Origin of the sequence: Stenotrophomonas sp. B1-1, assembly GCF_010894375.1 — a bacterium.
Classification (GTDB): domain Bacteria; phylum Pseudomonadota; class Gammaproteobacteria; order Xanthomonadales; family Xanthomonadaceae; genus Stenotrophomonas.
Genome location: NZ_JAAIUZ010000007.1, coordinates 1 through 56,068 on the forward strand (window position 1 = coordinate 1; position 56,068 = coordinate 56,068).

Annotated in this window: 53 protein-coding genes and 2 pseudogenes (1 of these 55 cut by a window edge); 42 read left to right on the top strand and 13 right to left on the bottom strand. The window is 64.2% G+C overall.

All coding sequences use genetic code 11. The features are described 5' to 3' along the window. Positions 1–48: 48 nt before the first annotated feature. From G4G00_RS05945 to G4G00_RS21900, 3 genes and pseudogenes are all read left to right on the top strand, one after another. On the top strand, positions 49–1,806 hold the full coding sequence (locus tag G4G00_RS05945) for a terminase ATPase subunit family protein (protein WP_164271837.1): 1,758 nt from the start codon (positions 49–51) through the stop codon (positions 1,804–1,806). Then, entirely contained in the window at positions 1,806–2,816 is a 1,011-nt protein-coding gene (locus tag G4G00_RS05950) for a phage portal protein (RefSeq protein ID WP_164271840.1), read from the top strand. Before G4G00_RS05945 ends, G4G00_RS05950 begins: the two co-directional genes overlap by 1 nt. A gap of 855 nt (positions 2,817–3,671) precedes the next feature. Next, a pseudogene (locus tag G4G00_RS21900) lies at positions 3,672–3,870 on the top strand (DNA methyltransferase); the annotation flags it as partial. A gap of 178 nt (positions 3,871–4,048) precedes the next feature. On the opposite strand, the gene G4G00_RS05960 reads toward G4G00_RS21900, so the two are convergent. Further along, on the bottom strand, positions 4,049–4,540 hold the full coding sequence (locus G4G00_RS05960) for a hypothetical protein (RefSeq protein WP_164271843.1): 492 nt from the start codon (positions 4,538–4,540) through the stop codon (positions 4,049–4,051). 604 nt (positions 4,541–5,144) lie between these two features. On the opposite strand from G4G00_RS05960, the pseudogene G4G00_RS21905 reads away from it, so the two are divergent. The 19 genes and pseudogenes from G4G00_RS21905 to G4G00_RS06055 all read left to right on the top strand — a co-directional run. Then, positions 5,145–5,332: pseudogene (locus G4G00_RS21905) on the top strand (Presumed portal vertex protein); the annotation flags it as partial. A gap of 2,589 nt (positions 5,333–7,921) precedes the next feature. Further along, positions 7,922–8,383, top strand: coding sequence for a hypothetical protein (locus G4G00_RS21805; RefSeq protein ID WP_205515524.1), 462 nt, complete (start codon positions 7,922–7,924; stop codon positions 8,381–8,383). 521 nt (positions 8,384–8,904) lie between these two features. Further along, a complete protein-coding gene (locus G4G00_RS05975) occupies positions 8,905–9,129 on the top strand; it encodes a hypothetical protein (RefSeq protein WP_164271850.1) in 225 nt (74 codons plus the stop codon). Between the two features lie 787 nt (positions 9,130–9,916). Beyond that, a complete protein-coding gene (locus G4G00_RS05980) occupies positions 9,917–11,107 on the top strand; it encodes an integrase arm-type DNA-binding domain-containing protein (protein ID WP_164271851.1) in 1,191 nt (396 codons plus the stop codon). A gap of 795 nt (positions 11,108–11,902) precedes the next feature. Beyond that, complete coding sequence (locus G4G00_RS05985) at positions 11,903–12,172, top strand: AlpA family phage regulatory protein (protein ID WP_164271854.1); 270 nt, start codon at positions 11,903–11,905, stop codon at positions 12,170–12,172. Next, entirely contained in the window at positions 12,169–12,366 is a 198-nt protein-coding gene (locus G4G00_RS05990; RefSeq protein WP_164271858.1) for a hypothetical protein, read from the top strand. The genes G4G00_RS05985 and G4G00_RS05990 overlap by 4 nt, the downstream gene beginning before the upstream one ends. 9 nt (positions 12,367–12,375) lie before the next feature. Then, entirely contained in the window at positions 12,376–12,654 is a 279-nt protein-coding gene (locus tag G4G00_RS05995) for an ogr/Delta-like zinc finger family protein (protein ID WP_164271861.1), read from the top strand. A 295-nt stretch (positions 12,655–12,949) separates the two neighbouring features. Further along, complete coding sequence (locus G4G00_RS06000; protein ID WP_164271863.1) at positions 12,950–13,153, top strand: hypothetical protein; 204 nt, start codon at positions 12,950–12,952, stop codon at positions 13,151–13,153. Continuing rightward, positions 13,150–13,419 (top strand): ogr/Delta-like zinc finger family protein, encoded by a 270-nt coding sequence (locus tag G4G00_RS06005; protein WP_164271864.1) that lies wholly within the window; start codon positions 13,150–13,152, stop codon positions 13,417–13,419. Before G4G00_RS06000 ends, G4G00_RS06005 begins: the two co-directional genes overlap by 4 nt. Further along, positions 13,416–13,691 (top strand): hypothetical protein, encoded by a 276-nt coding sequence (locus tag G4G00_RS06010; RefSeq protein WP_164271865.1) that lies wholly within the window; start codon positions 13,416–13,418, stop codon positions 13,689–13,691. The genes G4G00_RS06005 and G4G00_RS06010 overlap by 4 nt, the downstream gene beginning before the upstream one ends. Then, entirely contained in the window at positions 13,681–14,514 is an 834-nt protein-coding gene (locus tag G4G00_RS06015; RefSeq protein WP_164271866.1) for a toprim domain-containing protein, read from the top strand. Before G4G00_RS06010 ends, G4G00_RS06015 begins: the two co-directional genes overlap by 11 nt. 78 nt (positions 14,515–14,592) lie before the next feature. After that, positions 14,593–16,500 carry a DUF927 domain-containing protein gene (locus G4G00_RS06020; protein WP_164271868.1) on the top strand — a complete coding sequence of 636 codons (1,908 nt, stop codon included), beginning with the start codon at positions 14,593–14,595 and terminating at the stop codon, positions 16,498–16,500. Positions 16,501–16,719: 219 nt separating this feature from the next. Beyond that, on the top strand, positions 16,720–17,463 hold the full coding sequence (locus tag G4G00_RS06025) for a hypothetical protein (protein WP_164271870.1): 744 nt from the start codon (positions 16,720–16,722) through the stop codon (positions 17,461–17,463). Between the two features lie 931 nt (positions 17,464–18,394). Then, complete coding sequence (locus G4G00_RS06030) at positions 18,395–18,844, top strand: BLUF domain-containing protein (protein ID WP_164271872.1); 450 nt, start codon at positions 18,395–18,397, stop codon at positions 18,842–18,844. Between the two features lie 1,267 nt (positions 18,845–20,111). Beyond that, positions 20,112–22,061: an AAA family ATPase gene (locus tag G4G00_RS06035; RefSeq protein WP_164271874.1), complete on the top strand. Its 1,950-nt coding sequence runs from the start codon at positions 20,112–20,114 to the stop codon at positions 22,059–22,061. Between the two features lie 330 nt (positions 22,062–22,391). Beyond that, positions 22,392–22,841, top strand: coding sequence for a GNAT family N-acetyltransferase (locus G4G00_RS06040; protein ID WP_164271875.1), 450 nt, complete (start codon positions 22,392–22,394; stop codon positions 22,839–22,841). Between the two features lie 232 nt (positions 22,842–23,073). After that, positions 23,074–23,343, top strand: coding sequence for a hypothetical protein (locus G4G00_RS06045; RefSeq protein WP_164271877.1), 270 nt, complete (start codon positions 23,074–23,076; stop codon positions 23,341–23,343). A 44-nt stretch (positions 23,344–23,387) separates the two neighbouring features. After that, positions 23,388–23,807, top strand: coding sequence for an H-NS histone family protein (locus G4G00_RS06050; RefSeq protein ID WP_164271878.1), 420 nt, complete (start codon positions 23,388–23,390; stop codon positions 23,805–23,807). 101 nt (positions 23,808–23,908) lie between these two features. Then, on the top strand, positions 23,909–24,895 hold the full coding sequence (locus G4G00_RS06055) for a glycoside hydrolase family 43 protein (RefSeq protein ID WP_164271880.1): 987 nt from the start codon (positions 23,909–23,911) through the stop codon (positions 24,893–24,895). Positions 24,896–24,916: 21 nt separating this feature from the next. On the opposite strand, the gene G4G00_RS06060 is transcribed toward G4G00_RS06055, so the two are convergent. The 3 genes from G4G00_RS06060 to G4G00_RS06070 form a co-directional block, all read right to left on the bottom strand. Continuing rightward, on the bottom strand, positions 24,917–25,558 hold the full coding sequence (locus tag G4G00_RS06060; RefSeq protein ID WP_164271882.1) for a glutathione S-transferase family protein: 642 nt from the start codon (positions 25,556–25,558) through the stop codon (positions 24,917–24,919). A gap of 93 nt (positions 25,559–25,651) precedes the next feature. Next, positions 25,652–26,581: an alpha/beta hydrolase gene (locus G4G00_RS06065; RefSeq protein WP_164271883.1), complete on the bottom strand. Its 930-nt coding sequence runs from the start codon at positions 26,579–26,581 to the stop codon at positions 25,652–25,654. Positions 26,582–26,605: 24 nt separating this feature from the next. Next, entirely contained in the window at positions 26,606–27,355 is a 750-nt protein-coding gene (locus G4G00_RS06070; RefSeq protein WP_164271884.1) for an SDR family oxidoreductase, read from the bottom strand. Between the two features lie 104 nt (positions 27,356–27,459). On the opposite strand from G4G00_RS06070, the gene G4G00_RS06075 reads away from it, so the two are divergent. From G4G00_RS06075 to G4G00_RS06090, 4 genes are all read left to right on the top strand, one after another. After that, positions 27,460–28,383, top strand: coding sequence for a LysR family transcriptional regulator (locus tag G4G00_RS06075; protein ID WP_164271886.1), 924 nt, complete (start codon positions 27,460–27,462; stop codon positions 28,381–28,383). Positions 28,384–28,437: 54 nt separating this feature from the next. Next, positions 28,438–29,502, top strand: a complete 1,065-nt coding sequence (locus G4G00_RS06080) for a hypothetical protein (protein ID WP_164271888.1) — start codon at positions 28,438–28,440, stop codon at positions 29,500–29,502. Between the two features lie 297 nt (positions 29,503–29,799). After that, positions 29,800–30,720: an MBL fold metallo-hydrolase gene (locus G4G00_RS06085; protein WP_108757252.1), complete on the top strand. Its 921-nt coding sequence runs from the start codon at positions 29,800–29,802 to the stop codon at positions 30,718–30,720. A 122-nt stretch (positions 30,721–30,842) separates the two neighbouring features. Further along, on the top strand, positions 30,843–31,796 hold the full coding sequence (locus tag G4G00_RS06090) for an alpha/beta hydrolase (protein ID WP_164271890.1): 954 nt from the start codon (positions 30,843–30,845) through the stop codon (positions 31,794–31,796). Positions 31,797–31,843: 47 nt separating this feature from the next. On the opposite strand, the gene G4G00_RS06095 is transcribed toward G4G00_RS06090, so the two are convergent. From G4G00_RS06095 to G4G00_RS06105, 3 genes are all read right to left on the bottom strand, one after another. Next, the gene (locus G4G00_RS06095) at positions 31,844–32,725 is read right to left on the bottom strand and encodes an RNA polymerase sigma-70 factor (protein WP_164271893.1); all 882 of its coding nucleotides are present in this window, start codon (positions 32,723–32,725) and stop codon (positions 31,844–31,846) included. Positions 32,726–32,802: 77 nt separating this feature from the next. Next, complete coding sequence (locus tag G4G00_RS06100; RefSeq protein WP_164271900.1) at positions 32,803–33,225, bottom strand: cupin domain-containing protein; 423 nt, start codon at positions 33,223–33,225, stop codon at positions 32,803–32,805. Positions 33,226–33,278: 53 nt separating this feature from the next. After that, entirely contained in the window at positions 33,279–33,758 is a 480-nt protein-coding gene (locus G4G00_RS06105; RefSeq protein ID WP_108750340.1) for a carboxymuconolactone decarboxylase family protein, read from the bottom strand. A 145-nt stretch (positions 33,759–33,903) separates the two neighbouring features. Between G4G00_RS06105 and G4G00_RS06110 the strand changes: the two genes are divergently transcribed. From G4G00_RS06110 to G4G00_RS06130, 5 genes are all read left to right on the top strand, one after another. Then, positions 33,904–34,152 carry a sigma-70 region 4 domain-containing protein gene (locus tag G4G00_RS06110; RefSeq protein ID WP_108754258.1) on the top strand — a complete coding sequence of 83 codons (249 nt, stop codon included), beginning with the start codon at positions 33,904–33,906 and terminating at the stop codon, positions 34,150–34,152. Beyond that, complete coding sequence (locus tag G4G00_RS06115) at positions 34,149–35,183, top strand: LysR family transcriptional regulator (RefSeq protein ID WP_164271904.1); 1,035 nt, start codon at positions 34,149–34,151, stop codon at positions 35,181–35,183. The genes G4G00_RS06110 and G4G00_RS06115 overlap by 4 nt, the downstream gene beginning before the upstream one ends. A 119-nt stretch (positions 35,184–35,302) precedes the next feature. After that, entirely contained in the window at positions 35,303–36,070 is a 768-nt protein-coding gene (locus G4G00_RS06120; protein WP_164271912.1) for an SDR family oxidoreductase, read from the top strand. A 37-nt stretch (positions 36,071–36,107) separates the two neighbouring features. Further along, entirely contained in the window at positions 36,108–36,605 is a 498-nt protein-coding gene (locus G4G00_RS06125) for an Ohr family peroxiredoxin (RefSeq protein ID WP_108754255.1), read from the top strand. A gap of 57 nt (positions 36,606–36,662) precedes the next feature. Further along, the gene (locus G4G00_RS06130) at positions 36,663–37,025 is read left to right on the top strand and encodes a hypothetical protein (RefSeq protein WP_164271915.1); all 363 of its coding nucleotides are present in this window, start codon (positions 36,663–36,665) and stop codon (positions 37,023–37,025) included. Here G4G00_RS06130 and G4G00_RS06135 read toward each other — a convergent pair. Beyond that, positions 37,013–37,687: a hypothetical protein gene (locus tag G4G00_RS06135; RefSeq protein ID WP_164271919.1), complete on the bottom strand. Its 675-nt coding sequence runs from the start codon at positions 37,685–37,687 to the stop codon at positions 37,013–37,015. The two genes, G4G00_RS06130 and G4G00_RS06135, sit on opposite strands and share 13 nt — an antisense overlap. A gap of 374 nt (positions 37,688–38,061) precedes the next feature. Between G4G00_RS06135 and G4G00_RS06140 the strand changes: the two genes are divergently transcribed. From G4G00_RS06140 to G4G00_RS22100, 3 genes are all read left to right on the top strand, one after another. Next, complete coding sequence (locus tag G4G00_RS06140) at positions 38,062–38,514, top strand: PA2169 family four-helix-bundle protein (RefSeq protein ID WP_164271922.1); 453 nt, start codon at positions 38,062–38,064, stop codon at positions 38,512–38,514. A 174-nt stretch (positions 38,515–38,688) separates the two neighbouring features. Continuing rightward, entirely contained in the window at positions 38,689–39,567 is an 879-nt protein-coding gene (locus G4G00_RS06145) for an NAD(P)-dependent oxidoreductase (protein WP_108754883.1), read from the top strand. A gap of 546 nt (positions 39,568–40,113) precedes the next feature. After that, positions 40,114–42,648, top strand: a complete 2,535-nt coding sequence (locus G4G00_RS22100; protein WP_164271925.1) for a methyl-accepting chemotaxis protein — start codon at positions 40,114–40,116, stop codon at positions 42,646–42,648. A gap of 80 nt (positions 42,649–42,728) precedes the next feature. Here the strand turns inward: G4G00_RS22100 and G4G00_RS06155 are convergent, their stop codons facing one another. Beyond that, entirely contained in the window at positions 42,729–43,115 is a 387-nt protein-coding gene (locus tag G4G00_RS06155) for a DUF2628 domain-containing protein (protein ID WP_108750349.1), read from the bottom strand. A gap of 216 nt (positions 43,116–43,331) precedes the next feature. Between G4G00_RS06155 and G4G00_RS21810 the strand changes: the two genes are divergently transcribed. The 6 genes from G4G00_RS21810 (at position 43,332) to hemC (ending at position 49,710) form a co-directional block, all read left to right on the top strand. Further along, positions 43,332–43,502, top strand: a complete 171-nt coding sequence (locus G4G00_RS21810) for a hypothetical protein (RefSeq protein ID WP_199911384.1) — start codon at positions 43,332–43,334, stop codon at positions 43,500–43,502. Between the two features lie 366 nt (positions 43,503–43,868). Continuing rightward, positions 43,869–45,794, top strand: coding sequence for a glucans biosynthesis glucosyltransferase MdoH (gene mdoH, locus G4G00_RS06160; protein ID WP_164271928.1), 1,926 nt, complete (start codon positions 43,869–43,871; stop codon positions 45,792–45,794). 50 nt (positions 45,795–45,844) lie between these two features. Continuing rightward, on the top strand, positions 45,845–46,504 hold the full coding sequence (locus G4G00_RS06165; protein ID WP_108750351.1) for an alpha/beta hydrolase: 660 nt from the start codon (positions 45,845–45,847) through the stop codon (positions 46,502–46,504). A gap of 3 nt (positions 46,505–46,507) precedes the next feature. Beyond that, complete coding sequence (locus G4G00_RS06170) at positions 46,508–47,551, top strand: sensor histidine kinase (protein ID WP_199911383.1); 1,044 nt, start codon at positions 46,508–46,510, stop codon at positions 47,549–47,551. Between the two features lie 10 nt (positions 47,552–47,561). Continuing rightward, positions 47,562–48,290, top strand: a complete 729-nt coding sequence (locus tag G4G00_RS06175; protein WP_108750352.1) for a LytTR family DNA-binding domain-containing protein — start codon at positions 47,562–47,564, stop codon at positions 48,288–48,290. Between the two features lie 508 nt (positions 48,291–48,798). Further along, the gene (gene hemC, locus G4G00_RS06180) at positions 48,799–49,710 is read left to right on the top strand and encodes a hydroxymethylbilane synthase (RefSeq protein WP_164271931.1); all 912 of its coding nucleotides are present in this window, start codon (positions 48,799–48,801) and stop codon (positions 49,708–49,710) included. A gap of 117 nt (positions 49,711–49,827) precedes the next feature. Here the strand turns inward: hemC and G4G00_RS06185 are convergent, their stop codons facing one another. Next, complete coding sequence (locus G4G00_RS06185) at positions 49,828–50,604, bottom strand: DUF481 domain-containing protein (protein WP_108754249.1); 777 nt, start codon at positions 50,602–50,604, stop codon at positions 49,828–49,830. A 107-nt stretch (positions 50,605–50,711) separates the two neighbouring features. Further along, positions 50,712–51,311 (bottom strand): hypothetical protein, encoded by a 600-nt coding sequence (locus tag G4G00_RS06190; protein WP_164271934.1) that lies wholly within the window; start codon positions 51,309–51,311, stop codon positions 50,712–50,714. An 82-nt stretch (positions 51,312–51,393) separates the two neighbouring features. Between G4G00_RS06190 and G4G00_RS06195 the strand changes: the two genes are divergently transcribed. Both G4G00_RS06195 and G4G00_RS06200 read left to right on the top strand, forming a co-directional pair. After that, positions 51,394–52,365 (top strand): YafY family protein, encoded by a 972-nt coding sequence (locus tag G4G00_RS06195; protein ID WP_108750356.1) that lies wholly within the window; start codon positions 51,394–51,396, stop codon positions 52,363–52,365. 28 nt (positions 52,366–52,393) lie between these two features. Continuing rightward, positions 52,394–53,188: a MetQ/NlpA family ABC transporter substrate-binding protein gene (locus tag G4G00_RS06200; protein WP_108754247.1), complete on the top strand. Its 795-nt coding sequence runs from the start codon at positions 52,394–52,396 to the stop codon at positions 53,186–53,188. Between the two features lie 69 nt (positions 53,189–53,257). Here G4G00_RS06200 and glpK read toward each other — a convergent pair whose 3' ends face one another. After that, positions 53,258–54,757, bottom strand: coding sequence for a glycerol kinase GlpK (glpK, locus tag G4G00_RS06205; RefSeq protein ID WP_108754246.1), 1,500 nt, complete (start codon positions 54,755–54,757; stop codon positions 53,258–53,260). Between the two features lie 257 nt (positions 54,758–55,014). Continuing rightward, positions 55,015–56,068: the 3' portion of a glycerol-3-phosphate dehydrogenase gene (gene glpD / locus G4G00_RS06210; protein ID WP_164271937.1), read on the bottom strand. It continues 428 nt past the right edge of the window; 1,054 of the gene's 1,482 nt are visible here — the last part of the coding sequence; its start codon lies off the right edge, out of view; the stop codon is at positions 55,015–55,017.

Below are 56,068 nucleotides of genomic sequence, written 5' to 3' on the forward strand. Positions count from 1 at the left end.
CAGGGAGCGCCGATATCGCGCGCGCGCAAGCCCGTCCAATCTGCCCAGGTGCAGAACGTCTTCGAAAAGCTTCATGTCGATCCCCGCCGCCAAGCCCAGCTGCTGTACTGGATGGGCTGGCGCGTGTGTGACATCGCCTCCCTGATCGGGGAGAAGGACAAAACCGTACACAGCTGGAAGGCGCGTGACGACTGGGACCGCGCCGACACTGTGGAACGCATCGGCGGAGCGCTGGAAGCGCGCCTGTGCATCCTGATCCACAAGCAGGAGAAGACCGGCGGCGACTTCAAGGAAATCGACCTGCTCCACCGTCAGCTCGAGCGCCAGGCGCGGATCCAGCGCTACCAGGGTGGCGGCAGCGAGTCCGACCTGAACCCGGCGGTGGCAAACCGCAACGCTGCGCCGAAGAAGAAGACGCGCAAGAACGAGTTCAGCGAGGAAGAGATCGAGCGTCTGCAGACGGCCTTCGTGGACGGCTGTTTCGACTACCAGCGCGATTGGCTGCGCTCCGGCAGTGAGCGCACGCGCATCATCCTCAAATCGCGCCAGATCGGTGCCACCTACTACTTTGCCCGTGAGGCGTTGCTCGATGCGCTGACCACCGGCCGCAACCAAATCTTCCTCAGCGCCTCCAAGAGCCAGGCGCACATCTTCCTGGGCTACATGCGCGGCTTTGTGCGCGAGGTGTTGGATCGCGACCTGACCGGTGACCCGATCACCCTGGCCAACGGCGCCGAACTGTTTTTCCTGGGCACCAACGCCCGCACCGCCCAGGGCTATCACGGCAACTTCTACTTCGACGAATTCTTCTGGACGTACGGGTTCAATCAGCTGAACAAGGTCGCCAGCGGCATGGCGATGCACAAAAAGTGGCGCAAGACCTACTTCAGCACGCCCTCAACCATGGCGCACGAGGCCTACGACTTCTGGACCGGCGAGCGGTTCAACAAGGGCCGGCCGGTCTCTCAACAGATCCACCTGGATGTCAGTCATGACCGCCTGCAGGGCGGGCGGCGTTGTGAGGATGCCATCTGGCGGCAGATCGTTACGGTGCTGGACGCGGCCGGCCGCGGATGTGATCTGTTCGATATCGAAGAACTGCGCCGCGACTACAGCGCCGAGGAATTCGCCAACCTGCTGATGTGCGAGTTCGTCGACGACAGCGCCAGCATCTTCCCGCTGGCGATGCTCCAGCCCTGCCAGGTGGACAGCTGGGTGGAGTGGTGCGAGGACTACCGCCCGCTGGCTGCGCGCCCTTACGGTGATCGCGCGGTGTGGATTGGCTACGATCCGGCCGAGTCCGGCGATAGCGCCGGCATCGTCGTCGTGGCCCCGCCAACCACACCCGGCGGCACGTTCCGAGTGCTGGAGCGCCATCAGTTCAAGGGTATGGACTTTGCGGCCCAGGCCGCGTTCATCCACAAGATCACACTGCGCTACTGGGTCACCTATATCGGCATCGATGGCACCGGCATGGGCACCGGGGTGGCGCAGCTGGTGCGCCAGTTCTTCCCCGGCGTGACGGTATTTAACTATTCGCCCGAGGTGAAGACCCGCCTGGTGCTCAAGGCCTTTGATGTGATCAAGAACGAACGGCTGCAGTACGACGCTGGCTGGACGGACCTGACCCAATCGCTGATGGCCATCCAGAAAACACTGACTCCCAGCGGGCGCCAGGTGACCTACACCGCTGGCCGCTCGCGTACCACCGGCCATGCTGACCTCGCTTGGGCCCTCATGCACGCGCTGCAGAACGAGCCGCTCGAAGGCGTCATGGCCGCACGCGGCTCCATGGAGATTTTTTGATGAATGACACGCCTGATCCCACCGCACAGCTGCCCACAGGCGGGGTGGAGGTCTTCACCTTTGGCGAGCCCACCCCGGTGCTGGATTCGCGCGGGATCTATGACTACCTGGAGTGCGGAAGGAATGGCCGCTTTTATGAGCCGCCGGTCGACCTATCAGGACTGTCGCGAACCACGCGCGCCAACCCATACCTGCAGACCGGTCTGACGTTCAAGCGCAACATGCTGGTGCGCACCTTCAAGCCCAACAGGTTGCTTAGCCGAGAGGCATTTGGGCAGCTGGCGCTGGACTATGTGACCTTCGGCACCGCCTACCTCGAACGCCGCCGGTCCCTTGCTGGAAAGGCGCACAGCCTGACCGTGCCGCTGGCGCAGTACATGCGCCGAGGCGTGGAGGAGGGCGAGTTCTTCCAGGTGCGCGCCGGCCAGGTCGAACACGAGTTCCCGCACAGCGAGGTTTTCCAGCTGCGAGAGCAATGCCCTGATCAGGAGATTTACGGGCTGCCCGAATGGATGCCGGCGGTCCAGGCGGCGCTGCTGAACGAATCGGCCACGCTGTTTCGGCGCAAGTACTACAACAACGGATCGCACGCTGGGTTCATCCTGCACCTGACCGATCCTCAGACCGAGGCCGGTGATGTCGCTGCCTTGCGTGAGGCGTTGCGCCAATCCCGTGGGCCAGGCAATTTCAAGAATCTGTTCGTCCACTCGCCCAACGGCAGCAAGGACGGCTTGAAGCTGATCCCGGTCAGCGAGGTGGCGGCCAAGGACGAATTCACCGGAATCAAAGAGGTTACCCGAGATGACATGCTGGCATCGCTGCGTATCCCGCCGCAGTTGCTGGGTATCGTGCCGCAGAACAGTGGCGGGTTTGGGTCTATCCGCGAAGCGGCATTGGTGTGGTCAGCAATGGAGCTGGCTCCGCTGCAGACGCGCATGACCGCGATCAACGAGTGGCTGGGCGTGGAGGCGATCGGCTTCGAGCCATTCGAGCTGGCTGCGGCTGCTTAGTCCGCTCGCAATTGAGCATTCGTCCTGAGCGAGGGGGCTCGCCTACCTGCGAGGCAGTCTTCACATTCGGCGATCGAGGCTCATTCGGAGGATAGGAGCCAGGTTTTCTAGCGAATAGAACTCCTTCGTGGGCTTAGACGTGTAGCTCGTCCGCATTCCTACCTTTGCCGCTCCAGCTCAGACCAGTTGTGGCGATGACTTTAAAAACTGCGCTGAGAATACGAAGCGACGCTTGTCAATGGGAGAGGCGTCATATGGTTGCTCGTGATTCCCGTCCCGTCCGGAACTGGAAGAGTGACAGGCCATCACCTGCCGGTGACCGAGCGCTGGTAGTGCACTCAGGCCATCCCGAAGGTCAGACGTTCCAGCGCCAACGGGGCGAACTGGGTCAGGCGAAGAGACGGGATGAGCGCCAGCCGAAAAATCCAACTGTGGTGACGGTCTTTTCTCACGCCTCTCTCACGGTTTGGTTGCGAGCCTAGGAGCGCCTAGCGAATCGAAGCCTAGGCTCAAATCACAAACCGGGGTTATCAAATGAAGACTATCGTGACGGCATTAGGTGCCTTAGCAATCGCATTTTCAGCTATCCCATTTGACTCCCAAGCATGCCCCAGTCCTGAACAGGTGAGATCAGCAGTAATCAAGGTTGTGGCGGCTCGTGCAGAGCTCTAGCAATCCGATGTTAATGGGGCAAAAAGCCTTGCTGAACACGGCCTTGATGATAAGGATTTTCCAGATGTTATTTTCGATTTGGAGGAGCAGTTGGATATTGCAATTAAGGGTGATGAGTTTTCGCTGGGCACCAGTGTAGAAGGTGTTGTGGAAGCGGTCGGAAGGGTTTGCAAGTAATTTCAAAGAACCGACAAGCACCACCTAGCCGGGAAGGCGACCAATCTCATGCGCCAGCTTGCGCATTTGCGAGTAGGGCGGCCGCTTCCCCGATCCTTTCGCCGGCTCTGGCACCACCCTGGTGGCCGCAAATGCCGAGGGTAATAAGTGGACGGGCATCCAAATGATCGGACACTACGTTGGCGTAGCCAGATCGCGCCTCTCCAACTCATATCCATCCACACAACAACGCCCAGCAAGCAGCTCCCTCGGGCGGCTTCCTCGTGGCAATGCCCTGCTTGCCCCGCGCTCTTCGTTAGCTCACGCCATTACGCAAGAACGCGTGGTTGTCTGCAGTCTTTATTGGTGCCTGACCGGGCTTCTCCCATCTGCCAATAATTGAGCTACTGGTTCAATCGTTCCTGATCGGCCACTTTGAGCATTTTTTCGGGAGAGACATCGAACCCGATTAGCGCGGCCAGGAATGCCCAAGAGTCCGCGTTCACAAGAAATTGCTTTCTTGCTTCACTAGGTGATAGTGACGAGGCATGCGCCTTGATCTCTTCGCGCATCAATTGCGCGTCTTCGATGACATCGTATCGGAAATAGCCTTGGCCAAAGTAGTGCTCGTCTTCCGTTCCGAGAGCAATGTGAGAAGACTCATGGATGAGGGTGAGTGCCTTCTGGATAATGCTCGACCGGTCAAAGCAAGGTGACAGGAAAATCCGCTTATGCGGATCAGTGGGCGCTGCTTCTCCCACGGAGGGGGATGACTTGTCATCTCTGCGGAGGAACACGAGCTGCTCACGGCCGTCGCCACCTCTGCGCATACCATCCAGATGGTTACTTATACGCGTGAATCCACTTATGGCTTCTTCTGCAAGTGCTTGGGGCACGTAATGATTCCCGCAGATCAGAGAAAGTTGATCTGTGTTTCCACTGCTTAGTGTGGATACTGCTAGCTGGGTAAGCCTATGAGCAAGTCGAATTGCAACTGTTGTGTCGTGATAGAGGTCTGCGTCGGCCGACTGCAGTTCAGAGAGTCCACGGGCTCGAATTCCTTGTTTTGCCTCCATGTACGCGTCGTACTTGTCGCCGGCGCCAACGTGATAGCTCGCAATCCCCCCGCTACGGTCGGCGCTGTTAGCGCTCTCATATGAGCTAAGGAATGCTCCTGGCGGCCTCGGTCTGGCGTCAGACGCGCTCTGAGTGGGTGCCGGCATGGGCGCATTACAAACGCTGGGGCGGCCAGGACCTTGTGCAACAGAGCGTTCGCCAGTCGGGTCCGCATATGCTCGGGATCCAGATTGGAGTGAGTAAGGGGCAACGGACGGGATGGGGGACACTATGGATGGATTAGGCATGGATGGAGGTGTGAACCTTACATTCTCTCGTTGATCGCTGCGCGGGGGCTTGAAGATTTTCGGCGTAATTCGAGAGCGCAGTATCGCGATGCGATCGGGCTGGTTGCGGATCTTCCCTGTCACGGCGGGCACTCCTCTCCCGCCGCAGCTTCTAAGTATCGTGCCGCAGAGCAGCGGCGGGTTCGGGTCTATTCGCGAAGCGGCGTTGGTCTGGGCGGGGATGGAGCTGTGCCGCTACAGGCTCGGCTGCAAGGCATCAACGAAAGCATCGGCGAGGAGGCGGTCACCTTCATCGCGTTTGATCTTGGGACTGCCGGGGCATAGCTGTGGTACACGCCTTGATCTGTCGCGGAACGCGTGATCGCCACTGCCTCTATCGACTAGCGTGCTGGGATGGGCTGCCAGGCAGGACGGTGGCGTTGTTGGGCTTGTCGGCGGCGTCAAGGGCGGCCCCTACGAGGCGCCGGTTCTGGAGGAAGTCCCGTCGGCCGATGGTCGCTATTTGCATTGGTCGCAATTGGATGACGTGGAGAAGCAGCAGGCAGGGTTCAGGTGAACATCGGAAGGTGTTTGCTTGGCAGCAGTCTCATTATTGAGTAGGGACCGCTAGCGCACCGCTCTTCTCGGATAGAACAATGCCCACGTCTACGTCAGGGAGCTTCTTCGTTTGTGAGCGCTTACAGGCTGATAGTACCTTCCCACCCAACTTGTGCGCCATCGCGTCCTACGGGACGGTGCGCCGCTATTGCTGTTTACGACTGCTACAGCTGCGGATGACCATCGGCACGCTGCATTGTGCCGGCCTCACGTAATGCGGTGTGGCGGTGTGGGACAAGGCGTGCGACGGCCTCCCGCAGCGTGGACGCTTCTCCAGCCAGACCGTACTGTGCTTGGAGCCGCAAGAAAAAACACCCCGCTGTTGCCAGCGGGGTGTATGCGCGTTCGGTAATCACGTGCGCTTGCGTGAATCAGGCTGCTTGTGCCTGATAATAATCGTCAAAGTTGGCGATTAGTTTTTTTGCGCCGATTACGTCGGTCGCCTCTCGGGCTGTCCACATTGATTGCTCGCCACGTCGCAACCAATACAGCCCCATCAGCTGGATACCCTATTCCAGTTAACCAAGTGGTGGAGCTGGCGGGACTCGAACCCGCGTCCGCAACGCATCCTCTTTGCTTCGTACAGCCATAACCCGTTGCCAACGACTGCATTCGGGGGTGCTCGCCACGTGGGCGAGGGGCTCGTAGACGCTACTGCGGCCGGCTCATCTATCGAATATGATCGAAAGTGCTCGCAAATCTACGATAAACGAGCGGGTGCAGCTGTGTCGTCTATCGGCTGCTGACGTCGAGGAGCGGAAACCTTGGACCTACGTTCAGGCGGTCGGAAGCGTGGCGTGCCTGAGATCAAAGGCGTACAGCGATCTTCTCGGGGTTCTTTGAGTGGTTAAGGTTCCTATCGGCCATTGAGAGCGCGGGCCAAAAGGCCTCGCGGATAGACTCTCCGGGGCCGACTGAGGTAAGGCTGGCGAGTTCCAGCGTAGGTCAGCCGAGTGAACTGACACCTGGCGCAGCTGTTGTGGATGGCGTCCCTGATTGCTGGTAGTAGCCCACCGTCGTCGAGCTCCCGCTGTAGCCTCACACGCGTACGATGAGCTGCCTCATCCCACTTGCCTTGCGTGGCCGTATCGGCCCGTTCGCCGAAGAATAGGAAGCACCTCTTCGAAGAGCGAAGCCTCAGATCGCTGCGCCTCGGGACGATGGCTTGGGATGATCAGGCGGCATACGTCCGGCTCCGACAGAATCCGGACCTGCTGGTCGCTACCTAGGGTATCGACGGTGGGGTGGTGTTTCACCACCCCACGGCATGCTGGTTCATCGCCTGATTGGCGTTGCTGTACCCCAGTGCCAGAGCAACATCTTTCCCGACAAACCACGGTTGCCTATCTATATCGATGGCGCGGATGGCACAGCTATCGAGAGGGAACGGCATCAACTGCATCTAGGAGCGCTCTGTGGGAGGTGGCTGCAAATGGGGATGAACGATGGGGTATCAAAACGATACCCCATCGAAGTTGCGTAAGCGTGACCGCGAGCACGGATGGATCCAGGAGTGGGGCGGCGACTTGGTGGCGGGTCGGTCGAACATCTCCTCATTTTTGAGGAGATGTTCGGGTACTTCAAGCGCCCAGGCCAACGTTCCATGCCTGCCGCGCGCACTCGTCTCCCCGCCACGCCTGCCCGCTTCATATCCCTCTTTTTCTGCATGCCTGCAACAGCGGCCCAAAGCCCGCCGCTGCTGGATCTTCGGGGTGCCCTGGCAGACCTAATACCCCTGCAGATTTCTGCAGCGAGCGTCGATCGCGAGGCTCTCAGGAGGCACTGCTGGCCGCTGGCAACGGGCCAGATTTTTTGGAGTCCCTCGGGGATCCGGTTACTTTGGTTACCAGGCTCAAAAATGCCCCGAAACCCTTGCGGCACAAGGGACGATTGGTAACCGAAGTCAAGTTACTTTGGGTTACCGTCTTGGTTACCTGGCGTAAATCATTGAATTGCATAGGCGACGAATAGGGCTTGGTAACAAGGCAGTTTTGGTTACCGGTAACCAAAATGTAACCCGATAGTAACAATGAGAATATTTATGTAAGTGATTGAATATAAATAATTTTGTCCTGTGGAAAAGCTGTGGAAACCAAGGTAACCAATTTCCCGAGGGTCTCCAAAAATGTGCCTATATAGCGAAGCCGGCACCACGGTTCTACTTTCGGCGCCACATGTTCACTCACGCCTGCAGCCCGCACGTGGCCGAAGCCCAGGTGCAGGCAAGCGGAATGCTGCTGGTCATTGCCCGGCCCGCCGACTTCTACTAGACGCCAGGCTCCGATTAGTCACCCGCTGCTCGGCCGGGCGCAATTCGTGCAGAATGCGCTGGATCTTTTCACCTTCGGAATGGGCTACCCGCATTGCCGGCGGCCAGTCTCCCGCAAGCTCATCGGCTTATCGGTACCGCTGGCGCAGTACATGCGTCGGGCGGTAAAGGAGAGGAAGTTCTTCCAGATCCGAGTCGGCCAGGTTGAGCGCGCGTTCATGCTAGGCAGCGTGATCCACCTGCGCGAGGCCGATATGGTCCGGAGATCTATGGCTTGCCCGAATGGATGCCGGCGGTGCAGTCAGCGCCTGTTAACGACCCGCCACGCTGTTTCGGCGCAAATACTACAACAATGGCTCCGCGCCGGCTTCATCCTGTATCTGTCTCACGCCCAGGGCTCTCAAACCGATATGTCCACGTTGCGGGCACTCAAATCAGCGCGTGGTTTGGGCGACTTCAAAAACCAGGGCCTGCGTTCCCCGAAGGTAAGAGGGAAGACCTGCAGCTGAACCCAGCCAGAGAGGTGACGGCCAAGGATGAGTTCACGGGCATCAAGAGCGTGCCCGTGATGACATGCTCGCCACCTTGCGTATCCCAGCGCAGCTGGTGGACATCGTGCCGCAAAGCAGTGATGGGTTGGTTCGATCCAAGATGCCGCTCTGGTGTGGGTATGGGTGGAGTTGGAGCCGATGCATGCATGGCTAGCTGGGTTGAATGCGCATGCTGACAGGCAGGCGAATCATTTCAAACCGTCGGGAGCCGGACGAGCGTAGCGCCTTGAGACCTGCGAACCAAATGAGCCGCGCGAAATTTGCCGGCCAAGACGAGCCAGTCTTAATTTCTGTGCAACTGCCGACTGGCACCTCGGTTTTGGCTTCGCCACCGCCCAATAGAGTCCCCGTGAACGAGCTCGTTCACGGGGGGAGTCGCAGCTGTTATTTACTGCGCCCACTGGTGGTGTGAATCGTATTTCCGTCCCGTTTCAGTGTTGATCGGTTGCTCGGGCCTGGCGTTGAACCACGAAGTCCTGGTGTCTCGAGGATTCGAGGCAGAGACAGGTTTGGGCGAAGCCTTCGCGATCGGGGCGCTGGAACAGCTACTTGAGCTGATTGTTCTAGATGTGCTGGTCGACTGCTGCGGCTTCGGGGCCGAGAACCAAGTGCAACTGTTCCCTACTTTATCAATCTTCTTGGCAAGGGAACCTTCGCTGATCTGCCGTTTCGGGCTATCTGCGCTCTTTGGGCTGTATGTTTGATTCGTTGGATTGTAGGGATTTACACCAAGTGGCATGGCGTATGTCTCCGTGTCTGGGGAGCCCCAAGTGTGAGCACTTGACACCGAGGTGGCAGTAGAAGGTGTTCGAATCGATGACGGCCGGGCTGACGCGCAACATAGGCATATGCACGAACGCGCTCAAGGAACGCTATCACTTTAGCACCGGGCTTAAACCACTAAGGCGGGGAGGCGTAGGGCCTTCAGGGTGGCGCCCAACGCCCTAGACCCGCCCGGCTATGTGACTGGCACGGTGTTGTTAGGCCGCCGTCTGCGGCGACTGGCGAAGCTCTTAGGCGAGCGCAGGCCGGGGCTGGCCACTAGGCAGCAATACCACAGTATTGGCGCGCCCGTGAGCGCCCTGGTCCGGCCGACACACCTGCTGTCCTCGGACTCCCATTTCCTGCAGGCCTGCATCATCTTGTCAGATAGTGCGGGTGCTTGGCCGAATCCGCCGGGAATATTTTTGAAATGAGCTAAGGATACCAACGGTTTCACGAGCCCGTGCCGGGAGAAATGCGTGGCCTAAGTGGTTGATGTATAGAGAAATAGCGTGGGCCTCATAATCCCTTGGTTCCAGGTTCGAATCCTGGTGGGCCCACCATTGCAGCGTTTTATATGGTCCTATGTAGTCCTATAAGTTCATTTATATCAATCACTTATGCGACTCTTGAGTCCTATGGCGCCCTATAGCGTCCAGTCAAATCCTAGTTTTCCTGGCGGTAGCATTGGCGGTAACCTCTGTGCCTTTGTTGCCAGTTACCGCCTCTATGCCTTTAACCGATACCGCAATCCGTAAGGCCAAACCTACCGCCACCGTCCAGAAGCTTCGTGATGGTGGCGGCTTGTATCTGCTGCTGCGGCCGGATGGTGCTAGGTGGTGGCGCTGGGATTACCGCCGCCCCGTCACCGGAAAGCGCAATACGCTTTCTTTTGGTACGTACCCTGAAGTGAGTCTGGCCGCTGCCCGCGAACGCCATGCGGCCGGTCGTAGATTGTTGGCAGATGGCATCGATCCTGGCGAGCAGCGTAAGGCCCACAAGGTTGCAACGCTGGATAGCACTACCAATACGTTTGAGGCCATTGCTGCTGAGCACTTGGCGATGAGGGCCAAGAAGCTCTCTGCTGGCTCGGTAAAGCGTGAGCGACGGCTGATCGAGAAGGATCTGAACCCCATCATTGGTGGTCGTCCTGTGGCGGCTATATCTGCGCGCGAACTATTGGAACCGCTTCGAAAGATTGAGGCGAGGGGTGCAGTAGAGACGGCACATCGGGCCCGGATGCTGGCTAGCCTGGTCTTTCGCTATGCCATTGCTACAGGACGTGCTGAGCGCAATCCCGCTGAGGATTTGAAAGGCGCTCTTGCCTCTCCTGAGTCGCAGCACTTCGCCAGCATCACCGATCCGCCTCTTGTGGGAGGTCTGCTACGCGCCATGCATGGATACCAGGGCTCTCCGGTCGTGAGGGCTGCCCTGCGTCTTGCTCCACTGGTATTCGTTCGCCCAGGCGAATTGCGCCAGGCGCGTTGGGCTGACATCGATCTTGATGCAGGGCAGTGGCGCTTCATCGCTACTAAGACCGGTCAGCCTCACATTGTCCCGCTGGCAGTCCAGGCAGTGGCGATCCTGCGCGAACTAGAACCACTGACCGGACGCGGTCCCTACGTCTTTCCCAGCATGCTTGGTAAGGGCCGTCCAATGAGTGAGAACACCGTCAATGGGGCACTGCGCCGGCTGGGCTTTGACTCGGACACCATGACTGGCCACGGCTTCCGCGCGATGGCGCGTACCGTCTTGGATGAGGTGCTCGGCTTCCGCCCGGACTACATCGAACACCAGCTTGCACACGCGGTACGTGATCCAAACGGTCGTGCGTATAACCGTACGGCGCACCTGGCCGAGCGTGCAAAGATGATGCAGGCATGGGCGGACTATCTGGATACTCTCAGACTCTCCTGCTGATGCTCTTTCCTGCGGTTCTCATTTCTGACTAACTGTTTTTCGGTGTAACGGGTGTTACAGGTGTAACGCAGTCGCGATATCTATTTTATATCAACAGGTTGCGTCGATAGGCGTGACTGATTGGCTTGGTGTTACATGGTGTAACCGGTGTTACAGCAAGTGAAGGTGTGAACCATATAGGACGCGCTTGGAGGGCAAGGCGAGCGGACGAGTAGTGCTTACACGCCCCCTCGTGGCATCCAGGACGGACCGATAATCATCGCCCTGCGCGGCTCGTGCGTACCCCCGTGGTGGGAGTTGAATGTGCAGTCGTGGACCGCATCCCCGTCGCTGTGCTGGCGGCCTGCACGCCCCTTGTCTCCTCCCTGAGCGTTCAGCAGCGCGCCTTGCGACTGGCCACCGCCGTCATTCCCACCCCAGCGTTTTACCGACGCCGTGTTTAGTACCCCTCGAGCAGCGTGAAGAACCGCCGCTGTTCTGCGCAGTAGGCCGCCAGCGGCGGCCTACTGGCGATGTCGCGGCTGCCGCCTCGGGATCTGGCTTCGTCGAACGCCGGCATTCCCAGAACGCGCGGCGAATCCAATCCCTCCCATGACTTGGTCATTGATGCTTGGCGCTTAGCCGGCTGCAGTGGGGCTGGCCGTCCTGCAGCGTCCAACCGCGTCTGATCGGCGTTTGTAGAACAACGTCCTACACAGCGCGCCGCGTGAGTTCGTGTGCGCTGGCCTCTAGCCTCTAATCAAGCCCACAACACAGGGCGGTAGTTGACCCAACGTCAGCACCGCAACGCGTCACATGCTTGATTCCCCCAATACCTCGGCCCCATCTAGTCGATCAGCGGATCACTCGCAGGCTGAGGCCGCGCGCCCCGAGCGCTTCTTGCGCAGGCCTGAGGTGCTTAGCCGCACCGGCGTCTCGCGCTCGCACCTGTACTGGCTGATGGACCGTGGCCAGTTCCCTCGATCGTTCCCCTTGTCCCCACGCGTCACCGTCTGGCTAGAGTCGGACGTGGATGCGTGGATCGCCGCCCAGATCCCCGCCAACAACAAGCGAGCCTCCCGATGAAAGACCTGATTTGCCTGGTTGTCTCCAATCAACGCTTCCACTTGACGCCGCAGGAGGCCAAGTTCCTGGCACAGCATCTGCACACCGCCGTGAATCAGCCGAACTTGGCATTGCATCTGACCCGCCAGCGCTCCGAGCACTCGGGCAGTATCGAGGTGCTGCGCGGCCCCGGTATCACGCTGACCGACTGCTGAGGTACAGGCATGAGCGGATCACTGTCGTGTCCACACTGCAGCGCCCAGGCCGTTGTGCGCACCAGCCGTTCGGAGAGCCCCCTGCTGCGGCTTTCAACGCTGACATGCCGCAACGCTGCCTGCGGTCATCAATTCGAAGCATATACCGAGATCGTTTGCACTATTTCCCCGAGCGCATGCGCGAGCGGCGAGATCTGCCTGCCGACCAATTCGCATGAGGAGAATCGTGCGCTTCGGACGCGCATGTCGGAACCGGAAAGCTCTAGTCCAGGAGCGAATTTCGAATGAGCGCGCACTTGACAAGCGCACTGCAGGCCGTGCAGGATTCTCCCGTCGCCGCCAAATCGGCGACCGGGATTGGTCTCCCGAATACATACGGCGCAACAGCGCCCATCAGCCCATGCTTGGCGCTTTTTTGTTGCCTGCATCGACGTGGGCGTATGCCTGCCAAGCTTTATGGCGGGCGGTGCGTGGGGGGCTTCAACCCCGCCGGTTCCGTGTGTCCGGTAGACCAACCCGTACCGTCCGCCACCTTCGATTGGTCTCGAAGCGGCGGTCTCCAATCAATACACGGAGTCCCTGCATGAAGATGCCCGCAAGCGCTTCCACGCGCTTTTCGCTCGACCTTGCCCGCTGCCTGTCCGATATCATGCATACCACCCGGTGGTCGCACGAGGAGTGGATCGCCCTGCAAGCCCGTTTGCGCGATCTGGGCCTGCCCGTTGATGAATTGACGCTGGGCATGCTCGTTCGTGTGGCCGCCACCGCCCAGGAGGGCCGCGCATGAGCCGTACTCGTGCCTTTCTGCGCTGCCCGCATTGCAACTGCGTTGCCTATGTTCGCACCAGCGTCATGCAGTCCAAGCTCAAGCGCGAATCGGCAGTCCAATGCAATAACGTGCTGTGCGGCCATACATTCACTGCCGTGACGCAGATCGTGCGCACGCTCTCGCCGAGCGCCTGCCCAAGTAGCGATGTCAGCCTGCCTGTACGCCAGCGAGCGCCCGGGCGGCGACACAAGTCGGCAGGCACCGGCGCGGGAGATGCCGCATGAACACCATGCATCTGGCACCACACCCACTCCCGCAGGCGCTCGCTGCCCCCGACCTGGGCTACTGGATCAGCGAAGAGGACTATCACCGCATCGAGCGTGCTTGCTCTGCGTTGATGCTCCTGGAAAGTGTCGGCGAAGGCGTAGGTGAAAGCACTGCGCTCTCGTTCGATGCGGTGGCCTCCTGCGCACACTACATGCGCGAGGACCTGCTGGGCGTGTTGGCCAACTCCATCTACAGCCGGGACGTTGGAGGTACCCACGATGCGCATTGATGCCTTTGCTCACGCGCTCTCCTGTGCCGGCCTGCGTGTCACGCGGGTGCTTGCCGATGGGCGCCTGCACCGCGTGCCCACTCAGGGCGATCGGTCAGGTCAGCTCAGCGGCTGGTATGTGCTCCATCCAGGGCCGCCCCTGGCCGGCGCCTTCGGCAATTGGAAGACCGGCGCAAGCGAGCGGTGGATTGGCATTGACGAGCAAGCGCTATCACCGGCTGAACTACAGGCATTGCGCGCACAGGTTGAGCGCGCCCAGCGGCTGCAGCAGGCCGCCCGTCATCAAGTTCAGGGTCAAGCAAAGGTGCAGGCCGTGCAGCGTTGGCAGCGGTCTGCGCCGGCACGCGCTGATCACCCCTATCTGGTGACCAAGGCTATCGGCACGCACGGCATCCGCCAGGACGGCGACCATCTACTGATCCCGCTGCGCGATGAGCGGGGCCGGCTGTGGAGTCTGCAGACCATCGCCCTCGATGGCACCAAGCGCTTCTTGGCAGGCGGCCGCAAGCGCGGGTTGTACTACTCGGTCGGCCGCGAGGTGCAGGAGGTGCTGTGCATCGCCGAGGGCTTTGCCACGGCGGCCAGCATCTTCGAGGCCACCGGCTATCCCACGGCCGTGGCCTTTGATGCGGGCAATCTGGAACCGGTAGCGCGGGTGCTGCGCAATAAGTTTCCGCACGCGCGGCTTGTGCTATGCGCCGACGATGATATGGCCACCGCCGTGCGAACCGGCATCAATCCTGGCGTTGCCAACGCACAGCGTGCCGCCGAGGCCGTAGGCGGGGTGGTCGTGACACCGCCGCCATTGCACTGCTCGAGCTGACCGCTCAATCCACCGATCCCCCTTCTGTTCATCCTGTCCCCAAGCGCTTGGCGCTGGCGTGGCAATGGAGCCCCGTGCGTGAAAAATACTCCTGAATCCGTCGATTTCAATGACGCCAGTCGTAGGGCTGGCCACGATGCGGTGCGATCACGCATCGCCCAGGCAGTCCAGCCTGAGGAGCGTAGCCCCTCAGCGACAGCCACCGTGACGGCGACGTCGCCCGCGCCGGCTGCAAAGGCAAAAGTCAAAGACAAGCCGAGCCGCGGCCAAGGCACTGACAAGGGCGCAGTCCCACACTACCGCTTGAGCGAAGGCGGTGTGTTCTACATCGGTACCACCGAAGATGGCGACCTGGCCGAGCCGGCATTTGTCTGCTCACCGCTCAAGGTCGAGGCCAAGACGCGTAACAGCCAGAGTGAAGAGTGGGGCCGGCTGCTGACCTGGACCGATGCCGATGGCCACCACCATCGCTGGGCGGCGCCAGCGGAGATGCTGGTGGGCGATCCGCGCGAGTTCGTCCGCCAGTTGGCAGCCGGTGGCGTGGAAATGTCGGCCCATCGCAACACCATGCAACGCCTGCTGGCGTACATCATTCAAGAACGCATTGATGCGCGCGCCCGCAACGTGGCGGTGCCGGGCTGGCATGACGGACGCTATGTGCTGCCTAACGGCGAAAGCTACGGCGCCGGTGACGAGCAGTTGGTCTATCAGCACAGCGGTGGATTGCAGCATCACTACGCATCAGTCGGCTCGCTGGATGACTGGCGGCGCGACGTGGCCACGCGATGCCAGGGCAATTCGCGCTTGCTGCTGGCGGTGTCGGCGATGTTCGCAGGACCGCTGCTGCACTTCACTGGCGCTACGGGCGGTGGCTTCCACCTGGTGGGCGGAAGTAGCAGCGGCAAGAGTACCGCGCTGCGCGTTGCCGCCAGCGTCGTCGGTCCGCCCGAATATGCCCGTGAATGGCGCAGTACTGCCAACGGTCTGGAGGGCGTAGCGGTGCTGCACAACGACGCCACCCTGATCTTGGACGAGTTGGCCCAGATCGATCCCAAGCAAGCCGGTGATGCGGCGTATCTGTTGGCCAATGGTAACGGCAAGAGCCGAGCCAACCGCGCCGGTGAAGCCCGTGCTGCATCGCGCTGGCGAGTCCTGATCCTGTCTGCCGGTGAAGTGGGTCTGGCGCAGCATATGGCCGAAGCGGGCAAGCAGGCGCGTGCGGGCCAGGCCGTCCGACTGGCCGACGTGCCGGCGGAGGTTGAAGACGGTCATGGCCTGTTTGAGCGGCTTCATGACGCCAGCGATGGCGCGGCTCTGTCCGCACTGCTCAAGGACGCAGCCGCTCGCAGCTACGGCGCGGCGTGGCCGCTGTGGATGTCCTACCTGACGCGGCAAGACAGCCCGGCACTGACGACACAACTACGTGAGTCCACCGATAGTTTCCTTGCATCCTATGTGCCGGACGATGCGTCTGGCGAGGTGCGCCGTGTCGCCGAGCGCTTTGCCATTGTGGCCTTTGCCGGGGAGTTGGCCAGCACGTGCGACCAGCGTCTGACAGGCTGGCCCAAGGGTGAGGCTACGAGGGGCGTCGCCGCATGCTTCCAGGGCTGGCTGCAACGTCGCGGTGGGTCCGGCAGCGCGGACACCGATGCACTGCTCTCCCGGGTGCGCGCGTTCTTTGAAGCACACGGAGAAAGCCGCCTGGAGCCGCTGCGCTACGCGCAGGAAGCGCCGCCAGTGCGGGATCGGGCCGGCTTCCGTCGTTTCGACGAGGTGGGCGTCACGGAGTACCTGGTGCTGCCTGAGGCGCTCAAGCGAGAACTGTGCGCCGGCTTCGATCTTCGTCAGGCCACGCGCGAGTTGATCACCGCCGGATGGCTCAAGCCCAGCCCCGATGGCAAGGCTTCCCATCCGGTGCGTGTGCCGGGGCTGGGTTTGATGCGCCTGTATGTCTTCGACAGCCGCAAGGTCCATGGCGTTGGCTGACAGGCGACGCGCTACAGCGCCGGGCGAGCTCGTACACAACGGTCCGTCCGCATCCAGCACAGCACTTGCCCGAGCGCGCTTCCTTACCACTTGAACTTGATTGAATAGCCCTGATCCGGACCCGCCAGGCGTTCCATCGCCTCAACCCTTTTGGCCTCTTGGCCACCTTCGGCATCCGCTACCAGTCGATGCCCGTCCTTTCCAAAACAGGAGAATGATATGGACGATTCCAGCACCACGAAAACCTCAACTCAAACCGCAGCGCCGACAGTAGCCCCAACGGCAGCGGACTCGCGGACGGCGGAGCAGCGTCAAAAGTTCAACGATCGCTGCACTGCATTGCGCCAAGCGGTCGACGATAAGCACGCTATGCATGACCGTGTGGCCAAGCTGAAACAACTCCAGAGCGCAGCGCAGGGGGAGGCCGATCAGGCCAAGGCGGCCTGGTCCAGTGCGCTGCGTGAGAGCAATGGCGAGATCACGCGAGCCATTCACAAGCTGCGCGCGGCCGAGCGATCCGCACTTGCGTTGGTAGAGGAGTATGAGGTGATGGCTCAGGAGCTGGCAACCGACAGTGAGCGCCTCGAATTGAGGGTCGCTGAGTGCCACGCGGACGCCTCCGGCGTACGCCACGGCCTGGTGGCTCTGGCTAAGGACAGCACCTACGCGAAGTTCCTAAACGAAGGCGCAGATTGCCTTGCCGCCGCGTATCAGCTTTACCTGGATGACGCCAATTGCGGCGTGCCCTATCGGTCGCAGATCGATCCGGATCAACTGGCCAGCAACTTCATGCGCAAAGTGCTAGCCGACATCAAATCTCGGGGCGGCAGCCATGCGGCCAAGGCCATCATCGCTTCGGCTATTGGCGTGGGCGCGGTGCCGCATGCCGGTGTCGATCCTGCACTGGCCGCGAGTCCGGTTCGGCGGATGCAGTTGCGCAAGAAGCTGGGCTTGCAGTCGTGAGCGGCAGCAATGGTCTCGCAGGGGATCGTTCCCACCACGCCGAGCTCAGCACAGCGACTCAGGCGTCATCGCTTTCTGTCTTCTCTTTTGACGAACCGACCCCCGTGCTTGATGCACGGGGGGTGTTCGACCTATTGCGTTGCTATGCCAACGATACGTACTTTGAGCCGCCGATCAACCTCGGGGATCTATCCAGAATCACGCGATCCAATCCCTACTTGCACAGCGGTCTGACCTTCAAGCGCAATATGCTGGTGCGTACTTTCGTGCCGCACCCATTGCTCAGTCGGCCAGACTTTGCCCAGCTTGCTCAGGACTACATGACCTTCGGTATGGCTTATGTGGAGCGCCCGACGTCGCCAATACGGCCGCATCGTCTCAAGCCGATCATGGAGAAGTATATGCGCAGAGGCGTGATTTCAGGGCTGGTCTACCAGGTTCGCGCCGGATGCATAGCGAACGGTGAGGCGAGCTCAAGCGGCCACTGTCGGGTTAGGCGGCCTGTGGAGGTGGACTCCCAGCGCCCAAGATGTAGTCACACTCCACGAGCCGGGCGTTGCTAACGGCTTGTCGCTCGCCACATCCCGCGCACGTCAATAGGGTGCCACCCGGCATGGTCTCCAACTCAGGAACCCTTGAATGGGTGATGTGCTTGCAATGGTTACAGCGGACTGTGACGGCGTTCACGCGTTGGAGAGAGTCGCTGTCGTCGCGGGCTGCATCAAGATCAAGTACGTAAAAAAGGCCTGTATCTGGCATTGCTGTGCACCGATAGTTTCTAGGCATGATGCGCCGGAGGGTGCTTGCGCGATGTGATTGCCTACCCAATTTGCTTTGGCTCGCCACTGAATTAATTGTCCAATTGTGTGGCTACGTCACTAAACCCTACCGCCGGCCCTGCTACGGTTAGTATTCAGCAAGGAGGTGCACCATGCCCATCAGAGCCGTTGTGTATATGAGTGAGGCCGGTAAACGACTGGCTGGCGATAAGTTCGGCCTGGCCAGCAGCAAACTCGACCGGATCGTGGACGACGCCGCGCGCTTCAATCTCGATGCCGGCGTAACGGGAGTTCTACTATTCGATGGCACCAGATTCCTCCAGTATCTGGAGGGGCCGGACGACGGGATTCGGGTGGCGTACTCTCGGGTCCTCGGTGCCTCGAGCCACTCTGTGGTCGTGGAACTGCTGAGAGGAACTGTCGGTCAGCGGCGTTTGCCTTTTTGGCCGATGCGCTGGCTTCCAGTTGAATCGGAGCGGCTGAGGGTGCTGGTGCGCGCGGACTGGACAGGCTTCGCCCAGCGCAGTCTTCCGGGCGAGAGCAACGCGACCGGGATGGATCTGCTCCACCAGACGGTGGTGCTTTATTCCAACGCCGCATGACTACCCGCGCAGAAATCGATGAGTTGCTGCGGCGCCGTGAGGGGGCGCCCCGAATGGGCCAAGGTGTATCCGGCATCTCAGTTTCTGTCGATGCTGACTCAATCTCTTGAGTACATCGCATATTGCGCGGATCCAGACGCGCGCGAGTACTGCCTGAGTCGAACGGGATGTCTCTATCGGGACAGTGGCGAGCGGGAACGCGCGGGCCGTTACGGCCATTGCTGGCGGCTCGCGCTCTAAGCGAGGGCCGCCCGGCACGGTCGAACGAGGTTGCATGACAGTTCCAATTCGCTGAACCGGCTATCCGACCGCTGGCGAAATGGCCGCTCAACTCGGGCGCCTGAGCAGCGCCGTGCCGGTGGACGAGTCCTGACCGTGAACCTCGGCCAAGTGACTATTCATCAGCTTGGCGGCGCCCCGCTTAACATTTCTTTCGCTGAACGACTCAGGCAGATGCCGCCTCATTCGCAGTTCTTCCGATCAAGGGCGTGAGCTAAGCGCTAGCGCCTGGTGGACCAGCATGACCCATCGCGTCCCAGCCAGTTGCAACGTTGCGCGCCCGATCCTGAGGTCAAGCGTAACACCGGTTACACCGTCGATACACGATGCCCAATCGCCGGGCATGTGTTCTAACTCTTTGAATATATTGACACAATTGAGGGGCGTTACACCTGTAACACTTGTTACACCGAAAAACATAAATGCCAAATATGGGCGCTGAACATTTGGGCAGCAACTGCGGGTCAATTCCAGCAGGAGCGTTGGGCCACAAGGCGTTCGAGAAAACTAGGTCAGGCTTCTGCTGCTGAGGTGTGTGATACACCATTTTTGTTACAGAACGTCAATTCATTGCGTTCCTGAAACACTCCAAACAGTGGGCTTTCCTTCTTGGACCCAATTGGACGCACTGTTCTTACTACTTTTACGCCCTGTCCTTTCCAACGTTACTTCGGCTGCCGATGCACCCACTCAAATCGCCCCTAGCCGCAGGGTTTTGCAGGCATTTAAGCGATTGATCAGAGCCATCCAGAGCCTTAGCAGCCTTGCTCCCGGCATGGGTGCAGGTAGTGCAGAAAAAGCACCCTATGAAGCGGGCAGGCGTGGTGGGGAGACAAGTGCGCGCTCGCAGGCGTCTGGATAGATATTTTCCATACTGAAGTGGCTTCATCCGTACGGACCGTGAGGAACTTGTGAAAAGGTCCGCCAATGCGGACACTTGGGAGGCTCTGTGGAGCGGAGCGAATGGACTCTCAACAGGGGAAATGAAATGGCACAACGTTCTCGTTTGCTTAGCATTTCGGTAAAGAATATTGGCTGCATAGGCGCCACCCCAGTCACTGTCACACTCGACCAGATCGTCTGCCTCGTCGGCATGAACAACGCTGGCAAATCTACAATCCTCACCGCCTATCAGTTGGCCAAAGGCAAGCAGACGTTCACCGCCGAGGATCGGCATCAACATGCGGCTGAGAACGATCCATCAGAGATCGTCATGGAGGTGCACATTCCCAAAGGACTTGGGAATATTGACGAAAAGTGGAAAGTCGATAGGGATGGGCTACTAGTCGTAAAGAGTAGATGGCTGTGGTCGCCCAAGGACGGGTTCGCGATGAAGCGACAGACATGGTCGCCAACCGCAAAGGGTGGTCAGGGCGATTGGGACCCAGATCAAAAGGCAGGCGGTTTCGATTCGGTGTTCGGCGCCAGGTTGCCGGAGCCCATCCGAATCGGCTCGCTGGATGACGCTGCCACGTATCAGTCGCAGCTATTGACTATGGCGCTCATTCCGCTCACAGCCGACATTGCCTTAGAAGTTGCTAGCCCTGGATCAGTGTTGCAGACTGCTATCAATGGAATTCAGCAGCGAGTCGACGCGCTCGCCAGCAATCACGCGACGCACTTTACCCAAATTGCATCACGGGTATCTACTGGCGTTGTGGGAGTTTTTCCGTCCCTGTCAGTATCGCTTACTCTTTCACCCGACGCGCCGAATATTAAGTTTGAAGAGCTCCTGAAGAACGGCTCGAAGATCAACATATCAGACGGCAAAACAACCACTGACCCCTCGCGACAGGGCACTGGCGCGCGTCGGACTTTGTTCTGGGGAATGGTTAAGGTCTTGTCGGAGCTCGAGCGAGACAAGGCCGAGGTCGAGCAGCTTCAGAAAGACCTAAAGAAGCACAAGGAGAAGCTATCCAAGGCTAAAGAACAGGACGTAGTAGCCCTTACGGAAAAAATCGAGGAAGTTCAGCACAAGATCAAGCAGCGGATTGGGTCAGCTGCACCCAACCCTGTTCCGGCAACGGCGGTGGAGCCTGATCCGAACGACGTCGTGTTTCCCGGCTACATTCTGCTAATTGACGAGCCTGAGAACGCTCTGCATCCGATGGCAGCTCGAGCTGCTCAGCGCTACCTGTATGACCTGGCCAAGGCCGGCGATTGGCAAGTTATGCTTACCACGCATTCGCCTTATTTCGTCAATCCTTTTGAGGACCATACGACGATCGTTCGTATGGACAGCGCAAATTCTGGCGGTGGTAGCACCGTGACGAAGGTCTACCGATCGGACAGTGTAAACTTTGTAGGCACGGAGAAAGAAGAACTTCAAGCATTGCAGCAGATTGACCCGAGCTTCTCGGAAGTTTTCTTTGGTTCGTACCCGGTCATTGTAGAAGGCGATACGGAGCATGCTGCCTTCATTGCCTCGCTTGTGAAAACGCCAAAGCCGCTCGCGCAGCATGTCACTCCTATTCGGGCGCGAGGAAAAGCCCTGATCGTCCCACTTATCAAAGTCCTAAGTCATTTCAAGATACCGTTTGGTGTCCTGCACGACACAGATACGCCCTTCATTGATAACGGCAAAAAAAATAGCGCGTGGACTGAGAATGGCAAGATATGGACCGCTATTCAGGCTGCTCGCGCCAACGGTGTCCTGGTAAGGCACCGGGTTAGCGTGCCGGACTTTGAACGTCGGATGGGCTTCTCAGCTGGCTCAAAGTCAAAGCCTCTGACTATGTACGTCGGAGTGCAGAACAGCGCAACGATGCAGGCCGATGTCGAGAGCCTGATGGAAGAGCTTCTTTCAGATGCTCAGCATTGCGCTGTGGGCGGGGCAGTGTCTGACGTAGACTTTGCCGATAAGTTGCGTCAGATACTAGCGAACTGGGCCGGTCAAAATGGCATGGCTAGTGATGTAAAGATCATCGGCGCGCACTGATCGTTCCCAATGGCCCCTCCTCATAGGAGGGGCCATTGCTTATCAGGCGTCGAGCCGCTCAAGCCGTTCCTTGCAGACAGATAAGTGCTGCTGCATAAGCCCGCAGCCCCCCTGTCCATATGACTGCATTGATGTCTCCTAGAAGGATCGCAATGGCGGTAACTTTGGCGGCAACATGGGTGATGGCGGATCGATAAACCATTGCGCTGCAATGCATATGGGGCTTTATTTGAATCCTGGTGGGCCCACCAACGCCTCCATCGCGAGCAAGCTTTCAACACACGCTCACACCGTCAGCGCCACGCTCAGGCCTCTGCAAGGAGGCTCACCATGGCACCCACCATTCGCATCGCTTCGTCTTCCGACCTCCCGCAGGTCGCTGCGCTCTTCAACGACTACCGGCAGTTCTACGAACAGCCCGCAGACCTTGAACTTGCAACCACCTTCATGCGTGAGCGGTTGCACGCCGGCGATTCACTGGTGCTTGTAATCGAATCCGAGGAACACGGAGTTGTCGGGTTTACCCAGCTGTACCCGCTGTTCGATTCAGTAAGCGCGCAGCGCAGTTTCATTCTGTACGACCTGTATATCGCGCAATCGGCACGTCGCCAGGGCCTGGCCCGTGCGCTGATGATCGCGGCAACCGATGAGGCGCGTCGGCGGGGTGCTGGCCGGTTGGAACTGCAGACCGGCCGCAGCAACCTGCCTGCGCAGCGGCTGTACGAAGGCCTGGGATGGGAGCGCGACGACGCCTTCTTCGTCTACGCCATTCACCCGTAACAGGTCCCGGGTAAGCATGTCTCCGCATACGCGGTATTTGAATCCCGTGGCATCATCATGTCTGCATTTACCAGTAGGTGTGGAGTTGCTGGATGAATCATCTGTTTGCAGTTCTGCTGGCAGTTTCCAGTTTCGGTCTGCATGCTGCTGAGCGCGTCGATTCCCTTCCCACCCGTTTCTCGGCGAGTGGAGCGCGGGGACCAGAGCCTGCGGTGCCGATTGGGACGAATCCATGCTCGTCATCAAGCCCAGGCACATTACCTACTGGGGAAGCACTGGGCCCATCAAGGCCGTGGTAGATAGCGGACCGCGCGAGATCATGCTCATCGCGGAACTCTCTGGCGAGGGCGAGACCTGGCTGAGCGCCAGCCACTTCAGGCTGAGCGCCGATGGAAATGCCCTGACTGCCGTTGATCGAACCGAGAAACCGTTCATTCGGTATCGATGCCTTGCAGGGCAAGCGGGACGAACCGTTCGCCAGCCAATGTCGAATGGCAAGTAAACCCAGCTTGACACCCGGCCCGCCGCAGTGGACCTTTCCCTCCCATGACTATCGATATCGAATCGCTCAGCCTGCGCGAGCTGGGCGCCCTGGTGGCGGCCGCTGAACAGCGCAAGGCCCTGATCACCTCCCGTCGCCCGGCTGCCGCCGTGCGCCGCCTGCTGAAGGCCGCCGCCGCCGAAGCCGGTTACACCATCGAAGAATTGTTCGGTGACGACGCCCACACCGCGCCCGCGCCGGCCCGCAGAACCACCCGCCGCAAGTCCGGCAAGGTGGCGCCCAAGTACCGCGATCCCGAATACAAGCGACTGACCTGGACCGGCCGCGGGCGCATGCCGCGCTGGCTGGCGGCCAAGGTGTCCAAGGGCCATAAGGTCACCGATTTCCTGATTCCCGGGCTGGCCAAGCCGACGGCGGGCAAGACCAGCACCATCGGCAAGCGCACCGTCATCAAGAAGGCCTGAGGCCTGCATCCCACTCCCGCATGCGGAGTGGGACCGCCTTCGCATTCCTTATCTGGATCGATCTAATATGCTCGCATCTATCCAGCACGGGAGCTCACGGCATGGCGTTGGGGAAGTGGATGATGGCCGCCTGCATGGCGGTGGCACTGGCATCGGGCGCGCAGGCCGCGCCGCCGGCCACCTCGGGTAATCCGATCCTGCAGGGCTGGTACGCCGACCCGGAGGCGGCCGTGTTCGGCAGCCGCTACTGGATCTTCCCGACCACCTCGGCCGTGTACGAAGCGCAGACTACCTTCGATGCATTCTCGTCGCCCGATCTACTGCACTGGACCAAGCATGCCGACGTCCTGAACGCCAAGGCGGTGCCGTGGGCCAAGCGCGCGATGTGGGCGCCGTCGGTGGTGGAAAACAACGGCAAGTACTACTTCTTCTTCGCCGCCAACGACATCAAGACCGACAGCGAGCTGGGTGGCATTGGCGTGGCCGTGGCCGACCGCCCGCAAGGCCCCTACAAGGATCTGCTGGGCAAGCCGCTGGTGGGCGCGTTCCACAATGGCGCCCAGCCCATCGACCAGTTCGTGTTCAAGGATGACGATGGCGCCTGGTACATGATCTACGGCGGCTGGAAGCACGCCAACATCGTGCGCCTGAAGGAGGATTTCACCGGCGTGCTGCCGCTGGCCGATGGCACGCTGTTCAAGGAAATCACCCCGGCCCCGGAATACGTGGAAGGCCCGCTGATGTTCAAGCGCGGCGGCCGCTATTACTTCATGTGGTCCGAAGGCGGCTGGGGCAGCCCGGATTATTCGGTGGCCTATGCCATTGCCGATGCACCGACGGGGCCGTTCAAGCGCGTCGGCAAGATCCTGCAGCAGGATGAAGCCATCGCCACCAGCGCCGGCCACAACTCGGTGATCCAGGTGCCGGGCACCGATCGCTGGTACATCGTCTACCACCGTCGCCCCCACGGTGACAGCGCCCGCGACCATCGGGTGACCGCCATCGAGCGCATGGAATTCGATGCGCAGGGCCACATTCTGCCGGTGAAGATCACCCATGAAGGCGTGGCGGCCGATCCGCTGCGCTGAGGCGGGCCGAGCGGCAGGCCATCAGGCGTTCTGGAACACTGCCAGCTGCGCGGCGAACGCGCGCTGGTAGGCCGGTCGTGCCGTCGCACGCGCCACGTAGGCGGCCAGCAACGGGAATTCATCGACGATGCCGCTGCGCTTCAGGCGCAGCAGCACCGACACCATCAACAGATCGGCGGCGCTGAAGCCGCCCTCCAGCCAGGGGGCATCGCCCAACCGTACGGACAGTTCGCCCAGTCGCCGCCGCACGCGCTCATCCAGCATCACCAGCCGCTGTGCATACCAGGGTTGTTCGCGTTCCAGCACCCAGGCCAGCGAGCGTTCGACAATCGGCGGCTCCACCGTGTTCAACGCGGCGAACATCCACATGATCGCGCGCATGCGTGCGTTGCCATCGGGCGGCAGCAGGCCGGCATGCTGCTCGGCCAGGTGCAGGATGATCGCGCCCGATTCGAACAGCACCAGGTCGCCGTCTTCATAAGTGGGAATCTGCCCGAACGGATGGCGCGCGCGATGCGCCGGTTCCTTCATTTCAGCGAAGCCCAGCAGGCGCACGTCGTAGGCCTGGCCCAGTTCTTCCAGCGCCCAGCGCACGCGCATGTCGCGGGCCAGGCCCTGGCCACGGTCGGGGGAGGTGGCAAAGGCGGTGATGGTCGGTTGCATGGTGCTGCTCCTGCAGGAAACGGGCTGCGTTACCTGTTCCGACGAACGACGGGGCCGACAATCGACAGGCCGGCCCCGCCTGCACCCACGCACTCAGCGATCCAGGAAGGCCACCAATGCCGGGATCGTCTGCTCCGGTGCTTCTTCCATCAGCCAGTGGCCGGAGCCCTTCACGATCACGCCTTCCACCTGGGGATCGACCATCCGCGCCTGGTCGATCAGGAACTGGCCGCCGGCTTTTTCACCGGACAGCACCAGCATCGGCATCTGCAGTGGCGTCTTCGCGAACTGCGCGAAGTCCTTCGCGTCCTGCTCGAAATTGCGGAAGTATTCGAAGCCGGCACGCATGCCACCCGGGCGTGCATATTCGGCGGCGTAGAAGCGGCGATCGGCTTCGGGCACCGACTGCGCCGGGTTGGCGGCGAAGTCGTTCCAGAAGTGCTCGAAGTAGGTGCGCTCGCGGCCCTGCACCAGCTTCAGCGGGGTATCGCCGTAGAAGTGGAAATGCCACAGGTCTCGCAGCAGCCAGACGTGGGTCCAGTCGCCCACGCCGGGCAGGAAGGCATCCATCAGCACGATGCTGTCCACCTCTTCGGGGTACTGCGCGGCGTAGGCGTAGGCCACCATCAGGCCGATGTCATGGCCGACGATCTTTACCTTGGAATAGCCCAGCGATTTCACCAGTGCGTGGATGTCCTGGGCCAGGGTTTTCTTGTCATAACCGCCTTCGGGCTTGGATGAGCTGCCGGCGCCGCGCAGGTCCGGCGCGATGACTACGTGGCGGTCGGCAAGCTGCGGCATCAACGGCCGCCACATGTGGCTGGTTTCGGCGTAGCCATGCAGCAGCACCACCGGCGAGCGCTCGCCCTGGCCAGCCTGCAGGTAGTGCAGGCTGACGCCGTTGACGGTGGCGGTGTGGTCGCTGATGGTGGCAGCGCCGGCGGCATGGGCGCTGGCCTGCACGGCCAGCGCGAGCAGCAGGGCGGTGGCCGCACGCTGCAGGGAACGCGACAGGATGTTCATGGTGTGCTCCTGGAAGGAAGGGGTTTACAGCTGGCTCATGCCACCGTCGGCGATGATCTCGGTGCCGACGATGAAGGCCGATTCGGGTGCGGCCAGGTGCAGCACGGTGGCGGCGATTTCGTCCGGGGTGCCGAAGCGACCCAGCGGAATCTGGCTCTGGATCTGCGCGGCGGTGGCATCCAGCGTGCTGGCGTCCAGACCCAGCTTTCCATACAGCGGGGTCGCCACCGGGCCGGGGCTGACCACGTTCACCCGCACGCCGCGCGGCAGCAGTTCGGCCGACAGGGTCTTGGCAAGCGAAATCACCGCGGCCTTGCTGGCGGCATAGACCGAGCTGTTGGGCATGCCGATGTGGGCGTTGATCGATCCGTTAATGACGATCGAGGTGCCGGGGTTCAGCAGCGGCAGCAGCGCCTGTACCTGGAAGTAGGGGCCCTTGATGTTGGTGTTGAACACCTGGTCCCACAGCGCCTCGTCCACGCTCTCGAACGGGGCGAGGCGGGCGATGCCGGCGTTGAGGAACACGGCGTCCAGGTGCACGCCGGCCTCGGCCAGCGCAGCGGCCAGGGCGCGGGCGCCGGCCGGGTCGGCGGCGTCGTTCACCAGTACCAGGGCGTCATCGCCGAGGCTGGGGCGGGCCTGTTCCAGTGCCGCGGCGTCGCGGCCGGTGATGACCACCCGGCCGCCTTCGCGGGCGAAGGCCTGGGCGGTGGCCAGACCGATGCCGCTGCTGCCGCCGGTGACGAGGAGGGTCTTGTTGCTGAAGCGGTTCATGGTGAAGTCCTTCGATGCCGGCTCTTTGCCGTGAGCCCATGCTGCGCCGCGCCTGGGTGGTTTCCGTGCCACACTTCCGACGAACTCGTTCGAAGGGATCGAACATGTTGTCGGCAGACGAATTGGCCCTGTTGGAAGCCATCCGTGAGAGCGGCAGCCTGTCGCGTGCGGCGGCCCGGCTGGGCAAGGCACCCTCGACGGTTTCGCATGCGGCGCGGCAACTGGAAGCGCGCTTCGATGCGCTGCTGTTCGACCGCCGCCGCTACCGCCTGCAGCTGACCCCGGCCGGCCAGTTGCTGGCGCAGGAAGCGGCGCGGCTGCTGCTGGACGTTTCGCGGCTGACCCGGCGCGTGCAGCAGGTCGCCGGCGGCTGGGAAGACCGGCTGTGGATCGTGACCGACGAAGTGCTGGAATTTGAAACCCTGCTGCCGGTCATCCAGGCGTTCGACGCGCTGGAATCAGGCGTGGGCCTGCGCATCACCCACGAGGTGCTGACCGGCACCTGGGACGCACTGCGCGAGGGCCGCGCCGATCTGGTGGTGGGCGCAACCAACGAACCGCCGGTGATTCCCGGCCTGCGCTGGTTCGAGCTGGGGGTGATGGACTGGGTGTTTGCGGTATCGCCGCGGCACCCGCTGGCGCGCGCACCGGAGCCGGTGGACGCCGCCCTGCTGCGCCAGCACCGCGCGGTGGTCGTGGCCGATACCTCACGGCGATTGGATGCGCGTGGCTATGGCGTGCTGGGCGGGCAACCCGCGCTGGCAGTGCCCAGCATGCGCGCCAAGATTGAAGCGCAGCGGCAGGGGCTGGGCGTGGGATGGTTGCCACGCGAGCGCGTGGCCAGTCTGTTGGCGCGCGGCGAACTGGTTGAAAAAACCATGACCGATCCGCGCGAGCCGAACCTGCTGTACGTGGCCTGGCGTGGCGAACATGAGGGCCGCGCGCTGCAGTGGTGGCTGCAGCAGTTGCGCCTGCCGCGGTTGGCGGCGCGCTTGGTGCAGGGCATTGATGGCCACGCGGCGGGATGAGGCGCTGCTAGAATCGCGCTCCGTTTTTTTGTCGCTTCATCAAGGAAGATCGTCATGCGTCGTCTGTCTGTACTTGCTCTTTCCAGCGCGCTGGCGCTGTGCACGCCCACCGTCTTTGCAGCAGACGACGACAGCGCCAGCACCATTGCCTTCAAGGCCGTCAGCCCGGTGGTGAACGCGTTGATCAATGCCGATGATGCGCAGGAATTGATGGACAAGGCCGAAGACGATGAGCTGACCGTGCTGCAGTCGCTGGCCCTTTATCTGGCCGCCGCACGCGAAGATCCCCAGCTTTCGCAGGCGTCGTACCACGCTGCGGCATTGTTTGCCCGCCGCGGTGACGATGAACTGGCCCAGCGCTACCTGGAGGAGGCCGACGAACGCGGCATGTGGTTCGCACCCGTGTTGGCCGAGGACGAAGACTTCAAGGATCTTCGCCAGACCGAGTTCTTCCAGCAGGCGCTGGCCCATACCCAGGCGCGCTACGAAAAGGTGGCGGCCGGTCGGGTGGGCGCCACGTCGGTGCTGCAGCCTTCGCGTAGCGTGCCCATGCCGGCGTGCGCGCCGGTGCTGGTCTGGTTGCACGGGTACGGCATCAACGGCGAGCTGGACGACAGCGACCAGCCCCTGGCCGATGCCGGGGTGGTGCTGCTGGGGGTCAATGGCACGCAGATGCGCGAGTCGCTGGACAGCTTCGCATGGACCGGCCCGTATGAGAGTACGCACAGGGTCGTGCAGCAGGGCCTGGATGAACTGGCCGCGGGCCAGTGCATTGATCGCAGGCAGGTGTACCTGATGGGCTTCTCGCAGGGCGCCCAGCATGCCGGTGCATTGCTGGCGCAGCACCCGGCCGACTATGCCGGCGTGCTGCTGGTGTCTCCAGGTGGCTGGCGCCAGCCGGTGCCGACGGAAAGCGCGGCACGCGGCAAGCGCGTGTTCGTCATCAACGGCGAACAGGAAGGGCCGGCCAACCAGAAGATGAGTGCCGATTTCCGCGCGCTGTTCGGCCAGGACAACCTGTTGAAGTCACGCACGCACGATGGTGGCCATAGTTATCCGCAGGATTGGCAGAGCAGTTTCCCGCAGGCGATCCGCTGGCTGATGGGCAAGGACGGCTGAGGTCGTCATGGCGGGTCCAGGCGCCCGCCGCACTGCTTCCCGAAGGGCAACACCACGTACCCGGCTGCGGATCTACTGCCGTGGCGGCGCGTTGCCTACGCTGATCCCACACGGTCCCTGCCGTGTTCCGGGCCCACTGCCAAGGCCGTGGCCCCCTTTCCCTGAATCGCGCAGTGCTGTGCTGCCGGGCGTATCAGCCTGGGCAGTGCCATGCCCTGCGCTGCGGGAAAGCGCCCGGACCTGTTCGCGCCAGCGTTGCCGTGCTGCCGCCAGCCAACCCTTCGTGGAGATCCGCTCATGTTCAGTCTGGAAAATACCGCCGCCCCCATCGCTCCCGCACTCGATGAACTGGTGCCCTCGCGCTACGCCCTGAACGTGGGCGATGTCGAAGTGCTGGTGATCAGCGATGGCGTCCTGCCGCTGCCCACGCAGATGCTGGGCCACAACGTGCCTGCAGCGGACCGCGACGAATGGTTCGACGAGATGTACCTGCCGCACGATGCCTTCGATTGGGCGTTGAACGTGATGGTGGTGCACAGTGGTGATCGCACCATCCTGATCGACGCCGGCCTGGGCATGGATCCGGACCTGCAGTTGCCGCGTGCCGGCCAGTTGATCCGCCGCCTGGGTGCGGCGGGTATCGATCTGGGCGGGATTACCGATGTGGTGATCACCCACATGCACATGGACCACATCGGCGGCCTGCTGGTGGACGGCGTGAAAGAACAGCTTCGCCCGGACCTGAAGATCCACATTGCGGCGGCCGAAGTGGAATTCTGGAAGTCGCCGGACTTTGCCCGCACCAACATGCCGCAGGGCTTCCCCGATGCACTGCGGGCCACGGCCAAGCAGTTCTGGGCCGAGTACAGCGGCCTGGTGCACACCTTCCAGGACGAGCAGCAGATCGCGCCGGGTGTGGTGGCGCGCCGCACCGGCGGGCACACGCCCGGACATTGCGTGGTGCGCGTGGCATCGGCTGGCCAGGCGCTGACCTTTGCCGGCGATGCGGTGTTTGCAGTGGGCTTCGATCAGCCGAACTGGCACAACGGCTTCGAGCACGATCCGGAAGAATCGGCGCGCGTGCGCATTGCCCTGCTGGACCAGTTGGCCGGCAGTGGCGAAATGCTGGTGGCCACCCACCTGCCGTTCCCGTCGGTGGGCCGGGTTTCACGCGATGGCCAGGCCTACCGCTGGGTGCCGGTGTTCTGGGATTTCTGAGCGGCCGTCGCAGCACATCGATCCAATACGGTCGATCAAGTTTTACGGACCATTCGTCACCGATGCGCCCGGTTCCGGGCGCACAGTAGCGCCTGTCCAACCACCCAAGACGAGGTTCCCCCATGAAATTTGCTACCCGTACCCTGGCCGCCGCCATGCTGGCCCTGTCCGTGCAGGCCGGCGTGTCCGCCCAGGCGGCCGAGCCGGCCAAGCCGGCCGCGGTCACCAGCATTGCCCGCACCGCCAGCTACATCACCACCGCCGACGGCGTGCAGCTGTACTACAAGGATTGGGGCCCGAAGGACGGCCCGGTCGTCACCTTCAGCCACGGCTGGCCGCTGAACTCGGACAGCTGGGAATCGCAGATGATCTTCCTGGCCAACCACGGTTACCGCGTGATCGCGCACGACCGCCGTGGCCACGGCCGTTCCAGCCAGCCCTGGGATGGCAACGACATGGATCATTACGCCGATGACCTGGCCACGGTGATCAACACCCTGGACCTGCACGACGTGACCCTGGTGGGCTTCTCCACCGGCGGCGGCGAAGTGGCGCGCTACATCGGCCGCCATGGCACCGGGCGGGTGAAGAAGGCCGTGCTGATCAGCTCGGTGCCGCCGTTCATGCTGAAGACCGCCGACAACCCCAACGGTCTGCCGATCGAAGTGTTCGACGGTATCCGCAAGGCGCAGATGGAAAACCGCGCGCAGCTGTACAAGGACATTCCGTCGGGCCCGTTCTACGGCTTCAACCGCCCGGGCGCGAAGGTTTCCCAGGGCCTGATCGACGCCTGGTGGGCGCAGGGCATGCAGGGTGGTCACAAGAACACCTACGATTCGATCGCTGCATTCTCGGCCACCGACTTCCGCGCCGACCTGAAGAAGTTCGATGTGCCGACCCTGGTCATCCACGGTGATGACGACCAGATCGTGCCGATCGACATCTCCGGTCGCCAGTCGGCCAAGCTGATCAAGGGCGCCAAGCTGATCGTGTACCCGGGTGCGCCGCACGGCCTGACCGACACCCACAAGGACAAGGTCAACCAGGACCTGCTGGCCTTCCTGCAGCAGAAGTAAGTGCGAAGACGAAGGCCCCGGCAATGCCGGGGCCTTCTGCGTGGCGGCTACTGGATGGCCAGCTGGCGGTCCAGATGCTGCAGTTTGTGCGGATTGCGCTGCACCAGGATCTGGATGATCTGCTCGCCATCGGTATCGAAGGCCATGGCCGATTCCAGCACGCCGTCGAAGTAGCGCAGCAGGCCCAGCCGACCATTGATCATGGTCGGCACCATGCGCAGCTGGTCCTTGCGGCGCAGGTGCGGTGCGTACAGCAGCTGGGCGATCCGCGCGCCACCCACCATCGGCTTGGGGAAACTGGTGACGATGCCGCCGCCGTCGCCGATCAGTTCTGCCGACTCGGCCATCAGTGCTTTCATGCTGGCGAAATCACCGCTGGAAACTGCATCGGCAAAGCGTTGCATCAGCTTCTGGTGGACATGCTGCGGCACGTTGTAGCGGGGTCGCGCCTGGCGCAGCTGCAGCCGTGCACGGTGCACGATCTGCCGGCACGCCGCTTCGGTCTTGTCCAGGGTGCGGGCGACCACGGCGTAGTCCTGTTCGAACACATCGTGCAGCAGGAACGCGGCGCGCGCGTCCGGTGCCAGCCGCTCAAGCACGTTCAGGAAGGCCACCGACAGATCGCTGGCGGTTTCCATCACGTGTTCCGGGGTGGTCGATTCGTCGGTCAGCAGCGGCTCGGGCAGCCACATGCCCACGTAGTGCTCGCGACGGTGCCGGGCCAGGCGCAGGCCATCGATGGCGCGGCGGGTGGTAGTGGCCACCAGCCAGGCCTCGGCATTGTCGATCTGTGCTCTGTCGGCACCATGCCAGCGCAGCCAGACATCCTGTACCACGTCCTCGGCTTCATGCGCCGAGCCGAGCATGCGGTAGGCCACGCCGAACAGGCGCGGGCGAAGCTGGGTGAAAAGGGCGGTCGAGTCGTCCATGCCAGCGCAGACGGGACAGTTCCCCGGATTGTGACACCCGGGGAGCTGTGCAGGGGGGGCTGGTTGGACGGGCGCGCTCAGTGCGGCGGCAGTACCGCCGGGGTGCCGATGTCCTTCAGCAGGAAGACCACGAACCTGGCTGGCTCGGTCTTGCTGGCGTTGCGGCCCACGGTGTGCAGGTCCTGCGGACCTTCATGGAAGGCCTCGCCGGGGCCGAGGGTGACTTCGCGGCCGCCGGCAACGCCCATCACGATGCGTCCCTGCAGCACGTAGATGAAGCCGTGGGCATCGTGCCGGTGCACCGGGTCGGCGCCGCCGGGCGGGTATTCCACGGTCAGGATCAGCGCCTCCTTGCCGGGGTAGTCGGGCAGGGGTTGGGTCATGACCTCGCGCACGACAGGTTCCGGCGCGGCCTTCTGGGCGGTGGGCGTGGCGGGGGCCGCCTGTGCCGAGGCCATCGACAGCAGGCCGCACAGTGCCAGGACAATAGGGGTTCGCATGGGATGTCTCCTGGGAAGGAAGTGGCGCCGTGCCGGAGCGCGGCGCAGCCGGATCAGGCCAGTCCGGCCCGGGACAGGCCGAAGGCCTGGTCCAGGACACCCGGCACGGTGCCGAATGCCACGTTGGCGCGGTTCCAGGCATTGATCGCCATCACCGCGTAGGTCAGGTCCACCAGCTCCTGTTCGGACAGCTGCCCGCGAACCTGGTCGTACAGCGCATCGGCCACGCCCTGGGCAGGTAGATGGGTCAGGGCATCGGTCCATGCCAGGCAGGCGCGCTCGCGCGGGCTGAACAGGTTCGATTCGCGCCATGCCGCGACGTGATGCAGCCGCAGCGGGCGCTCGCCACGGATGGTGGCTTCCTTCACATGCATGTCCAGGCAGAACCCACAGCCATTTAGCTGCGATGCGCGGATGTTGACCAGGTCGATGATGGCCGGTTCGATGCTGGCGTGATGGGCGGCATGCGAGAACGTGCCGAGCTTCTTGAACAGTTCGGGGGACAGTGCGGCGTAGTCCAGACGATGGGTCATGGCAGGGGGCCTGTAGGCAGGGGAACGTGCTGCGCAGGCTACGAACGCGGCGGCGGTGGCGGTAGGCCGCGCCGGGGATGCATCGCGTTGCACGAAAAACACCAATGGCCTGTCACAGCGGCAGGCGCCCGCACGTCTGCCGGGCATGGACACCCCGAACGCCCATGCCTTGCGCCCTGCCAGCGAACGTATCTGGCAGTCCTTCCTTGCCGCGCTGGCGCAGCTTCCTGCCGATACCCGCGCCGTGCTGTTGCTGCATGACGTGCTGGGCGCCGACGTGGACGACATCGTGCCGCTGCTGGGCCTGAGCGCCGCAGCGTGCCACCAGCGCCTGCTGCAGGCGCGTGCCCACCTGCACCAGCACCCCAACGCTGTGGAGCCCCCGACCCCATGAATGCATCGTCCCCTGCGACCGCCGCCACGGCCGCGCGTGATCCGCTCAATGCCTCGTTTTCCACCAGCTACGCGGGCGTGCTGGCGTTCATCGCCGTGGCCAGCGAGGGCAGCTTCGCCCGCGCCGGTGACCGCCTGGGCATCGGCAGATCGGCGGTCAGCCGCAGCGTGCAGAAGCTGGAAACCCAGCTGGGCGTGCGCCTGTTCCTGCGCACCACGCGATCCACCTCGCTCACCCGCGAGGGTGAGCTGTTCCTTGAGGGTTGCAGCCCTGGCGTGGAGTGCATCCTGCAGGCGCTGGATGAAATGCAGGACCTGCGCGAAGGACCGCCGCGCGGTCATCTGCGCATCAGCGCCACGCACGGTTTCGGGCGCCGCGTGATCGCGCCGTTGCTTGCGGCCTTCCGCAGGGAACATCCGCAGGTGACCGTGGAGCTGCTGCTGGACGAACAGGCGCCGGACCTGGCCGGCGATCGCATCGATATCGCCTTCCGCGAAGGCGTGCTGGAAGACAGCCAGGTCATCGCCAAGCAACTGGTGCCGATGCAACTGGTCGCCTGCGTGTCGCCGGCCTATGTGCAGGCCCATGGTGCGCCGCAGAGTGTGGACGCGCTGGCCGCCCATGCCTGCATTGGCCGCCGGCTGCCTGCCGGGCGCATGCAACGCTGGGAGTTCCGGGTGGACGGCCAGGAGATGCACCCGCAGCCCACCGCGGCGCTGGTGTTCAACGATGCCGAGCTCGTGCTGCAGGCCGTGGTCGATGGCCTGGGCATCGCGCAACTGCCCAGCTACCAGGTGCGCGATGCGCTGCGCGCCGGCAGCGTGGTGACCTGCCTGGACCGCTATGCGCCGCACGACCGCGGCCACTACCTGTGCTACCTCAGCCGTCGGCAACTGCCCAAGCGTATCCGCGCGTTCATCGACTTCAGCACCCAGCGTGTGCGCGCGCTGGACCTGGACGCCATTTCGCACTGGGAAGCACGCCAGCAGGCCGCCGTGGCCGCGACCGCCGATGCGCCGGCATGGGCCTGAGCGATTGGTGCATGGCAGGCAACAACGTGGGGCCGCCGCCGGATCTACTGCCGGCCCAGCGGTGTTCCTAGCATGGCAGCGAACCGGCTATTCCCCTTCCGCATTCCTGGAGACAGCACATGAAGATTCTCGTCATTGGCGGCACCGGCCGCATCGGCAGCAAGGTGGTGGACCGTTTGCGGGCCGCCGGGCATGAGGCCGTGGTTGCAGCACCGTCCACGGGCATCGATGTGTTGACCGGACAGGGCCTGGACGCGGCCATGGCCGGCACCGAGGTGGTGCTGGACCTGGCCAACTCGCCTTCGTTCGAAGACGCCGCCGTGCTGTCGTTCTTCGTTACGGCCGGGCACACGATCCTGGCTGCGGCCGCGCGCGCGGGCGTACGCCACCATGTGGCGCTGTCGGTGGTGGGCACCGATCAGCTGGCCGCCAGCGGCTACTTCCGCGGCAAGATCGCGCAGGAGCAGTTGATCCGTGATTCGGGCCTGCCGTTCACCATCATCCACTCCACCCAGTTCTTCGAATTCCTGCCGGGCATCGTGCAGTCGGCCGGGCAGGGCCCGACCCTGCGCCTGTCCAGTGCCGATGTGCAGCCGATTGCCGCCGACGATGTGGCCGATGCGGTGGCGCGCATCGCACTGCAGCCGCCGGTGAACGGCGTGGTAGACATTGCCGGGCCGCAGCGCGAATCGATGGCGGCGCTGGCACAGCGTTTCCTGCAGGCCAACGGGGATACGCGCGAGGTGGTGGCCGACCCGGACGCGCCTTATTTTGGCGCGGTACTGCAGCAGGGCACGCTGGTGCCGCAGGGCGAGGCGTGGACGGGCCGCATCGACTTCGCCCAGTGGCTGCAGCAGTCCACGCCGGCAGCGGGGCCGCGGGCATGACGCGGCCGTCCACGCTGCTGGATATCCAGGTCTGCCGATGAATGGCCTGAAGCCGCCGCCGTCCAGTGTGCTCGATCGCTATCACGGCGATGAGGTGCGCCCCCTCTACACCGGCCGCGTGCGGGTTCAGGGCGGCCAGGCCGGGCACGGTCGCGCCTCGGGCGTGGTGCGTTCGGATGATGGTGCGCTGGCCGTTGATCTGCGCCTGCCCCCTGAACTGGGCGGCCCCGGCGGTGGCACCAATCCCGAACAGTTGCTGGCGGCCGGTTACGCCGGCTGCTTCCACGGCGCCATGGTGCTGGTTGCCGCGCGGGCTGGCCTGGTGCTGGACCAGCCCAGCGTCGAGGTGGGGGTGACCTTTGCCCGTGACCCGGTGGATGGCCTGTATCTGCTGTCCGCCGAGATCGTGGTGTGCCTGCCGGGCATGGATGCCACGCTGGCGGCGGAACTGGTGCGCAATACCGAACGCGTGTGTCCGTACGCCAAGATGTTCCATCGCGGCATCAGTCACGTGGTGCGGGTCAGCGTGGGATGAACGCCGCGCCCTGCCATGGTTGCCTGGTGATCAGGCTCGCGGCTGCGATAATGAGCCATGCACACCACGTCCCTCACCGTCACCCTGGAAGCTGCGTTCTTGGGATTGCGCGCGCTGCCATGGTTTGCGCTGGCGCACAACAGCCTGAACCCGCGCCTGATCCTGCACGCGGACCGTGTGGAATACCGCGTGCTGCGCCGCCGTGAGCAACCCTACAGCGCGATTGCCGAAGTGGACTACCGGAACTGGCACAGTACGCAGAACATCGTGCTGGCGTTTGAAGGAAGCGCATTCACCTTCATTGCCAATACCGGGGTGCTGGGCCGCACGCGGGGGGCCATTGCACGATTGCAGGCGCAGGGATGCGTGTTGTCACCGCGTGCGCAAGATTTGCTTGGAAGCGCGATTCAACGGCCATGAAGTGCCCAGATCTCAGTTGCAATTGAGCTCTGGTCAAAATGGCCGCACACCGACAGTGTTGCGTTTCCTTCGTGGATTCCGGGAGACAGCCCACCGGTAGAGCAGACCACCCCACGTGAGACCCACAGCCATTTGTTAACGGACACCGATTCGCCGACATTGCAACCCGGGATGAAACTGGCCAGCCATGACACGACCTGACTGCTGACAGTTTCAAACTCCGCGTCGGCGTGAACGGCGTATCCGCCAGGATCCCCGCGGTACACAGAGCCGGGGCCATCCATGACGATGCTGCTTGTTGCCCCACATGAGTTCCGCTTCGCAGACGGTGCTATGGTCTCGGCCTTTGTTTGATCGGGCTTGCCTGGCCGCGGCGCGGTTCCCACACAGGACAGCAGCGTCTGGGTCTGCGGTGAAAACACGGACACGCCGTCCCTCGAAACCGTTCCGCCTATGCGGGCACAATAGCGATCCAGTGCATCCAGCGTCGAAGGTGACTGCTGGGTCGCATCCAGCTCCAGCAGGCCATCGGCCTGTTCGGTATGGACCAGCTCTATAGTTTCACCCGTCCCAAGCCGATAAACGCGTCGCAGCTGCGATGGCGCCGCCCTGGCTGACGATTCGTAGGGTCTGGATTCTTCGATCAAGGTGAAGTCATCCATCCGTGGAGCATCTGTACTGCCGTCTGCCGCTCGTGCTGGACCGGTCGCACCGAGTAGAAGGAAGAGCAGGCATGCCGAAGTGACAAGAGTGTTCATTGTGGAAACGCCTTTTCCAGATGGCAGCACGAGACTGTGCGTAGGCTGAATCTAGGCTTGGGCCCATACCCATTGGAAGAGGCAAGAGCGTCACCAATTGCTGCAATCACGTGAAGCAGCTGCAAGGCCGCGTGAAGCAGTCAGCGCCGGTTCTACAGCGTGATTTCCGCATCAATCGCTGCTCACCTGCACCGCACACGCGTTCGATCACTGTGGCTGCGCACGGCAACGGTGATGCACCGCTGCCCCTTCCCGCAGATCCGAAAAGGAGCCACGCCATGAGCACCCAGTCCACCATCGAAAGCCGTCTGAACGACCTGATCGAAATCGCTCGCGACGGCAAATCCTTCTATGAAGAAGCGGCCACCAAGGTGAAGGATGCCGAGCTGTCGGCACTGTTCACCCGCATCGCCGGCGTCAAGGCGCGCATCGTGACCTCGCTGAGCGGCGCGGTGGCGGCCACCGGCGGCAAGCCGGCCGAGCACGGCACCCTGGTCGGTTCCATGCAGCAGTTCTACGGCAAGGTGCGCGCCGCCTTCGGCGATATCAACTACGGCTACGTAGCCGAGCTGGAAGAGTCGGAAGACCGCCTGCTGGGGGCGTTCAAGGACGTGCTGAAGGAAAACGACCTGCCGCCGGCCGTGCGCCAGGAAGTGACCCAGTGGCTGCCGGACGTGCAGGAATGCCACGCCGTGATGCGCACCCGCAAGCACGCAATGAAGGCCGCTTGATCGCCTGATCGTTTCTGGCTGACCCCCACCAGCCAACCCGGGCCCCGCCACATGGCGGGGCCTTTCTGTGCGTGCGCGCACAACTGCAATGCGCTGCTCTCGCCGTGGTCGCACGGGCTGCCTAGAATCGCTTCATCCCGGTACGTTCCGGGCGCTGTCGAGTGAATGGATTCCATGAAGATTCTGCTGACCGGAAGCTCCGGCCGCATCGGCCGCGCGATCTTTGGTGCGCTGGCGGCGCAGCACGAGGTGATCGGGCTGGACCGCAGCCCGTTCGCCACCACGCGCATCGTGGCCGACGTGACTGACCGCACGGCACTGCAGCGCGCCCTGGACGGCGTGGATGCGGTGATCCATACCGCCGCCCTGCACGCGCCGCATGTGGGCCTGGTGGACGAAGCGGTGTTCCAGACGGTGAACGTGGACGCGACCGCGCAGCTGCTGCAGCTGGCGCGGCAGGCGGGTGTGCGGCGGTTCGTACTGACCAGCACGACGGCGCTGTATGGCCACGCGGTGGTGCCTGGCGGCTGCCGCTGGATCGACGAAGACACCCACCCGCAGCCGCGCACCATCTACCACCGCAGCAAGCTGCAGGCCGAAGCACTGGCCGAGCAGGCCGCATCGGCAAGCTTCAGCGTGCGGGTGCTGCGCATGGGCCGTTGTTTCCCGGAACCGCCCGAGCGCATGGCGCTGTTCCGCCTGCATCGGGGCATCGACGCGCGCGATGTGGCCAGCGCGCATGCGGCGCTGCTGCTGGACGAAGGTGGCGCGTTCCAGCGCTACATCGCCTGCGGGGCCAGTCCATTCCAGCGCGAGGATTGCCTGCAGCTGGCCGTTGATACTCGCCAGGTGCTGGCGCGCCGCGCGCCGCAGCTGCTGGCTGAGTTCGACCGCCGTGGCTGGTCGCTACCGCCGTCGATCGACCGGGTATACGACAGCCGCCGGCTGCAGCAGCAGCTGGGCTGGCAGCCGCGCCATGGGCCGGATGAAGTGCTGCAGCAGTACGCCGCCGGCAGCATTGAAGTGTTGCCGCGCGCGATGGCCCGGCCGTAGCCCGTAGCGTCGAGCTTGCTCGACGGCCATGAACGCCGGCGGCACCGCGCCAGTCGAGCAAGCTCGACTCTACGAACGGGCGCGAGCCGGCGGCACCGGCATCCCCCGTAGCGTCGAGCTTGCTCGACGGCCATGAACGCCGGCGGCACCGCGTCAGTCGAGCAAGCTCGACTCTACGAACGGGCGCGCGCCGGCGGCACCGGCATTCCCCGTAGCGTCGAGCTTGCTCGACGGCCATAAATTCCGGCGGCGCCGCGCCAGTCGAGCAAGCTCGACTCTACGAACGGGCGCGAGCCGGCGGCACCGGCATCCCCCGTAGCGCCGAGCTTGCTCGACGGACATGAAGCCCCGCGCGCGCCGGGCACCTGGCCAGACCACGAGACTGAGCGCGTTCAGCTTCGGCGCCCGGTCCGGCTCAACCTGTGCGGCGCGCGGCCGTTAACCCGGTGCGCGCCTTCTTCTGGAAGGTGGCCCGCGCGAGGGATCGCGCATCTGCGCGGTGCCCCCACCGGTGCCGGTTGTCCTGAATCACCTGCGGATCCTTCCATGTCGCCTTCCCGTTCTACGGCTGCCCGTCGCCCCGGCAGCATTGCCCACAAGCTGATGCTGGGTACCGCGCTGATCGCACTGCTGTGCTTCGGCCTGACCGCCTTCCTGATCTACCGCCAGGCCAGCAGCAGCCTGATCAACGCCTCGCGCCAGACCATGGCCAGCGAAGCCAATGCCGAGGCACGCAAGGTCGCCGCCGACCTGGGCACGGCCTTCGCCAGCAACGACGCCATGGCCGAGGCCGTCCTGGCCCAGCGCGCGCGCGGCGATGTGCCCGACCGCGCCAGCCTGGCCGCCATCATCGGCGAGCAGCTGCACGCGCACCCGGAATGGCTGGGCAAGAGCACCATGTGGGAAGCCGATGCCTTCGACGGCAAGGACGCCGAATTCGTGAACACCGAGGCGCACGACGCCACCGGTCGCTACATGAGCTACTGGGCCTGGCAGGACGGCAAGCCGACCCAGTCGCCCATGACCGACTACACCGACAGCGCCAGTGGCTCTGCCGACTGGTACGTGGGCCCCAGCCGCGACAAGCTGCCCAAGGTCAGCGAACCCTACGCCTACGACATCGGCGGCCAGCAGGTGCTGATGAGCACGCTGAGCACGCCGATCGTGGAAAACGGCACGTTCCTGGGTGTGTTCACCGTCGATTTCTCGCTGGCCGCCCTGCAGAAGCACCTGGCCACGCTGGCACCGATGGGCGCCGGCCGGGTCGAGCTGCTGTCGCCCAAGGGCGTGGTGCTGGCCGCGGCCAACCCGGCCGAGATCGGCAAGCCGCGCAGCGATGCCGGCACCCGCGCCATGCTGCAGCAGATTGCCGCCGACAAGACCGTGGAAGCCTTCGAGCCGGACGATGCCGGCAACGTGCGCCTGTACGTGCCGCTGAAGATCGGCAACGCACCGCAGCGATTTGCCTTGGGCTTGGTGGTGCCGCATGCAGTGATCGTGGCCGAAGCGCGCCAGCTGCTGTGGCTGACCCTGCTGGTGGGCGTGGTGGCCGCGCTGACCCTGAGTGCCGGCGTGTACGTGCTGCTGCGCCGCCTGGCGATCCGTCCGCTGGCCGAAGCCGTGCGCATCGCTGGCGATGTGGCCGCCGGCAAGCTGGATTCGGCCATGCCCGCGCGCAGCAACGATGAAGTGGGCCGGTTGCTGGAGGCGATGCAGAGCATGCGTGGCCAGCTGCAGGCGGTCATGGCCGCCCAGGCCGAGATGGCGCAGCGCCACGATGCCGGGCAGATCAGCTACCGCATGGATGCTTCGGCATTCCCGGGCGAGTACGGCCGCATGGTGGCCGACAGCAACCAGCTGGTGGCGTCCAGCAATGCGGTCACCCAGCGCCTGGTGGAAGTGATGCAGCGCTACGCCGTGGGCGACCTGAGCGTGGACATGGAAGCGCTGCCGGGCGAAAAGGCGGTGTTCACCGCGGCCATGGCCACCACCAAGAACAACCTGGGCGCGATCAACGATCAGATCCAGCAGTTGGCCGCCGCTGCCGCTGCCGGTGATTTCGCCGTGCGCGGCGATGCCCAGCGCTTCGAGCATGATTTCCGCCGCATGGTGGAAACCCTGAACACCATGATGCAGGTGAGCGACCACAACCTGGCCGCGCTGTCCACGCTGCTGCGCGCAATCGCCGCCGGCGACCTCAGCACGCGCATGCAGGGTGATTTCCACGGTGTGTTCGCCGTGATGCGCGACGATGCCAACAGCACCGTGCAGCAGCTGACCCAGATCGTCGGCCAGATCCAGCAGTCGGCCGCCAGCATCCGTCTGGCCGCCGGCGAGATTGCATCGGGCAACAACGATCTGTCGCGCCGTACCGAAACGCAGGCGGCCAACCTGGAAGAAACCGCCGCGTCGATGGAAGAGCTGACCTCCACCGTGCGCCAGAACGCCGAACACGCCCAGCAGGCCAACAGCCTGGCGGCGTCGGCGGCCGGCGTGGCCAGCGAAGGCGGGCAGGTGGTCGGCCAGGTGGTGCAGACCATGGAACAGATCGAAAGCTCGTCGCAGCGTATTGCCGAAATCATTTCGGTCATCGACGGCATCGCGTTCCAGACCAACATCCTGGCGTTGAACGCGGCGGTGGAAGCGGCGCGTGCCGGTGAGCAGGGCCGCGGTTTCGCGGTGGTGGCCAGCGAAGTGCGCGCGCTGGCACAGCGCTCGGCGGGAGCAGCCAAGGAAATCAAGGAACTGATCGATGCCTCGGTGGCCCACGTCGGTGCCGGTGCGCAGCTGGTGCACGGCGCCGGTCGCACCATGCAGGACATCGTGGGCCAGGTGGGCCGGGTGAACGAGATCATGGCCGAGATCTCGGCCGCCTCGCGCGAGCAGTCCGCCGGCATCGAGCAGGTGAACCAGACCGTGGTGCAGATGGACGAAACCACCCAGCAGAACGCCGCACTGGTGGAAGAAGCCACGGCCGCTGCGCGGGCCATGGAAGAGCAGGCCGAACAGCTGGCGGTGGCGGTGTCGCGCTTCCGCCTGCAGGCCGATGCCACGGCGGCGAAGGTGCTGCGCGCCGCCTGAGGGCTGGAAACGAAGACGCCCGGCGGGGGCCGGGCGTCGTTTGCATCCTTGCCGCGCGTCCGTGCGCAGGTCTGATTCGCTCAGAACATTCCTTCAAACGGGTTCCAGCTGGTGCTGCCCTTCACCTGTTCCAGGTAGTAGGCGTAGTTGGTGCTGGAGGCCACCAGGAAGTTGGTGGCGATGAACAGGGCGCGGGCGACGATTTCCGGCAGTACGAAGGCCAGCGCCATCAGCACGATGTTGATGCCGATCACCACGATCGCCTTGCGCCACATGCCCAGGATGAACAGGTAGATGGCGCCGAAGAAGAAGGCGAAGAAGTTCAGGTTGATCTTCAGCCGGTCGCCGAAGGACAGGGCCTTCCAGGCCTGCTTGAAGCCAGGCTCCTTGGGGGCGCCGTGCTGCTGGTAGAAGGCAAAGCGGAACTGCCACTTCGGACTGAAGCGGGAGAGGTCTACGGCATTCATTGAGTAGGGACATCCCTGTAAGAAAACGTTTTCATGATAAATGGCGGCGCATTCAGGTGGTACAGGGTCGCGTCAAAAATGTGACGCCTTGCTCAGGAATTCGCCGCGTCGGGCGGTCGCACCGTCACCCACCCGCCTTGTTTTTAGGATAGGGTGCGCAGTTCCGCTGGCGCCCCGGCTTCATCCAGGCGTTGGCGGAATGTCCATGGAGGTTGCATGACCACAGCTGCTACACCGGAAAACGCACCGGGACCGGTGCTTCTGCCGACACCTGAAGTGGTGCAGGCACAACAACTGCTCGCCCGCCAGCAACTGGCGGTGGCGATGGAGCGCGCGCGCGCGGCGGCCAGTGGTGCCGCCAACACACCGGCACTGGCCGACGAGTGATACCCGCCGGGGCCGGGATCGCGTTGGCTGACCAGCGCGACCGGCCCACCCCAGCGCCTGTTCATGAGAGTTGTTCTCATTTGTCACGATCCAGCCCGGCGCTCGCCTGCTGATCGCTGAATGGGGACATTTCCCGGCGCAAACCTTCGCACTGGGCTTACATTTGCCCGCCTAGACTGGGCCGCATTTTTTCGATTCCGCCCCGTTGGAGATCGTGTGGGTTCCGGTAGTGACAGACATCGACTGCGCGGCGTGAAGCCCCCGCAGAGTGGACAAGTGCGGGCGCCGGGAAGGCGCGCCGGGAACCTTGGTGCATGCAGCCCGGCCGGGATGGCAGGGCGCGGCGCCTGGGCGGAATAGGCCTGCATGGAAGTTCAAACCCACAGTCCGAGCACGGGCAACCCGGAACTGGATGCCGGCTGGGCCCTGCTGCCTGCCGAATCGCCGCTGGTCATGCCCGAGCAGAGCCTGGGCGAGGGCGCGCTGAAGGTGCGCCGCCACCGCACCTCGCCGCGCCTGATCGGCCTGCGCCGCCTGTACATCCTGGGCGGCACGGCCGTGATGACCGCCGCCGCCACCCGCATGATGTGGCGGGTGCTGTCGGGCAATGGCATCAGCGTGCTGGAAGCCTGCCTGCTGGTGCTGTTCGTCGGCCTGTTCGCCTGGATCGCGCTGTCCTTCGCCAGTGCCGTGGCCGGCTTCCTGACCGCGGTGTTCGACCGTGGCTACCGCCTGGGCATCGACCCGGACAAGCCGCTGCCGGTGGTGCACAGCCGGACCGCGCTGCTGATGCCCACCTACAACGAAGATCCGCGCCGCCTGCTGGCCGGCCTGCGTGCCATCTATGAATCGGTGGCGGCCACCGGCCAGTTGCAGCGCTTCGATTTCTTCGTGCTCAGCGACACCCGCCGCGAGGACATCGCCCGCGCCGAAGAGGTGGTGTTCAACGAACTGCGCGAGCTGGTGCCCGACGGCCAGGTGCGCTTGTTCTACCGCCGCCGCAGCGACAACAGCGGCCGCAAGGCCGGCAACATCGCCGATTGGGTGCGCCGCTTCGGCGGTGCCTACCCGCAGATGCTGATCCTGGACGCCGACAGCCTGATGACCGGCGACAGCATCGTGCGCCTGGTGGCCGGCATGGAACACAACGCCGACGTCGGCCTGATCCAGACCCTGCCGTCGGTGATCGGCGGTCGTACGTTGTTCGCCCGCATGCAGCAGTTCGGCGGCCGCGTGTACGGCCCGGTCATCGCCCGCGGCGTGGCCTGGTGGCACGGTGCCGAGAGCAATTACTGGGGCCACAACGCAATCATCCGCACCCGCGCCTTCGCCGACCACGCCGGGCTGCCGGCGCTGCCGGGGCGCAAGCCCTTCGGCGGCCACGTGCTCAGCCACGATTTCGTGGAAGCCGCGCTGATGCGCCGCGGTGGCTGGGCCGCGCACATGGTGCCGTACCTGGGCGGCAGCTATGAGGAAGGCCCGCCCACCCTGACCGATCTGCTGGTGCGCGACCGCCGCTGGTGCCAGGGCAACCTGCAGCACGGCAAGGTAGTGGGCAGCCGTGGCCTGCACTGGATCAGCCGGGTGCACATGCTGATCGGCATCGGCCATTACTTCACCGCGCCGATGTGGGGCATGCTGATGCTGATCGGCATCGCCATCCCGCTGTTCCAGGAAGGCATCGATTTCAACGCGGTGCTGCATTTGTCGCCCAGCGTCTACTGGCGTGCGCAGGATGAAGTGCAGGTGGTGCGGCTGTTCGGCGCCACCATGGCCGTGCTGCTGATGCCCAAGGTGCTGGGCTACCTGGCCATGCTGCTGGACCCGGTGGACCGCCGTGGCTGTGGCGGTGCGATCCGTGCGTTCGTGTCGATGCTGGTGGAAACCGTGCTGGCGGCGCTGATGGCGCCGGTGGTGATGTACGTGCAGTCGCGCGGCGTGGCCGAAGTGCTGTCCGGGCGCGATTCGGGCTGGGATGCGCAGCAGCGCGACGACGGCGGCATTTCCTGGTGGGCGCTGGTACGCGGCTACGGCGGGCTGGGCCTGTTCGGCGCGTTCATGGGCCTGCTGGCGTGGGCCGTGTCGCCGTCACTGGCGGCCTGGATGGCGCCGGTGGTGATCGGCATGGTGCTGGCCATTCCGGTGGTGGCGCTGACCTCCTCGCGCGCGCCCGGTGCCTTCCTGCATCGCCTGGGCCTGCTGGATATTCCCGAAGAGAATCTGCCGCCGCCGGTACTGGTGCGCGCCGCGCAGCTGCGCCGCGAGGCTGCCGAACAGCCGCCGCTGTACTGATCCCCGCGTGGCACCGGCATAATGCGGCTCGAACGTACAGGAGCCGCAACATGCTGCAAACGGTGGAACAGGAAACCGGCGCTTCGCCGCAGTGGTCGGTCATCTGGCTGCACGGCCTGGGCGCCGACGGCCACGACTTCGCACCCATCGTGCCGGAACTGGTACGCCCGCACTGGCCAGCGCTGCGCTTCGTGTTCCCGCACGCGCCGGTGCGGCCGATCACCATCAACAACGGCGTGCCGATGCGGGGCTGGTACGACATCGTGGGCATGGACTTCCGTTCGCGCGCCGACATGGCCGGCGTGCGTGAATCGATGGCGCAGCTGGACGCGCTGATCGCCCGCGAGATCGAGCGCGGCATCGCCGCCGACCACATCTTCCTGGCGGGCTTCTCGCAGGGTGGGGCGGTGATCCTGAGCGCCGCGCTGGCGCGCACCGCACCGCTGGCCGGCCTGATCGCGCTGTCCACCTACCTGCCCGACGCGCAGAGCGCCACCCGTGTGGAAGGCGCCGTGGATGTGCCGGTGTTCATGGCCCACGGCACTGGCGATCCGGTCATTCCGCTGCCGGTGGCCGAGCACAGCGCGCAGGTGCTGCGCGATCTGGGGCTGCAGCCGCAGTGGCACAGCTACCCGATGGCCCACCAGGTCTGCGCCGAGGAAATCGACGCGCTGGGCGATTGGCTGCAGCAACGGCTGGGCGTGGCCTGAGCCATGGCCGCTGCCAGCGCCGCCCCATGGATGCCGGAACTGTGCCGCCTGCCGCGGCTGGCCGCCATGCTGGGCCTGGCCGAGCTGGTGGTGGTGGTGCTGGCGCTGGCGCCCGATGGCAGCCGGCACTGGACGCTGGGCGAGCTGGCTTCGGCCAGCGGCTTCGCCCTGTGGCTGGCGCTGGCCGTCAGCATCAGCCTGTGTGCGCTGCGGCGGCCGTTGTCACGCCTGCCCGAATCGCTGGGCGCGGTCGCCGCCGTGGCCCTGGCGGCGCTGATCGCCGTGGCCTGCGCGGCCATCATCCATGCGCTGTATGCCGTCCTGGGTGACAACTTCACGCGTGGCATCAGCTTCCTGCGCTTCACCCTGGGCAGTGCCGCCACCACCGCGCTGATCACCGCGCTGGCGCTGCGCTATTTCTATGTGAGTGATCGCTGGGCCGCGCAGCTGCGGGCCAATGCACGCGCACAGGCCGATGCGCTGCAGGCGCGCATCCGCCCGCACTTCCTGTTCAACAGCATGAACCTGATCGCCAGCCTGCTGCACCGTGACCCGGCCGTGGCCGAGCGCGCGGTGCTGGATCTGTCCGATCTGTTCCGTGCGGCGCTGGGCGCGGGCGAGGGCGATGCCACCCTGCGCGAAGAATGTGAACTGGCCGAGCGCTACCTGTCCATTGAGTCGCTGCGGTTGGGCGATCGCCTGCAGGTGCGCTGGCAACGCGACGAACCGCTGCCGTGGGAGCTGCCGATGCCACGCCTGGTGCTGCAGCCATTGGTGGAAAACGCGGTGCTGCACGGCATTTCGCGGTTGCCGGAAGGTGGCACGATTGAACTGCACCTGGCCCGGCAGGGCGATGAACTGCAGATCACCGTGCGCAATCCCGCACCTGACCCGCAGGCGCCGGGGCTGGCGCTGGCACGTGGCGCGGGCCATGCCCAGCACAGCATCGGTCATCGCCTGGCCTGGCGCTTTGGCCGCGGTGCGCGGATGACGGCGGGCTGGAGCGAAGGCTACTATGCCTGCCAGGTGACAGTGCCGATCCAATGAAGGAGCGACCGTGAGGGTGGTCATCGCCGATGACGAACCGCTGGCCCGTGAACGCCTGCGCAGCCTGCTGGCCGCGCAGGAGGGCATCGAGGTGGTGGCCGAAGCCGGCAACGGTGAGCAGGCGCTGCACGCCTGTGCGGAACTGCAACCGGACCTGGTGCTGCTGGACATCGCCATGCCGGGGCTGGATGGCCTGGAAGCGGCCCGCCACCTGGCCAGTTTCGAACCGCGCCCGGCGGTGGTGTTCTGCACGGCCTACGATGCACATGCGCTGTCGGCGTTCGAAGCGGCCGCCATCGACTACCTGATGAAGCCGGTACGCGCCGAGCGGCTGGCCGCGGCGATCGCCCGCGCGCGGACGTTCCTGGCCGGTCGTGATGGCCAGCCGCAGCACAACGGTGGCCAGGCCCGCAGCATGCTGTGCGCGCGCCTGCGCGGCAGCCTGCGCTTGATTCCGCTGGACGACATCCACTACCTGCAGGCCGAAGAGAAGTACGTGGTGGTGCACCACGCACGCGGCGAAGACCTGATCGAGGAATCGCTGAAGTCGCTGGAGGAAGAGTTCGCCAGCCGCTTCGTACGCATTCATCGCAACTGCCTGGTGGCGCGCCACGAGCTGGTGGAACTGCGGCGTGGCACGGGCGGGCAGGTGCAGGCGGTGCTGCGCCACGGCAAGCAGCCGCTGGAAGTCAGCCGCCGCTGCGTGGCGACGCTGAAGCAGGAAGTACGGCATCTGTAGGGGGGCCGCGCGGCCTGCGGCCGCGACCGCTTACGAGCAACATCTGAAGCAACAGCAACAGCAACAGCGGGTCATGGCTCGTTGTTTCTACGTGCTGGGTCGGGCCGGGGTGGGGGCGCGGGACACGCCGTTAACCCATCCATGGGGGCTCGTAGGCGCCTTGCTCGCGCGCGCAATCCTGCGCGCCCGGCAAGAGCCGAGTTGTTGTCGGGTGGGGAAAGAAATGTAGAGTCGAGCCACGCTCGACTCAGAGCGAAGCGACCCGCTTTTGCTCTTTTCTTCTGATCTTCCGTGGCGGCGGCGCACGGAAACTGTCAGTGGCCGGGGCGGTGGGGTCAGGCGGGGTGTCCGCGGCATGGATGCCGCGGCCAAGCCCCCATGGATGGGTTAACGGCGTCCCCGCCTGACCCCACCGCCCCGGCCAAGCGCGATAGATCCAGCCCACCGCACCCGCCACGAGGGGCTCCGCCGTTGGCCGTATCCGCGCCGGAGGCGCGATAATGTGCTGATGGAAACCGTCCGCATCGCCACCCGCAAGAGCCCGCTCGCCCTCTGGCAGAGCGAACACGTCGCCGACCGCCTGCGCCAGGCCCACCCGGGCCTGCACGTGGAACTGGTACCGATGAGCACCCGCGGCGATGAGGTACTGGACCGCTCGCTGGCCGCCATCGGTGGCAAGGGCCTGTTCCTGAAGGAACTGGAGCTGGCCATGCTGCGCGGTGAGGCCGATTGCGCGGTGCATTCGTTGAAGGACGTGCCGATGGAACTGGATGCGCCCTTTGCGCTGCCGGCCATGCTCACCCGGCACGACCCGGCCGATGGCTTCGTCTCCAACCTCTATGCCTCGCTGGATGCGCTGCCGATCGGTGCCCGCGTGGGTACGTCCTCGCTGCGCCGCCAGGCCCAGTTGCGCGCACTGCGCCCCGACCTGCAACTGCTGGATCTGCGCGGCAACGTGAACACGCGACTGGCCAAGCTGGACAACGGCGGCTACGACGCCATCGTGCTGGCGGTGGCTGGGCTGGAGCGTTTGGGGCTGGGCCACCGCATCGTGGCGCGCCTGCAGCCGCCGCAGTGGCTGCCCGCACCGGCGCAGGGCGCGGTGGCGGTGGAGTGTGATGGCGGCAATGCGCGCCTGATGGCCCTGTTTGCCGGCCTGGACGATGCGGGCACGCGTGCCTGCGTGGAAGCCGAGCGGGCGATGAACCGCGCGCTGCATGGCAGCTGCCACGTGCCGGTGGCGGCCATCGCGCAATGGCAGGGCGATGCTCTGCACCTGCAGGGCCTGGTGGGCAGTGCCAGCGATGGCCGCGCGGTGCGCGCCGAAGCGGTCGGGCCGGGCAGCGATCCGGACACGCTGGGCCAGCAGGTAGCGAAGATGCTGCTCGATGCCGGCGCCGGCGAACTGCTGAACGTCTGACCGAACGCGATTTCCGTAGAGTCGAGCTTGCTCGACTGCTTCTTCTGTAGCGTCGAGCCATGCTCGACTGCTGTTGGCCAAGCAGTCGAGCATGGCTCGACTCTACAAAACCGTTTCTTATTTGAACTTGTAGACCACGTTCATCGTGGTCAGCGTATCGGTCTTGCGCTTGTCGTCGGCCACGTCGCTGTTGTAACGCGCCTGCCAGCCTGCCTTCAGTGCCAGGTGCTCGTTCATGCTCACCGACACGCCGAAGTCGTTCTGGCCGAAGGTGTTGTACGAGCCCGATTCCACCAGCAGGTTGTTGATCAGGTCGGTGTTGTCGGTCAGCGAATACTTCAGCTCGAACTGGCCCTGGCCGATCAGGCCGGTACGGGTGCGGTCGTCTTCGGTGCTGTGGGTGCGGCTGACACCGGGGCCGATCAGCGCGTCGAAGTAGAAGCGCTCGGTGTTCCACAGGCGGGTACCGTAGCCCAGACCCAGCGAGCTGCGGCGGTCGTAGGTGGCGAAGTCATCGCGCTCGAAACGTACCTTGGCCGACAACTGGCGGTGTTCGCCCAGCTGCAACGCGCTGCCGGCGCTGCCGGTGTAACGGTTGGCCGTGGTGTTGGTGCGGCGCGTGGTGGTGCCGTCGTCGTTGGTTTCGGTCACCTTGGAACTGGAGCGCAGGCCGAACAGATCCATGGTGTGCACCCAGTCATCGTCGGTGTAGCGCAGGCGCAGGCTGCCGTTGAAGCTTTCGGTGCTGCTGTTGCCGCGTGCCGACGCGAAGCCCAGCTCGCCGCCGCTGCCACTCCATGGCGAGGTCATCGCCGCCAGCTCGGATGCGTCCTGCGCGTAGGCCAGCGGCGCGCACAGCAGCAGGGGGACCAGCAGGGACAAACGCAGGGACATCAAGGCTTCTCCGAAGCGGTTAACAACCGGTGATGATACTGGATGGTCGACGACAGGCCGACCCATCGCGGCGCGCGCTTCAGCAGGCGTTGCCGCCACTGCCCCATTCAGGGCAGATCGACGCGCAGCGCAGGGTCGTTGAAGCGCGAATAGCGTAGCCGCAGCTGGTAGGGGCCGTCCTGGGCGGTGCCGCTGCGCATGATCTGCCGCGGCAGGCCCTGGTCGTCCACCCAGTAATCCAGGTGTTCGCCGGGGCCGCTGCGCAGCCGGTAGTGGCGCGTGGCCACGCCGTCCAGCGATTGCTGGCCCAGGTCTTCCACCTGCAGGGCCGCCGGGTCGGCGTCGGCTGGCAGCGGGCTGCGCCACTGTTCCAGCGCGCCCGCCGGCAGCGGCACCTGGCGGATCGCGCCTTCGGCCTGCAGGAACAGCGTGTCGCCGATGATGATCTGCGCCCCGGCCGGGGTTTCCACCCGGAAGCGGTCCGGTGCCACGAAGTCCATCGCGCTGCGCACCGGGCGCGAGCCGCCGCGCACGTCCAGCTCGGCGTGGAAGCTGCGCAGGGCGGCAAAGCGCTGGCTGGCCGCCAGCACCGCCTGGGCCGCATCGGCGGCGGGAACCGGGGTGGCCGCCGTGGCTGGCGCGGGCGCGCGATCGCAGCTGGCCAGCAGCAGGCAGACCAGCAGGGGCAGGGCGGGCAACCGGCGCATCGGGCATGTCCATGGGGCAGGGGGCGTCCACGATAGCCCAAAGCCCCCACACAACGCCCGCGACTCGGACATAATCGGGGGTATGGACCGATACGAACGCATCACCGCCCTGCATCGTCTGCTCAAGTCCGCTCGCTACCCGGTGACGGTGGCGACGCTGCAGGACAAGCTTGCCTGTTCCCGCGCCACCGTCTACCGCGACCTGGCCTTCCTGCGCGATGCGCTGATGGCGCCGATCGAGGGCGATGGCGAGGCCGGCTTCCGCTACCAGGCCGATGAAAGCGATCGTTTCGAGCTGCCGGGCCTGTGGCTCAGCTCGGAAGAACTGCATGCCCTGCTGGCATCGCAGCACCTGCTGGCGCGCACCGGCGGCGGCGTGCTGTCGTCGGTGCTGGCGCCGCTGCAGCAGCGTATCGAGGGCCTGCTGGCGGCCCAGGCCGGCGTGTCCAGTTGGCCGGTGGACCGGGTGCGGGTCATTCCGCACCGCGGCCGCAAGTTCGACGAAGCCAGCTTCCGCACCGTGGCGTCGGCGGTGCTGGAGCGCAAGCAGCTGGCATTTGAATACCGCGCCCGCTCCACCGACGAGCCGACCCGGCGCACGGTGTCACCGCAGCGCCTGACCCACTACCGCGACAACTGGTACCTGGATGCCTGGGACCATGACCGCGAAGCCCTGCGCAGTTTCGCCGTGGATCGCGTGTACAAGGCGCGGGTGGTGGACGAGGGCGCCAGGGACGTGGCCGACACCGAACTGGACGAGCAGCTGGGCGCAAGCTACGGCATCTTCTCCGGCGCGCCCAAGGGCTGGGCGACCATCCTGTTCAGCGCCAAGGCGGCGCGCTGGGTGGCCGATGAGCACTGGCATTCCAAGCAGCAGGGGCGTTTCCTGCCCGACGGCCGCTACGAACTGAAAGTGCCCTACAGTGTCTCGCGCGAACTGCTGATGGACGTGCTGCACTACGGCTCCGACGCCGAGATCGTCGAACCGGTGATGCTGCGCGAGCAGGCCAAGGCGCTGCTTGACCTGGCCCTGAGCAACTACGAAAAATCCTGACCCTCCCCCCGAGAGACCCCCTGCACCCATGAAGAAGACCCTGTTGCTGCCCCTGTTCGCCGCTGCGCTGGCCCTGACCGCCTGCGGCAAGTCCGGTGAGCCCTCGCAGAAACTGGTGGTGGCCGCCACGGCGGTGCCGCACGCGGAGATCCTGGAGGTGGTCAAGCCGATCCTGAAGCAGGAAGGCGTGGAACTGGACGTGCGCGTGTTCAACGACTACGTGCAGCCCAACGACCAGCTGGTGCAGAAGCAGGTGGACGCCAATTACTTCCAGACCGAGCCGTACCTGGATGCCTACAACCGCGATCGCAAGACCGACCTGACCAAGGTGATCGGCGTGCACATCGAGCCCTTCGGTGCGTACTCGCGCAAGGTGAAGTCGCTGGCCGAGCTGCGCGAAGGTGCCGACGTGGTCATTCCCAACGATCCCAGCAACAACAGCCGCGCGCTGATCCTGCTGCACAAGGCCGGGGTGATCGAGCTGAAGGACCCGACCAACGCGCTTTCCACCCAGCGCGACATCGTGTCCAACCCGAAGAAGTTGAAGTTCCGTGAGCTGGATTCGGCCATGCTGCCGCGCGTGCTGGACCAGGTGGACCTGGCCCTGATCAACACCAACTACGCGCTGGATGCCGGCCTGAACCCGACCCAGGATGCACTGGCGATCGAGAGCAAGGATTCGCCGTACGTGAACTTCCTGGTGGCGCGCCCGGACAACAAGGACGATGCGCGCGTGCAGAAGCTGGCCAAGGCGCTCACCAGCCCGCAGGTGAAGACCTTCATCGAAACCAAGTACAAGGGCTCGGTGCTGCCGGCGTTCTGATGTTGGGGTAGCGCCGGGCCATGCCCGGCGTATCCGGGATTCGCCGGGCATGGCCCGGCGCTACCTATCTCAATCGACGTGGAAGGCCAGGGTTGCGGCCACGGCCTGCTGCCAGCCGGCGTACAGTTTTTCCCGGCGGGCCGCCTCCATCTGCGGCTCGAAGCGCCGGTCCAGGCCCCACTGCGCGGCAATCTGCTCGCGGCTTTCCCAGAACCCCACCGCCAGCCCGGCCAGATAGGCCGCGCCCAGCGCGGTGGTTTCGGTCAACCGCGGCCGCAGCAACGGCACGCCCAGGATGTCGGCCTGGAACCCGGCCAGGAAATCATTGGCGATCGCGCCGCCATCGGCGCGCAGCTCGCTCAGCGCGATGCCGGCGTCGGACTGCATGGCATCCAGCACGTCGCGGGTCTGGTAGGCCATGGCCTCCAGCGCGGCCCGTGCGAAATGCGCCTTGCTGGTGCCACGCGACAGGCCGAACATCGCCCCGCGCACGTCACTGCGCCAATAGGGCGCGCCCAGGCCCACGAAGGCCGGCACCAGGTACACGCCGCCACTGTCGGGCACCTGCGCAGCCAGCGCCTGGCTCTGGCTGGCATGGTCGATCATGCGCAGGCCGTCGCGCAGCCACTGCACCACCGAACCGGCCACGAAGATCGAGCCCTCCAGGGCGTATTCCACCTTGCCGTGCAGGCCCCAGGCGATGGTGGTCAGCAGGCCGTTGCGTGAACGCACGGCCTGGTCACCGGTGTGCATCAACATGAAGCAGCCGGTGCCATAGGTGTTCTTCACCCGGCCCGGGCTGAAGCAGGCCTGGCCGAACAGCGCTGCCTGCTGGTCGCCGGCGATGCCGGCAATGGGAATGGGGTGGTCGAAGAAGAACTGCGGCCGCGTATGCGCATACACCGCACTGGAATCGCGCACCTGCGGCAGCATGGCGCGCGGGATGTCCAGCAGTGCCAGCAGGTCATCGTCCCAGTCCAGCGTGTGGATGTTGAACAGCAGCGTGCGTGCGGCGTTGCTGTAGTCGGTCACGTGGGCCTGGCCGCCGCTCAGGTTCCACACCAGCCAGCTGTCGATGGTGCCGAACAGCAGTTCGCCGCGCTCGGCGCGCTGCTGCGCACCGGGCACATGGTCCAGGATCCAGCGCACCTTGGTGGCCGAAAAATAGGCGTCGATCAGCAGCCCGGTGCGCTCGCGCACCAGCGCCTCGTGGCCGTCCGCGCGCAGGCGCTCGCAGATGGCCTGGCTTTGCCGCGACTGCCAGACAATGGCGTTGTGGATCGGCTGGCCGGTGGCGCGGTCCCACACCACGGTTGTCTCGCGCTGGTTGGTGATGCCCAGCGCGGCGATCTGGCGCGGATCGATCTGTTCGCGGCTGAGCAGTTCGGTCAGCGTGGCATAGACGCTGGTGAGGATCTCGCGTGGGTCATGTTCGACCCAGCCGGGCTGCGGAAAGATCTGCGCGAACTCGCGCTGTGCGCTGCCGACGATATCGCCGGCGTGATCGAACAGGATGGCGCGTGAACTGGTGGTGCCCTGGTCGATGGCCAGCACGTAGCGGGGCGTCATGGAGCGTCTCCGGTGGCGATGGGGAAATCCTACGGCATCGCGATGGAAGGGGCGGTGTGCGGGATTGCCGGGGAATCGAATGGACGGCGTGGTGTGGGATTGCCGGGGAGCCGTAGAGTCGAGCTTGCTCGACTGCTTTCCACGGCAGTCGAGCAAGCTCGACTCTACGAAGCGGGCAGTCGAGCAAGCTCGACTCTACGAAGCGGGCAGTCGAGCAAGCTCGACTCTACGAAGCGGGAAGTCGAGCAAGCTCGACTCTACCGGCCGTGCATCCGGGTCTGCAGGTGCGCTGCCTGCGCTGCATCCAGGCGCAGGCCGAGCTTGCTCCTGCGCCACAGCACATCTTCTGCAGTGCGTGCCCATTCGTGTTCGCGCAGGAACGCCACTTCGCGTGCATGCAGGCCGGCACCGAAGTCTTCGCCCAGCGCAGGCAGGTCACGCGCATCGCCCAGCAGTTCGGCGCTGCGGCTGCCGTAGGCGTGGGCCCAACGGTGCGCCAGGTCGGCGGGCAGCCATGGGGCGCGCTGCTGCAGCTGCGCCGTGGCATCTGCGGCGTCACCCCAGTCGCTGCCGGGCAGGGCGGGGCCGTGCGCGGTCCAGGCCGGGCCCATCTGCGGCAGCGCGCCGCGCAGCAGCTCCAGCGTCTGTTCGGCCAGCACGCGGTAGGTGGTCAGCTTGCCGCCCAGCACGTGCAGCGCGGGCGCGCCGTCGTCCTGCAGCTGCAGCCGGTAGTCGCGGCTCAGGCGTGCTGCGCGCGGGTCCGGGTCGGCCAGCAGAGGGCGCACGCCGGCGAACTGCCAGACCACCTGCGATGGCGTGACCGCATCGCGCAGGTAGCGGCTGGCTGCAGCGCACAGGTAGTCGATTTCTTCAGGCAGCACCATGCAGCGTGCCGGGTCGCCGCGATAGTCGGTATCGGTGGTGCCGACCAGCAGATGGTCGCTGGCAAAGGGCAGCAGGAACACCACGCGGCCATCGGGCTGCTGCAGCAGGCAGGCGCTGTGGCTGGGCCAGGGCCGGCGCAGCACGATGTGGCTGCCCTGCACCAGGCGCAGCGCTGGGGCGCCACTGTCCCCGTGCATCTGCTGCAGCAGGCTGCCCGCCCACGGGCCGGCGGCGTTCACCACCGCCCGGGCGTGCACGGCGAAGGGCGGTTCGGCGGCGGTCTGCAGCTGCGCCTGCCAATGCGTGCCGTGCTGCTGCACCTGCAGGCAGCGGGTGCCGGTCAGGATGCGTGCGCCGCGGCCGGCGGCATCGAGTGCATTGAGCAGCACCAGGCGCGCATCATCCACCTGTGCGTCGGCGTAGCTG

Excerpts from the sequence above, each read along its gene's own strand:
- G4G00_RS05950 (WP_164271840.1), top strand. The coding sequence starts at position 1,806 with ATGAATGACACGCCTGATCCCACCGCACAGCTGCCCACAGGCGGGGTG.
- G4G00_RS05980 (WP_164271851.1), top strand. The coding sequence starts at position 9,917 with ATGCCTTTAACCGATACCGCAATCCGTAAGGCCAAACCTACCGCCACC.
- G4G00_RS05985 (WP_164271854.1), top strand. The coding sequence starts at position 11,903 with ATGCTTGATTCCCCCAATACCTCGGCCCCATCTAGTCGATCAGCGGAT.
- G4G00_RS05990 (WP_164271858.1), top strand. The coding sequence starts at position 12,169 with ATGAAAGACCTGATTTGCCTGGTTGTCTCCAATCAACGCTTCCACTTG.
- G4G00_RS05995 (WP_164271861.1), top strand. The coding sequence starts at position 12,376 with ATGAGCGGATCACTGTCGTGTCCACACTGCAGCGCCCAGGCCGTTGTG.
- G4G00_RS06000 (WP_164271863.1), top strand. The coding sequence starts at position 12,950 with ATGAAGATGCCCGCAAGCGCTTCCACGCGCTTTTCGCTCGACCTTGCC.
- G4G00_RS06005 (WP_164271864.1), top strand. The coding sequence starts at position 13,150 with ATGAGCCGTACTCGTGCCTTTCTGCGCTGCCCGCATTGCAACTGCGTT.
- G4G00_RS06010 (WP_164271865.1), top strand. The coding sequence starts at position 13,416 with ATGAACACCATGCATCTGGCACCACACCCACTCCCGCAGGCGCTCGCT.
- G4G00_RS06015 (WP_164271866.1), top strand. The coding sequence starts at position 13,681 with ATGCGCATTGATGCCTTTGCTCACGCGCTCTCCTGTGCCGGCCTGCGT.
- G4G00_RS06025 (WP_164271870.1), top strand. The coding sequence starts at position 16,720 with ATGGACGATTCCAGCACCACGAAAACCTCAACTCAAACCGCAGCGCCG.
- G4G00_RS06030 (WP_164271872.1), top strand. The coding sequence starts at position 18,395 with ATGCCCATCAGAGCCGTTGTGTATATGAGTGAGGCCGGTAAACGACTG.
- G4G00_RS06035 (WP_164271874.1), top strand. The coding sequence starts at position 20,112 with ATGGCACAACGTTCTCGTTTGCTTAGCATTTCGGTAAAGAATATTGGC.
- G4G00_RS06040 (WP_164271875.1), top strand. The coding sequence starts at position 22,392 with ATGGCACCCACCATTCGCATCGCTTCGTCTTCCGACCTCCCGCAGGTC.
- G4G00_RS06045 (WP_164271877.1), top strand. The coding sequence starts at position 23,074 with ATGCTCGTCATCAAGCCCAGGCACATTACCTACTGGGGAAGCACTGGG.
- G4G00_RS06050 (WP_164271878.1), top strand. The coding sequence starts at position 23,388 with ATGACTATCGATATCGAATCGCTCAGCCTGCGCGAGCTGGGCGCCCTG.
- G4G00_RS06055 (WP_164271880.1), top strand. The coding sequence starts at position 23,909 with ATGGCGTTGGGGAAGTGGATGATGGCCGCCTGCATGGCGGTGGCACTG.
- G4G00_RS06060 (WP_164271882.1), bottom strand. The coding sequence starts at position 25,558 with ATGCAACCGACCATCACCGCCTTTGCCACCTCCCCCGACCGTGGCCAG.
- G4G00_RS06065 (WP_164271883.1), bottom strand. The coding sequence starts at position 26,581 with ATGAACATCCTGTCGCGTTCCCTGCAGCGTGCGGCCACCGCCCTGCTG.
- G4G00_RS06070 (WP_164271884.1), bottom strand. The coding sequence starts at position 27,355 with ATGAACCGCTTCAGCAACAAGACCCTCCTCGTCACCGGCGGCAGCAGC.
- G4G00_RS06075 (WP_164271886.1), top strand. The coding sequence starts at position 27,460 with ATGTTGTCGGCAGACGAATTGGCCCTGTTGGAAGCCATCCGTGAGAGC.
- G4G00_RS06080 (WP_164271888.1), top strand. The coding sequence starts at position 28,438 with ATGCGTCGTCTGTCTGTACTTGCTCTTTCCAGCGCGCTGGCGCTGTGC.
- G4G00_RS06085 (WP_108757252.1), top strand. The coding sequence starts at position 29,800 with ATGTTCAGTCTGGAAAATACCGCCGCCCCCATCGCTCCCGCACTCGAT.
- G4G00_RS06090 (WP_164271890.1), top strand. The coding sequence starts at position 30,843 with ATGAAATTTGCTACCCGTACCCTGGCCGCCGCCATGCTGGCCCTGTCC.
- G4G00_RS06095 (WP_164271893.1), bottom strand. The coding sequence starts at position 32,725 with ATGGACGACTCGACCGCCCTTTTCACCCAGCTTCGCCCGCGCCTGTTC.
- G4G00_RS06100 (WP_164271900.1), bottom strand. The coding sequence starts at position 33,225 with ATGCGAACCCCTATTGTCCTGGCACTGTGCGGCCTGCTGTCGATGGCC.
- G4G00_RS06105 (WP_108750340.1), bottom strand. The coding sequence starts at position 33,758 with ATGACCCATCGTCTGGACTACGCCGCACTGTCCCCCGAACTGTTCAAG.
- G4G00_RS06110 (WP_108754258.1), top strand. The coding sequence starts at position 33,904 with ATGGACACCCCGAACGCCCATGCCTTGCGCCCTGCCAGCGAACGTATC.
- G4G00_RS06115 (WP_164271904.1), top strand. The coding sequence starts at position 34,149 with ATGAATGCATCGTCCCCTGCGACCGCCGCCACGGCCGCGCGTGATCCG.
- G4G00_RS06120 (WP_164271912.1), top strand. The coding sequence starts at position 35,303 with ATGAAGATTCTCGTCATTGGCGGCACCGGCCGCATCGGCAGCAAGGTG.
- G4G00_RS06125 (WP_108754255.1), top strand. The coding sequence starts at position 36,108 with ATGAATGGCCTGAAGCCGCCGCCGTCCAGTGTGCTCGATCGCTATCAC.
- G4G00_RS06130 (WP_164271915.1), top strand. The coding sequence starts at position 36,663 with ATGCACACCACGTCCCTCACCGTCACCCTGGAAGCTGCGTTCTTGGGA.
- G4G00_RS06135 (WP_164271919.1), bottom strand. The coding sequence starts at position 37,687 with ATGGATGACTTCACCTTGATCGAAGAATCCAGACCCTACGAATCGTCA.
- G4G00_RS06140 (WP_164271922.1), top strand. The coding sequence starts at position 38,062 with ATGAGCACCCAGTCCACCATCGAAAGCCGTCTGAACGACCTGATCGAA.
- G4G00_RS06145 (WP_108754883.1), top strand. The coding sequence starts at position 38,689 with ATGAAGATTCTGCTGACCGGAAGCTCCGGCCGCATCGGCCGCGCGATC.
- G4G00_RS22100 (WP_164271925.1), top strand. The coding sequence starts at position 40,114 with ATGTCGCCTTCCCGTTCTACGGCTGCCCGTCGCCCCGGCAGCATTGCC.
- G4G00_RS06155 (WP_108750349.1), bottom strand. The coding sequence starts at position 43,115 with ATGAATGCCGTAGACCTCTCCCGCTTCAGTCCGAAGTGGCAGTTCCGC.
- G4G00_RS21810 (WP_199911384.1), top strand. The coding sequence starts at position 43,332 with ATGACCACAGCTGCTACACCGGAAAACGCACCGGGACCGGTGCTTCTG.
- mdoH (WP_164271928.1), top strand. The coding sequence starts at position 43,869 with ATGGAAGTTCAAACCCACAGTCCGAGCACGGGCAACCCGGAACTGGAT.
- G4G00_RS06165 (WP_108750351.1), top strand. The coding sequence starts at position 45,845 with ATGCTGCAAACGGTGGAACAGGAAACCGGCGCTTCGCCGCAGTGGTCG.
- G4G00_RS06170 (WP_199911383.1), top strand. The coding sequence starts at position 46,508 with ATGGCCGCTGCCAGCGCCGCCCCATGGATGCCGGAACTGTGCCGCCTG.
- hemC (WP_164271931.1), top strand. The coding sequence starts at position 48,799 with ATGGAAACCGTCCGCATCGCCACCCGCAAGAGCCCGCTCGCCCTCTGG.
- G4G00_RS06185 (WP_108754249.1), bottom strand. The coding sequence starts at position 50,604 with ATGTCCCTGCGTTTGTCCCTGCTGGTCCCCCTGCTGCTGTGCGCGCCG.
- G4G00_RS06190 (WP_164271934.1), bottom strand. The coding sequence starts at position 51,311 with ATGCGCCGGTTGCCCGCCCTGCCCCTGCTGGTCTGCCTGCTGCTGGCC.
- G4G00_RS06195 (WP_108750356.1), top strand. The coding sequence starts at position 51,394 with ATGGACCGATACGAACGCATCACCGCCCTGCATCGTCTGCTCAAGTCC.
- G4G00_RS06200 (WP_108754247.1), top strand. The coding sequence starts at position 52,394 with ATGAAGAAGACCCTGTTGCTGCCCCTGTTCGCCGCTGCGCTGGCCCTG.
- glpK (WP_108754246.1), bottom strand. The coding sequence starts at position 54,757 with ATGACGCCCCGCTACGTGCTGGCCATCGACCAGGGCACCACCAGTTCA.